The organism is Marinagarivorans sp., assembly GCF_982758155.1.
On the sequence record NZ_CEXWTU010000007.1, the window covers coordinates 13013 to 56481 of the forward strand.

Annotated in this window: 38 protein-coding genes; 11 read left to right on the top strand and 27 right to left on the bottom strand. The window is 44.2% G+C overall.

Annotated features, from left to right (window positions below):
- From AC3A8L_RS01765 to AC3A8L_RS01780, 4 genes are all read left to right on the top strand, one after another.
- Positions 1-240 (top strand): hypothetical protein (locus tag AC3A8L_RS01765; protein ID WP_487960498.1); only part of this gene is annotated, 240 nt, incomplete at its 5' end.
- Positions 240-743: a Na+/H+ antiporter subunit E gene (locus AC3A8L_RS01770; RefSeq protein ID WP_487960499.1), complete on the top strand. Its 504-nt coding sequence runs from the start codon at positions 240-242 to the stop codon at positions 741-743. The genes AC3A8L_RS01765 and AC3A8L_RS01770, both read left to right, overlap by 1 nt.
- Positions 737-1006, top strand: a complete 270-nt coding sequence (locus tag AC3A8L_RS01775) for a K+/H+ antiporter subunit F (protein WP_487960500.1) — start codon at positions 737-739, stop codon at positions 1004-1006. The genes AC3A8L_RS01770 and AC3A8L_RS01775 overlap by 7 nt, the downstream gene beginning before the upstream one ends.
- Positions 1007-1050: 44 nt before the next feature.
- On the top strand, positions 1051-1407 hold the full coding sequence (locus AC3A8L_RS01780; protein WP_487960501.1) for a Na+/H+ antiporter subunit G: 357 nt from the start codon (positions 1051-1053) through the stop codon (positions 1405-1407).
- Between the two features lie 219 nt (positions 1408-1626).
- Here the strand turns inward: AC3A8L_RS01780 and AC3A8L_RS01785 are convergent, their stop codons facing one another.
- The gene (locus AC3A8L_RS01785) at positions 1627-2571 is read right to left on the bottom strand and encodes an endonuclease/exonuclease/phosphatase family protein (RefSeq protein WP_487960502.1); all 945 of its coding nucleotides are present in this window, start codon (positions 2569-2571) and stop codon (positions 1627-1629) included.
- 159 nt (positions 2572-2730) lie between these two features.
- On the opposite strand from AC3A8L_RS01785, the gene AC3A8L_RS01790 reads away from it, so the two are divergent.
- Positions 2731-3039, top strand: a complete 309-nt coding sequence (locus tag AC3A8L_RS01790; RefSeq protein WP_487960503.1) for a hypothetical protein — start codon at positions 2731-2733, stop codon at positions 3037-3039.
- Positions 3040-3068: 29 nt separating this feature from the next.
- On the opposite strand, the gene AC3A8L_RS01795 is transcribed toward AC3A8L_RS01790, so the two are convergent.
- Positions 3069-5411 carry a trypsin-like peptidase domain-containing protein gene (locus AC3A8L_RS01795; RefSeq protein ID WP_487960504.1) on the bottom strand — a complete coding sequence of 781 codons (2343 nt, stop codon included), beginning with the start codon at positions 5409-5411 and terminating at the stop codon, positions 3069-3071.
- Between the two features lie 479 nt (positions 5412-5890).
- On the bottom strand, positions 5891-6118 hold the full coding sequence (locus AC3A8L_RS01800) for a hypothetical protein (protein ID WP_487960505.1): 228 nt from the start codon (positions 6116-6118) through the stop codon (positions 5891-5893).
- A gap of 470 nt (positions 6119-6588) precedes the next feature.
- Here AC3A8L_RS01800 and AC3A8L_RS01805 point away from each other — a divergent pair, with 470 nt between their 5' ends.
- Positions 6589-6807: a hypothetical protein gene (locus AC3A8L_RS01805; RefSeq protein ID WP_487960506.1), complete on the top strand. Its 219-nt coding sequence runs from the start codon at positions 6589-6591 to the stop codon at positions 6805-6807.
- Between the two features lie 86 nt (positions 6808-6893).
- Here AC3A8L_RS01805 and AC3A8L_RS01810 read toward each other — a convergent pair whose 3' ends face one another.
- From AC3A8L_RS01810 to hsdR, 11 genes are all read right to left on the bottom strand, one after another.
- Positions 6894-8177, bottom strand: a complete 1284-nt coding sequence (locus AC3A8L_RS01810; RefSeq protein WP_487960507.1) for a DUF1552 domain-containing protein — start codon at positions 8175-8177, stop codon at positions 6894-6896.
- Between the two features lie 48 nt (positions 8178-8225).
- Entirely contained in the window at positions 8226-10208 is a 1983-nt protein-coding gene (locus AC3A8L_RS01815; protein WP_487960508.1) for a DUF1592 domain-containing protein, read from the bottom strand.
- Between the two features lie 748 nt (positions 10209-10956).
- Complete coding sequence (locus AC3A8L_RS01820; RefSeq protein WP_487960509.1) at positions 10957-11238, bottom strand: hypothetical protein; 282 nt, start codon at positions 11236-11238, stop codon at positions 10957-10959.
- Between the two features lie 309 nt (positions 11239-11547).
- Positions 11548-13905, bottom strand: a complete 2358-nt coding sequence (locus tag AC3A8L_RS01825; protein ID WP_487960510.1) for a helicase-related protein — start codon at positions 13903-13905, stop codon at positions 11548-11550.
- 536 nt (positions 13906-14441) lie between these two features.
- Positions 14442-14711: a type I restriction-modification system subunit M N-terminal domain-containing protein gene (locus tag AC3A8L_RS01830; RefSeq protein ID WP_487960511.1), complete on the bottom strand. Its 270-nt coding sequence runs from the start codon at positions 14709-14711 to the stop codon at positions 14442-14444.
- A complete protein-coding gene (locus AC3A8L_RS01835) occupies positions 14680-15771 on the bottom strand; it encodes a Fic family protein (protein WP_487960512.1) in 1092 nt (363 codons plus the stop codon). Before AC3A8L_RS01835 ends, AC3A8L_RS01830 begins: the two co-directional genes overlap by 32 nt.
- Before the next feature lie 905 nt (positions 15772-16676).
- The gene (locus AC3A8L_RS01840) at positions 16677-17426 is read right to left on the bottom strand and encodes a hypothetical protein (protein ID WP_487960513.1); all 750 of its coding nucleotides are present in this window, start codon (positions 17424-17426) and stop codon (positions 16677-16679) included.
- A gap of 1 nt (position 17427) precedes the next feature.
- Positions 17428-18558 (bottom strand): AAA family ATPase, encoded by a 1131-nt coding sequence (locus tag AC3A8L_RS01845; RefSeq protein ID WP_487960514.1) that lies wholly within the window; start codon positions 18556-18558, stop codon positions 17428-17430.
- Positions 18555-20435, bottom strand: a complete 1881-nt coding sequence (locus tag AC3A8L_RS01850; RefSeq protein WP_487960535.1) for a restriction endonuclease subunit S — start codon at positions 20433-20435, stop codon at positions 18555-18557. Before AC3A8L_RS01850 ends, AC3A8L_RS01845 begins: the two co-directional genes overlap by 4 nt.
- Positions 20435-21922: an N-6 DNA methylase gene (locus tag AC3A8L_RS01855; RefSeq protein WP_487960515.1), complete on the bottom strand. Its 1488-nt coding sequence runs from the start codon at positions 21920-21922 to the stop codon at positions 20435-20437. The genes AC3A8L_RS01850 and AC3A8L_RS01855 overlap by 1 nt, the downstream gene beginning before the upstream one ends.
- 91 nt (positions 21923-22013) lie before the next feature.
- The gene (gene hsdR / locus AC3A8L_RS01860) at positions 22014-24494 is read right to left on the bottom strand and encodes an EcoAI/FtnUII family type I restriction enzme subunit R (RefSeq protein WP_487960516.1); all 2481 of its coding nucleotides are present in this window, start codon (positions 24492-24494) and stop codon (positions 22014-22016) included.
- A 1396-nt stretch (positions 24495-25890) separates the two neighbouring features.
- On the opposite strand from hsdR, the gene AC3A8L_RS01865 reads away from it, so the two are divergent.
- Positions 25891-27108, top strand: a complete 1218-nt coding sequence (locus tag AC3A8L_RS01865) for a tyrosine-type recombinase/integrase (protein ID WP_487960517.1) — start codon at positions 25891-25893, stop codon at positions 27106-27108.
- 5 nt (positions 27109-27113) lie between these two features.
- Here AC3A8L_RS01865 and AC3A8L_RS01870 read toward each other — a convergent pair whose 3' ends face one another.
- From AC3A8L_RS01870 to AC3A8L_RS01900, 7 genes are all read right to left on the bottom strand, one after another.
- Complete coding sequence (locus AC3A8L_RS01870) at positions 27114-27938, bottom strand: hypothetical protein (RefSeq protein WP_487960518.1); 825 nt, start codon at positions 27936-27938, stop codon at positions 27114-27116.
- Positions 27939-28045: 107 nt separating this feature from the next.
- On the bottom strand, positions 28046-28579 hold the full coding sequence (locus AC3A8L_RS01875; RefSeq protein WP_487960519.1) for a hypothetical protein: 534 nt from the start codon (positions 28577-28579) through the stop codon (positions 28046-28048).
- A gap of 4 nt (positions 28580-28583) precedes the next feature.
- Positions 28584-30836, bottom strand: coding sequence for an anti-phage 6A-MBL system cap2_3 protein (gene cap2-3, locus AC3A8L_RS01880; RefSeq protein WP_487960520.1), 2253 nt, complete (start codon positions 30834-30836; stop codon positions 28584-28586).
- A 2-nt stretch (positions 30837-30838) separates the two neighbouring features.
- Positions 30839-31975, bottom strand: coding sequence for an anti-phage 6A-MBL system MBL-fold protein (gene mblB, locus AC3A8L_RS01885; RefSeq protein WP_487960521.1), 1137 nt, complete (start codon positions 31973-31975; stop codon positions 30839-30841).
- Positions 31976-32113: 138 nt separating this feature from the next.
- Entirely contained in the window at positions 32114-32314 is a 201-nt protein-coding gene (locus AC3A8L_RS01890; RefSeq protein WP_487960522.1) for a hypothetical protein, read from the bottom strand.
- A complete protein-coding gene (locus AC3A8L_RS01895; protein WP_487960523.1) occupies positions 32307-32807 on the bottom strand; it encodes a hypothetical protein in 501 nt (166 codons plus the stop codon). The genes AC3A8L_RS01890 and AC3A8L_RS01895 overlap by 8 nt, the downstream gene beginning before the upstream one ends.
- Positions 32808-32821: 14 nt before the next feature.
- Positions 32822-34261, bottom strand: coding sequence for a MobA/MobL family protein (locus tag AC3A8L_RS01900; protein WP_487960524.1), 1440 nt, complete (start codon positions 34259-34261; stop codon positions 32822-32824).
- Positions 34262-34557: 296 nt separating this feature from the next.
- On the opposite strand from AC3A8L_RS01900, the gene AC3A8L_RS01905 reads away from it, so the two are divergent.
- Entirely contained in the window at positions 34558-34911 is a 354-nt protein-coding gene (locus AC3A8L_RS01905; RefSeq protein ID WP_487960525.1) for a hypothetical protein, read from the top strand.
- Positions 34865-37180 (top strand): DotA/TraY family protein, encoded by a 2316-nt coding sequence (locus AC3A8L_RS01910; protein ID WP_487960526.1) that lies wholly within the window; start codon positions 34865-34867, stop codon positions 37178-37180. The genes AC3A8L_RS01905 and AC3A8L_RS01910 overlap by 47 nt, the downstream gene beginning before the upstream one ends.
- Here AC3A8L_RS01910 and AC3A8L_RS01915 read toward each other — a convergent pair whose 3' ends face one another.
- The 6 genes from AC3A8L_RS01915 to AC3A8L_RS01940 form a co-directional block, all read right to left on the bottom strand.
- Positions 37181-37570, bottom strand: coding sequence for a hypothetical protein (locus AC3A8L_RS01915; protein ID WP_487960527.1), 390 nt, complete (start codon positions 37568-37570; stop codon positions 37181-37183).
- Complete coding sequence (locus AC3A8L_RS01920) at positions 37567-37800, bottom strand: hypothetical protein (RefSeq protein WP_487960528.1); 234 nt, start codon at positions 37798-37800, stop codon at positions 37567-37569. Before AC3A8L_RS01920 ends, AC3A8L_RS01915 begins: the two co-directional genes overlap by 4 nt.
- A 19-nt stretch (positions 37801-37819) precedes the next feature.
- Positions 37820-37999 (bottom strand): DUF7706 family protein, encoded by a 180-nt coding sequence (locus AC3A8L_RS01925; RefSeq protein WP_487960529.1) that lies wholly within the window; start codon positions 37997-37999, stop codon positions 37820-37822.
- Between the two features lie 57 nt (positions 38000-38056).
- Positions 38057-38404 (bottom strand): helix-turn-helix domain-containing protein, encoded by a 348-nt coding sequence (locus AC3A8L_RS01930; protein ID WP_487960530.1) that lies wholly within the window; start codon positions 38402-38404, stop codon positions 38057-38059.
- A 276-nt stretch (positions 38405-38680) separates the two neighbouring features.
- Positions 38681-39556: a replication protein RepA gene (locus AC3A8L_RS01935; RefSeq protein ID WP_487960531.1), complete on the bottom strand. Its 876-nt coding sequence runs from the start codon at positions 39554-39556 to the stop codon at positions 38681-38683.
- A gap of 11 nt (positions 39557-39567) precedes the next feature.
- Positions 39568-39783 (bottom strand): helix-turn-helix domain-containing protein, encoded by a 216-nt coding sequence (locus AC3A8L_RS01940; RefSeq protein ID WP_487960532.1) that lies wholly within the window; start codon positions 39781-39783, stop codon positions 39568-39570.
- A 162-nt stretch (positions 39784-39945) separates the two neighbouring features.
- Here AC3A8L_RS01940 and AC3A8L_RS01945 point away from each other — a divergent pair, with 162 nt between their 5' ends.
- Together AC3A8L_RS01945 and AC3A8L_RS01950 are read left to right on the top strand one after the other, a co-directional pair.
- Positions 39946-40905: a hypothetical protein gene (locus AC3A8L_RS01945; protein ID WP_487960533.1), complete on the top strand. Its 960-nt coding sequence runs from the start codon at positions 39946-39948 to the stop codon at positions 40903-40905.
- A gap of 10 nt (positions 40906-40915) precedes the next feature.
- Positions 40916-43324 carry an N-6 DNA methylase gene (locus AC3A8L_RS01950; RefSeq protein ID WP_487960534.1) on the top strand — a complete coding sequence of 803 codons (2409 nt, stop codon included), beginning with the start codon at positions 40916-40918 and terminating at the stop codon, positions 43322-43324.
- The last annotated feature ends 145 nt before the right edge of the window (positions 43325-43469 follow it).

Sequence of the window (43469 nt, forward strand, 5' to 3'; positions counted from 1 at the left end):
ACCACTATATTCTGGCGTTCAACCGGTGATAATCACAGCAATGAAGCCACCTCGCCACTCAAGTTTATTGCCGTAGCCTGGCTACTTTTAGCCTCGCCCTTATTGGTGGTATTTGGCGGGCCCATAACGGAATATACCCGCCTTACCGCAACCCAGCTGCACGAGAGTACTCCATCAATTAATGCTATGCCGACTAGTGTTACGACAACAAATATTACGCCACCAGGAGGAGAGCAGTAATGAGCATCAAACCGCGTTTTCGCTTATTCCCCATGCCAGTACATTCCCTTCTGTTGTTTGTCGTTTGGCTATTGCTTAACAATACCTTAGCCCCAGGGCATTTAGTTTTGGCAACGTTTTTCGCCATTGCCATTCCACTGCTAACCTCCGGCATGCAAGACCCACAACCCCGATTTCACAAACCCTGGGTTACCCTTCGCTATGTTTTAATGGTACTAGGTGACATCATTGTGGCAAACTTTGAAGTCGCTATATTAGTAGTGGGGCCGGCTAAAAAATTGAACCCGGGCTTTATCGCCATCCCCCTTAGCATCGAGCATGAATTGCCGATTACCCTACTCTCCAGTACCGTTTCTTTAACTCCAGGCACGGTCAGTGCCGAAGTGTCTGAAGACAAAAAGTGGCTCTATGTACACGTGTTAAATCTAACGGATAAAGAGGCACTGATCGCATTGATCAAGCAACGTTATGAGTGCCCTCTTATGGAGATATTCGAATGTTAAATATCGCAATTACAATTGCCTCAACATTAGTTTGTTTATCGTTGCTGCTCAATTTATGGCGGCTATTTATAGGGCCAAGCAGACCAGACAGAATTCTAGCGCTGGATACCATGTACATTAATAGCATTGCGCTCATTATTTTATTTGGTATCTCTTCACGCACAACGCTTTATTTTGAAGCCGCATTGTTAATTGCTATGCTCGGTTTTGTCAGCACTGCAGCTATGTGTAAATACATTTTACGTGGCGACTTAATCGAGTAGTCAGAAAACAATAATTTACATCAAAATATATTAGGGTATAGAGAATGGAATTTTGGATTGAATTAGTCGCATCAGTCTTTTTAGTCGCAGGTGCAATTTTTGTTTTTATTGGCTCTCTTGGCCTCGCAAAATTACCCGACTTTTATACTCGGCTTCACGGCCCCACTAAAGCGACAACACTGGGCATGGGCTGCATGCTAATCGCCTCTGTAATACTCGTCACCTACCAACAAGGGTATTTAAGCCTGCACGAACTGCTTATCACACTGTTTTTGCTTATTACAGCTCCCGTTACTGCACATATACTCGCTAAAACAGCCATGCACCATAAATTAGAAATGCTCGAAAAAACCACTGATAAGGCATTATCACTACGGGCTCGCGAACGAATGAATCCATAGTTTATTGCACGTAGTTTATAAGCTGCGCTTTTACCTTAAACAACTCCAAGTCTTCAGGGCTGAATAATCAAAGGTATAATGGCGTTTAAAAATGGTCATTTCATCCTCGCTCTCACCATGCGAGAAAATCAAAAACCATCAAAATAGATACTCAATAAAGACCCGCGAAGTGATAATCGAAGCCCTCGATCGCCTAACTGCGCAATCTATGTATGTTCGCTATGAGCCACGACGAAGCCGCAAGCTAACACTTATAGGTAGGTGATCTGAACCTGTATTTCGACCTACCTTAAAACTCTGCGTCGCAAAGTGCTCTGAAACCATTATATGGTCAATAGGTATACCAAACCATAATGCCATTGAAGGCCAAGTTGAGCCAACACCATATCCATCCCGAGCATTTCGTAAACCACCCTCATCACATAACACCTTGTAGTGACTTGACCACATGGTGGCATTCAGATCACCCGCAATGATTAATGGATTCTTAGAGATGCGAGCTTCTTGAGCCAATGCCAGCAATTGCTCGTTACGAGAGTGAAAGTATTGTTTATTAATAGGAGGGAGTGGATGGGTGGCAATAAAGGTGAAGTTTCCCATATCGGATTTTAATTCAACCAAAACACTCGGAACTGAGGCCCCGCCAAAATACCGAATAGTTTTATTCTCAATAGGCAGCTTGCTGTAAAGTGCTATTCCAAAGTTATCCTCACGAGCTTCAATGACTGAGTATTTATACTCTTTGTTAATTGCAGTCAATTGCCCTACCCAACGACCATTGGTTTCTAGCAGTAATATTATATCTGGATTGTCATCCCTGATCAGGCCCATCAAAAGCTCGGCCGACGAATTACTGGTCAGAACATTATTCATAAATATCTTTATATCGCCACGATCTGGACCTGGACCCTCAAGATCATCAATATACCAAGGAAGTATATACATTGAGTTAAAGACTAAAATGGTTAACGAAATCCCAGCATTGACATGCGCTTTAGACACCACAAGCACGATTAAACAAAAAAAACCAGAAATGGCGTAATGAAACCTAAAATTTGAAGCCAGATCAAAAAACAAATTCAGCTCACTAAATAGACCTAAAACACTTAAAGCACAGGTGATATAAAGAACAAGCAGAACATAACCACGGAATATCATTTTCATATAGGGTACTTTTTCTTCACATTACGTTACGAGACTGCAGAAAAGAGCCCTTCAAATCTATTAAGTTCACCGACCCCGTCAAAACAACATTTATTGCATTACTCAGGCGAGTGAATAGCGAATAATCCTTGCGCCGAGTCACTTATATTTAGCAAGACATTGCGACTATTCGAAATAATACCCAGTAAAAAAACCGATCTAACCAACTACCGAGTGGTTAATCTTGGTGGCATTGCTGCTATAGAGCAAGAAGAAGTGACTAGTAGTAGTAATATTAAAGCGAGTGACGAAAGTCGAAGTGGCAGCTCTTTCCCATTATGGTTATTGAGCCTATGCAGCGCGTTTATTCTAGGGCGCATACTGTGGCAATCATTCATTGAAAAGCCCCTTAGGGCTTTCACTCAAAGAATAGCGGTAAACTACAAAGCAAGAAAACCACAAACTCACATTATTATTACATCGGCTTAAATAGAGGTAATAATAATTGCGAATGGCTTTTAGTTCATAGCATTAAAATCGCATAAGGAATTACCAACTGTAATATAGCGTTGATCTATATTGGTTTCACAGTACCAGCGATTAATACCCCCGCTACCCAGTACTTCAGGCCAAACCCGTAAACTACGATCGACGCCAAAAAAATCATTCAACGCTACAATGATTGAACCATCGTCCTCTAACTCATAATCATCAATATACTTATAAGTACGCAGCTTTAGGCTATCTAAAGCTGCTGCATTCTCATCGACATTGAAGTTTCCTGTGTTCATATAATGCTCCGTAATCGCCATCTTTGCTGGAGCCAGAGTAGTCACCAAATAGACCAACTCAGATTGGACCTTATAAATTTTTGCCAACGCAATGGGCTCTTCTGGTCGCACGACCTCGGGCTCAACAATAACGGGCACTTTCTTTATAGACTTATTCTTTTTCACCGTATGCCGAGGTTCCATCAGCACGCTATCAGCAGCAATTCGTTTACGCTCAACCACCAACGCCGCATTGTGTATTTTTTTATTCTCTTGAATTTTTACCAGCATTGGCGCCACTTGCGCTTCTGCCTTGTGCTTTTGTTCACGACTTAACAATTTGACCAATGTAAAACGGGCCTTGCCCGGATTAGTGGGTTCCCAACTTTTAACATCATCTTTAGGGTCTTTCTCGGCAACTAGAGTCCACATATAAGCCGTTGTATAGTCTTTTTTAACTTCGGTGCCGTTGTAGTAATGCAGAAATAACTGGCTGTGCGCATAGTTAATGCCCTGCATAGCCGCTTGAGTATATAACTCGTGAGCTTTCTTTACATCCTTAGCAATGCCTTTGCCCGTTGATAGCATGTAAGCCTTACTATACAAAGACATACCGCTGCCATACTTTGCTCCCAAATCAAATTGCTCAGCAGCATTATCATGCTGGTGTGCGTTGTAATACAGAAGACCTACAGCATTACAAGCATCGCCAACACCTTCTTCACAGGCTTCTTGATACAACGCCATGACCTTAGAGCTATGATTGGCATCATGAAATCGTCCATCCTCAATTAATAATGCCATCCAATATGTCGCCTCAGCAAACCCGGCCTCATGGGAACGCTTAAATAAATTGACGGCTTCTTTTCGCGTTCGCCGGTCACTGTCATTAATCAGCATGCGCGCGAGTAAATAAGCAGCAACAGGGTGCTGCATATCGGCGGCAAGCTGGCACTCCTCAATAGCAACGCCCCACTCTTCGGCTCCGAACTCTTCAATACACTGATTAACAGAATCAAGCATAACGGTACGGTCTGCAGCTAACTGCTCATCACTGGGTAGCCCATAAGATTTTGGCTCCCAATGGATCCACTCAACACTTAATAAATACTTTTCTATAGCCGGGGAAAGCGCCTGAAAGTCCTCCAATAAAGTCTGAGTCGGTAGTGAAAAACCGATGCCTTCTGTACGACTCAAAATCATCGTATTCACACCGAGTAGCCGCCCGTCAGGATCGATTAGTGGTCCACCACTATTGCCCGGATTAATCGCAGCGTCAGTTTGAATAAATGAAATGCCATCATGGTCGGCATACCCCGAAACAATTCCCGAGGTAGCGGTGTATTTCATACCCGCAGGGTTACCAATCGTAAATACCTTATAGCCCAAAGGCTGATCCAGCGTACTATCCTGCTCAAGAAAGGGGCAACCGACTTCTTTAATTTTTAAATAAGCTAAGTCATAGTCAGTACTTCTGGCGATCAACTTGGCCTGTACTTCCCGCCCATTGACAAAAGACACTCGAATTTCACTGGCATCACCATTCGTATCGTACGAATCTGCAGCCTTGTTAATTGCCGTCAATTGCTTCTGAAGCTCGTCTCGCTCTTTGCGGCCTGGCGAACCATGCTTAAAATAAGCCTTAAGCTGGCTTTGATCTGTCTTCAATTCTTTGATGGCATCAAAGTCCAAATGGACGACATGTGCGTTAGTCACAATAGTACAGCTGTCATCGAGAAAAAATCCCGATCCAGTACCAAAACCCGAATCAATAAAGACAGTAGCATTGCGAGCACGCTCAATCGCGTTTCGCGGTGCGTGATCGACCAACAACTCGGCCGCCAACCCCGTCACTGTAGGTTGCGAAAAAGAGGAGGAATGCGTAGCCGATGCTTTAGTAACTACTGTAACTGGGGCGATAGCCGGTGGCGGCATAGCTGGGGCGTTAGTATCGGAAGTGCAAGCGCAAAGTAAAAAAGTAATCAAGCAAAAGCAAACTAAGCTGGGGCGTTCCATGTCTAAAATATTCCAAATATCGAAAGTGGCCTGCGATAATGCCAAAGCACCCGAGGCTAAGCAAGTAAAAGCCATTGGACACTAATGAGGGCTCCTTCACAGCACAAAACATCTAGGCTATCAAAACACGGGCTATCTTACAAAATAACCAAACTACAACTGCTCACTGTAGTTATCTGGCTGAAATTTTAAGTACTCGCCTAACCGAGGGTCACATAACGGGGCGAGGCTAGAATCCCGCTATGTGAGCCTTGAACACCTTTGCGAATTCAGCGTAGTGATCTCCATTACCAAGAGCAAACTAGCCGCATCAAAAGCCCTTTCACCTCTTAATCAATAATTTCGCAGCAACGGCTCAATGCCATCGTCACGAACAATACAGTGATGAAAAGCTTTTCAATATGCAAAATATCATCACGATACACCTCTGCATTTTTGGTTCTTCGTAATTTAGAGCACTCAAGGCTTTGCAGTGGAAATATTTGAGCAATAGCGCTTTTCAGCCAATACTGAAAAATGCATTGCCAATTGCCTCAAAAATTTCGATCAATGCGTCAATCACAGCATGCAATAGAGCCTCTACGCCCCCCCAAAAAAAACTCTACCGCACCTTCACTAGCTACAACGATAGGGCCGCCAATACAGTATGCAGCGACCGCTACGCCAGCAACCGTTGCGATACTAAGCCCCCAGAAATACAAATATATCGACGAGATAACTAGTGCCACGGACAATATCGCATTGATTATTCGGAGCAACAGCTTCCTTTCTTTTCTCTTCATAACTCCCCCTGGTACTTGCAGTTACAATAATTTCCATTTAAAGCGGTAATCCTAGAAACTTAATTGACATAAAAGTCTCCTCAAAATAAGAATATAAAGCTCCCCGCACCCGGCTCCTAAATCTCTGTGCCCTGTGCAGGTTAGGCTAGGACATGGCGTTGATTTTGGGGCCAAAAATCAGTGATTTTTAGAGGGACGGTCCCTGCTGGTAGTGATTATAAAAATATCAGGATAATAACTAGAGCTGCTTAAAACGAGTGCCTATCCCAGCAACTTCATAGGCGTGGTTATGGCACAAATAGAGCCAGTGCCGGCAACGCTGCATATCAGCAGTTAAACGATGGAGAGTGGTTTAATTTCATCGAGAATGGCGATAATAATGTAGCATAAAAGGCTACTGCCCCCCGGCCGGTGATGAAGCTTATACCGTAGGATTAACACCGGAACATTCGTGCGTACAGGTTTCAATAATGAACGGCGGCCCTAATGATGCCGATGAAGAAACCAACTACCGAGTGGTTAATCTTGGTGGCATTGCTGCTATAGAGCAAGAAGAAGTGACTAGTAGTAGCAACATTAAAGCGAGTGACGAAAGTAGAGGTGGCGGCTCTTTCCCCATTATGGTTATTGAGCCTATGCAGCGCGTTTATTCTAGGGCGCATGCTGCGCAAGGTTTAAACAATTATTAATGTACCTGCTTTTGAAGGGCTGCTATGGGCGAAACCCGGGTAGCCCCTTCAACCCTAAGACAACACCATAAAAAAGGATGAAACCCTTAAAGCCCAGGCAGCCCCCCGGTAACATTGCGCGAGCCAAACGTATTGGTATTCACATCCATGGCTTGTGCCATACTAACCAGCAAGCGGGAATGGTCCTGGTTGTTAAAGGCTAATGCACGGCCCGTCGTTATGGCGCCCCCGGCATTACCCGCTAAAATAAACGGCGCATTACTGTGCTGGTGATTATAAGACTGCCCAAGTTCAGAAAAGAATAATGCCATGCTATTGCCCAGTGCGGTACGCTCACCTTCATCAATCGCGTTAAGCTTGTTAATTAAACGCTTAAAGCCGTTAGTATAAAGCTGGCGATTTTTAATAAACCAAGGCAGGTGTGTACTGCGTTTTTCTGTTGCACCAAAGTGTGATGACGCATGCTGCACCATGTCAGCATCTTTAAATTTAATCTGACCAAAATACTGCGACACCTGCAACGAGAATACGCGAGCAATATCGCACTCCAACAACTTAACCAACAAATCAATCTGTAAGTTAAGTTGTATTTCAAAAGGACTATTACCGCTACCCAGGTCAGTACTTAAACCGGCATCAATTGGTGCATTTAAATTCGCCTCAAAATCACTGTAATTACAGCTTAGCTCCTCTCCGTTTAAGCGCTTTTCTAGGTCATACAAGCCATCCATATGAACATCAAGCTTATCTTGCTCTAAGCTGCCTAAATCTTTTTTAAGTTGATTCATTTCGGCTAAAACATTATCGACAACTAGCTGATTACGCTGTTTTCCCTGATTAGGTAAGAGCGAACCGATATAATTAGCAAAGCCGGTATTGGCATCTTTAGCCCCCAGCACTTGCGAGCCCTGTAAAAAAAAAGGCGAACGTTGAGTCGCCATGACATTTAAATGCACATTCCTAAAGGGCGTATCAGCGCCGATTTGCTGACCCAAATAAAAGTCTAGCGATGTCGCATTAGTGGCTTTAAACGTGGCGGCACTGTCTGAATCATTCGCGGTGATTGCTTTCTGTAAACCTCCTGGGTGTACGCCCGCCCCCCCCATCATGTCTACACCGGATAAAAACACACAATGTTGTTTAACATCATTTAATGGTTGCGTCATTCCAGGTAAATTAAAGTTAGTTCCAGTGCCGGTAGCGTGCCAGTCCGGCGGATTAATACCATCGGGCATATAAAAAAAGATGGCACGCTTAGGCGCATTGGTGGCAGCCTGAACTGGATTGAATATACGGGTAGCCAGAGGACTCAATACCCCAGCGACTAACGCACCTTTTAAAAAACGACGTCTATGATTAAGCTTTTTCATGGTAAACCTCTAAACTAAGCAGCCTTCATAACAGGCCTGTCGCTTTTATTACTGGCGAATTAAAAACTGGGGAAGCTGAGTAACATCAAACATCATCTTTATCATGCTGCCATCATGTAGCTCAAGCTTTGAGGTTAAGGCATCTGTGGTGCAATCATCAACTTCACCCACCCCTTGCGCGTAGCGATAAAATTGCTTGGCAAAGCAAGCTTTAGCGCTAGAAGATTGCGCTAAATGCTGCGCTAAATCTTTGGGGCTATTGATAATTTCATCTATACCGCTACCAATACCCTGCGCATCGTTAACCCATAAATTGGTAACATCAATTAACTGATTGGTTTCATTCTGCCTAAAAACACCCGCACCATTAAATTGTTCTAGGGCAAAACCTAAATCATCTATCACATAATGGCAAGTTGCGCACTCACCAGCACTTGAATGCTCGGCAAAACTTTCGCGGGCCAACTTACCTGTATCCCGCTCGGGCACAATAATATCGATATTGCGCGGTACAGGCGGTAAATCGTGGCATAGCATTTCGGTTCGCACAAAAATGCCGCGCTCAATAGGGTTGGTATCTGTTGCGTTAGCATGCGCAGCCATAGAGCCGCCCATGGTTAACCAGCCATGACGGTTAGGCGTATTGGTTTTTTGAAAACCTTCATTATTGGCATCGGGCAACGTTAAATTGTAAAAGTCAGCCAATGTCTTATTCGCTATAGTGTAATCGGCATTATATAACTCACTAAATTGCCCTTCACCCTCAAACACGACTGCCTGAAAAAATCGGTCGGCCTCTGTCACCATGCTAATGCCAACTGCGGCGCTGTAACCACTAAAAACCTGCGTATCTTTTTCGCCGATATCCGCTAAGGAATCCACCTGCAGCCACATTTTGCCAAAACGCCCTACTGTTGGTTTTATACGAAAGTTACCTAAAAAACCTTGGATGCGATTAAGCGCTTTTTCAGCGGAATCAAAATCTCCATTGGTGGCGGAAGTGAAAATAGCTTGATCGGGCGCGCGACCCAAAAAAGTAAATGACAGCCAACTTGCAGTTTCGTAGGGTGTTAACTTATACGTACCATCGGCTTGTTGATTACCCAGTTCGGTGCGGTATAAAAAATGCGGTGAATTAAAAGCGGCTACTACTAAGGATTTTGCACCCTCGATTAAACCTTGAGCACTAGTGTCAGTAATAAATGCACGATAGCGGCTAAATTCTTCACCGGTTATGGGGCGCCTAAAGGCTAAAGGCAAAAATTGATTCACAAGAGTATTGGCACACTCATCACCTTGCAAACAATCGCCGTAGGACTGCATAAATTTACTGAATTTTCCGGCATCGTCAAAGCGCGTACTTAAACTTTGTGCAATATCTAAATAGCCATCGACAAATGTACTACTAATTAAAGTCTCGTCTGCATTATTATCAAACCCATGCAGGCGGTTTTCGGTAGGCAGGCGGACCCATTCCGGGGCATTTAGCTTTAACAGCATATCGGTAGTAAGCTTGTACTCCCAATGGGTTAAGCGGCGTAAACGGCGACTTAAATACTCTGGCTGCGCACACGCTGCAGGCTCAAGTTGGCCAAAACGCTCGCCCATATAAGTATCAACAATATATTCGCTTACTTTTATGGAGCACTCGCTACCACAATCGTCAATATTGCCCTTAGGCATATAGGCCGTGTTATAACTCACAAGTGCGGCCATATCCGGGTATTTAACCCCAGAAAGCTCGGTTAGATCTTGGCCAAAGCCTTTTCCGTCTTCATTATGGCAACCTTGGCAATGCTCTTCGTAATAATACTTGCCGGTCAATACAGTCGGTTGTGATGAATCACTACTAGATGACACACCAGCACTACTCGCCTGCAATGAACTCATCGTACTGGATACGCTACTGCTGGCTGGGTTTGAACTACTGCTGCTAAGCGAGAGACTAGAAAGCGACTCCGATTCTGGCGTAGCCACACAACCGCTAAGCAAAGGGAAAAAGGTTAAGCACAGCAGTGGCGCAATAGACACTACACAATGTTTAGCTGTTTTTATTATGTACATTTTTGTTAACAAAGGGCCACCACGCATACTGTTACCGCCAGCTATTTAGCCTTAAGTAATAAGAAGTCAAATAGGTATTCAATCAATAATTATTATAACCGACTGACTGGGTTCGCATTTATGCCTAGCATAGAAAAACATTGATCCTTGAAGATGGATCACGCTCTAAGTGAGACATTATTGGCAGAAATAACAGAAATGGTGAACACCAGGGCTCGCTTGGTTAGGCCTCACCACAGCGGAAACATCGACAACATCAACACAACCGCACCAAAAAACTGTTATACAGGAAGGTATACTATTTAACGGCGCCGCAGAATCTAGAACCATACGCGCAATGACACTAGCCGCATTAAAGAAAGCCGCCCCGCCTACAACTGCCCACTTTAGTTATCTGGCTGAAATTTTAAGTATTCGCCTAACCGAGGGTCACATAAAGGGGCGGGGCTAGAATCCCGCTACGTGACCCTTGAAGATCTTTGCGAATTCAGCGTAGCGCTCTCCATTGCCAAGAGCAAACTAGCCGCCTCAAAGCCCTTTCACCTCTCAATCAAGACTTTCGCAGCAACGACTCAACGCCATCGCCACGACCAATACAGCGATGAAAAGCTTTTAAATACGCAGAATATCATCACGATACACCTCTACATTTTAGGCTCTTCGTAATTTAGAGCACTCAAGGCTTTGCAATGGGAATCTTGAGCAATAGCGTTTTTCAGCCAATACTGGAAAAAGCATTGCCAATTGCCTCAAAAATTCCGATCAATGCGTCAATCACAGCATGAAATAGAACCTCTACGAGCCCCATAAAAACCTCTACCGCACCTTCGCCAGCTACAACGATAGGGCCGCCAATACAGCATGCAGCGACCACTACACCAGAAACCGCTGCAATACTAAGCCCCCAGAAATACAAATGTATCGACGAGATAACTAGCGCCACGGACGATATCGCATTGATGATTCGGAGCAACAGCTTCCTTTCTTTTCTCTTCATAACTTCCTCCTGCTACTTGCAGTTAAAATAATTACTATTTAAAGCGGTAATGCTAGAAACTTAATTGACATAAAGCCTCCACAAATAAGAATATAAAGCCCCCCCGCATCCGGCTCCTCAGCCTCCTCACAAATCTCTGAGCTCTGAGCTCTGAGCAGGTAAGGCTAGGACATGGCGCTGATTTTGGGGCCAACAATCAGTTATTTTTAGAGTGACGGTCCCTACTGGTGGTAATTATAAAAATATCAGGCGAATAACTAAAACTGCTTAAAACGAGTGTCTGTCCCAGCAGCTTTTTAACGACGTAACTCAGCGCACATCCACCACTCTGCTGGCCACTTTGTAGCGAATTTTTAAACCTTGCCACTTGGGTAGCTCCCAACGCTGGGGGTCGGTTTTGCGTATGCCTGTCACTCGCTCAATAACCACCGTATTTTTATCCAACTGGTAGTCCACTTTTAATTGCAAGTTTGCCAGCGCGAGCTGTTTAGGGTAAAGGTTATCAATGTCCTCTCGCTGCCAATCGGGCACGCCATCAAACGCTAAATCATCGGCATCAATTAGAGGAATATCATCAACGGTTTCTAGCCCTAAGCTCACCAGTTTCTCGGCAAGGTAGGCGCCTGGCTCGGGTACCGCGTCTGCGCGTTTTTCTAAACTTAAATAGATTTTCCACGCATGTAAGTCTGCGTGCAGTTGCTCGGCTACTTTAGGGAATATTTTATTGCGTAAAATTAATTCACTTAACGCTAAAGGCAGTAGTGCTTGATTGGGGGGGCTTTGCTTTTTTTCTATTTCTCGGCCGGCAAACGTACGATGGGTTTCGACGAGGATTTTCTTTTTTTCAATAAAGGTTCTACCCAACGTTACATCGCCTAATTGCCACTGGCACATTTGCTTAAGTGTAATAGGCGACATGCATGTCGCCAGTGCAAGGTTTTGCTTTGTACCCTTAGCGGGAATAATATGCTGGTCTAATACTATCGCCGCTTCGGCCTCTTCGGCAAAGCGACTATCGCGGCCCACTGTTACCTCGCTATAGCCGTTGCCTAATGCTTGGCGGCGCTTTTGCCTGCGCACAAAAACCAGCTCGGGCAACGCGACAGCAATCGCCTCTTGCAATGCCTTTAGGGTGTATTCGGCGGAATCCTTAATAGCTGGCAGCGCTAAAGAATATCGAATCTTATTGGCCATTACCTTGGCTTCCGCTTGTGAACGGCTATCGACCTGTAATTCAACGGGAATACTTTGGCTGCGAATAAGACTGATCAGCGTGCTTATATCGCACGCGTGGGCCTGCCACTGTTTAAGGGCTTTATGCCCCTCCTCCGTATTAGGTAGCTGAATAAGGCGCTGCGATTGACTAAGGGCACACGCCACATCCACCATGGCACAGCGTAATGCCGTCGTTGGCATAGCGGTAATTAGGTGCGCAAAAAGTGTATCGATGGGTAATGGGTAGAGTACCTTGCCATGCTCGGTGATGACTCCTGAAGTATTAATCGCCTGCATGTTAATCAGCTTATCGCTGGCACGCTTTAACGCCGCATCAGGGAGTGAACTAGGTAATAATAATTGACCGAGACGCTCGCCACAGCTAGCGGCCGCCAGCATTGGCTCAACTAACTCTTCACGTAACAACTCTGGTGGAGTTGTCGCCACCAACGGCGCAAACTCGCCGTAAAGGCGTAAACATAAGCCGGCTTGGGTTCGGCCAGCTCGCCCCTTACGCTGCTCGGCACTGGCTTGTGATATCGCCTGCAAGCTAAGCACGGTGCGCCCGCCGCGCTGATGAGTACGCCGCTCTAGGCCTGAATCAATCACCGTGGTTACCCCCGGAATCGTCAGCGATGTCTCGGCAATATTGGTGGCCAATACCACCTTTCTTTTTTGATGGGCGCTGGCGTTAAGCGCTTGCTGCTGGCATTGCTTGGATTCAGCGGCATGCAGCGGAATAATATTTAACGCGGGGTATTCGCGCAACAATGATTGTAAAGCACTCTGGCAAGCGGCTATTTCACGGCGGCCGGGCAAAAACACTAATACATCACCGGGTTGCCGCACTAATGCTTGTTCAACCGCACTGCGTACTCTTTTTTCCAAATCATTTTGCTCAGGCATTGCCTGCTTATTATGGCTTAAGTGCTCCACCATCACCGGGTAGCTTCGACCTTCGGATATCAGCCTTTTGCCCCCTAAATAATCACTCAGCTGCTGGCTGTTAAAGGTTGCCGAAGTCAACACAATGCGGTGACCATCCTTTTTTTTGAGCAAAGCCAATAAGACGTCGGTATCCCAACGGCGCTCGTGAAACTCATCAATAATAACAGTCTTAAAATCGCGTAGCCCATTATCACTTAACCAACGCAACGCAATGCCCGGGGTTACAAAAATCACTTGGCTAGATGGCTGATACTGCGAATCAAAACGAATAGCATAACCGACCCCCTCACCCAACGGTGTGTTATCCAGCTGGGCCACATATTCGGCCAAAGCGGTACACGCCACCCGCCTAGGCTCCACCACCAACACTTTACCCTCAGCTTTTGCCCATAATGGCAAGCGCGTAGACTTACCCGAGCCAGTTTCGGCCTGCACCACTAAGTGCTGCGTTTTTATTGCTTGGGTAAAGTCCGATCGGATTTTATCTATAGGGAGTACGTTCATGGTTTTTTGGGGCCGGCAATAATGTTTAGGGAGAGATGAAATAGTGTATTCATATATGGGTTTTCTGCGTCAAACTATTATTGCATGCTCCTAGGTGCTTTTATTCTTGCTTGTCGTTTTTGCTTTTTTCACTGGCTTTAACTTTTCACGCTCTTCTTTAATTCGCTGTAACAATCAACAGCGATTAAAAAACCGTCGGAAATGCAGCTGGCCTTGTATTACTTCGCCCGCCTGTGGGTTTATGCAGCGCACCATGGCGTTAATGAGTGCACGCAGGGTGAAGCACTGCCCTGCCCTCCGTTTTTTTCGTTGGCGTTTTTTCTAACAGGCCTTCGTATAAATCGCCCAAGCCGTCTTTGGCGGCGCTGAACCGGTCGATTTGGTCCAGCTATTTTATCAGTTGTTCTAAAAGCGTGGCTCACGCATACAGCTTTGTGCATCTTGGTAGACTGCGGCAATGAGTTTATCTTGGTGTATGACATTGCCCTCACCGTCTTTGCCGGTAGAAAGACCCAGCAGTATGCGTCTGTAGTCGCCTAATAGATTGATACCGCTTTTTTATTTAAATCCGCCCAGCGGCAGCCTTCGGGCAGAATGTGTTTTTGCCGTAATGCAGCCTCGGTATTTTCGTACACCATTTTCATAAACAGTAACAGCACGAGTTCGGTGACGTAGTCGGAATAGTTAATGCCGTCGTCGCGCAGCACGTCGCAGAGGTTCCAGAGCTTTTGTACGATATCGTTGTGGGCATGTTTACGTCTTTTAGTTAGGGCGTTAACGACTTGCTTGATAGGGGTTATCGGCAAGTAGTGCAAATAAGGGTTGATTGATATAAAAGTTACTGCGACCAATTTTCTCTTTGCCTAGCAATTGGGCATCTACCAACATTTCGAGGTATTTGGTGGCGGTAATACGGGTGACGCCGAGGTCTTCTACCAAAAATTCAATTTTGGTGTAGGGGTGGCTAAATAAGTTGTTGAGTAATTCGTGGCTGTAAATTTTGGGTAGGTGGTCGCGAATGTGGTTTTTATACCGCTGCATAAGCGCTTGAATATTTTCGATAAGCACGATGGTTTTTTTAGCAGTTTGCAATACACCGTCTAGCATAAACAGCAGCCAAGGCTCCCAATTGCCGGTATCGCGCACGGCTTGCAGTAGCGTGTAGTAGTCGCTTTTGTTGCGAATAATAAAACGGCTAAGATACAGCACGGGCAGTTCGAGCAAATTTTGCGACACTAAGTAGAGGATATTCAGTATGCGCCCGGTACGGCCATTGCCATCGTAAAATGGGTGAATACTTTCAAACTGGTGATGGATAATCGCCATTTTTACCAATGGGTCGGCATCGCTTAAGGTATCGTCATTCATGAAGGTGATAAGGTCGGCCATTAGGTCTTCTATTTCGGCAGGGTCTTGCGGTGGTGTGTACACCACCTCGCCTGTTGTCAGGTTCTTAAGGCCGGTACCGGGCAACTTTCGCAAGCCCGCGCGGTTTTTCTCTAGGTGTTCTTGCGCCTGCAATATGTCGCCTAGGCGAATCATTTTAGTACTCCGTACTGACAAAAAACTTTGCTTTAGGGCGACGGCGTAATCTTGTACTTCTTTGGTGGCTGAACTTACGGCGCTTTCAGCGACTAAGTGGGCCTTGTAGAGGTCGTCTTGCGAGGTAATGATGTTCTCTACCTCGGAGCTGTCTTTGGCCTCTTGCAGGGTAAGAGTATTGATTAAGATGGCTTCGTTGGGAATGGTGCGCGCAACACCTTTTAGCTCTGCCAAGTAGCGGTGCGCTAATGCGGCTTTTTTAAGCACCGCTTTGGTTTCCCAGTGTTCAATAAGTGCGATAGGAATAGGGGGAATGCTTGACACGGTTTTCCTTTCAAATGGATTTTATAGTCAATGGTTGCAGTAAACGGCTTTTGTTGCCTTTAGCCACTATGAGCTGCTTACTGCATAAGAATACCAATTATGTATAGAAATGTTGATTTTGCATACACATACCGAGCATTGCAGTCATTAAAAGCCATAATTTATATCTATAAAAATCGTTATTTTATACATTTCAAGGATAAACATATAAAAAAAACCATTTTTTATATGTTTGCATTTTACATTGGTCCTTTCTGTTCTAGTTAAATTAAGTAATCTCTAGCGCTCTATTCACTATCGCTGCACAATCGGTGCGCCTTTGAAAAAAGCTCCAGCGGGTAAGTACCACGTCAGTATTCCATAACGTCGCTTCTGTGAGGTTGAGCTTGATGACGAGGCGTAGGCGATTGTGCATTACCGAATAGGCGCGAATATCGAGCTTATTGGGCGAATTCGTTGCTCAATCAACGTATAGGGATGTATTAATACTGGGAGCGCAGGAGCAAGCGAACAGTGCAGTGCAGTCGCGCCGGTGCTCATAGTTTTTACCGCCAACCTTGTCAAAACCACACAAATAACTCCGCCAAACACAGCGGCTTGTAATGTTGTAGAAAGGAGTATCGTCTATAGATACCAATTGGCTACGCGGCTGAGTCATGGTTGTTTATCCAGTGCTTTGTGGTTTAACACTAGATAATATTGGCTGAGTAGTCAAATAGCAGATTGCTTTAGGTTTGGAGTTATTTATGCCCTACATAGCAATTTGACGAGTGTATGTCCTCGCTTATTTTTTATAGGTCATAGGGTAACGCATGGCGCAGTTACCGAGGCATGTAACGCCTTGAGTAACGAAGGTGAGGAAGTTGAGAGCAAGTATTAGTGGATAATGTATTATTTCCTTATCCCTAAGGCTTTGCCCCTCTTGTGTTTGCAGCTGTAACGGCGCTTTTTAAATCCTCTTTAAAAGCCTCAAAGGACGGCATATTAATTTTACTAGCATCTATTTGGCGGTCTAGGATAAGCTGATTTAACTCATCAATACTTGAAGATCCTCCCAAAGAATCAGCCAACTGAGCCTTTAATGGGTTCTGTGATTTATCATTCCCCGATTCTTGCTCTAACGACTCACAATGCTGATAAGAATTGTCTTTTGTTGCGCACAACAACCAAGCTTCTGACTTTGGTTTAGGCATCATGGCTACGCCCAACTCATACCCCTCCTCCTTAAAGCCTTTAATCATGGAATTACGCTTATCCCTCCAATCACCACGACCGGCCGAAGCTGTTCCATCAGAGTCACGAAAAAGTACGGCTACAACACTATCGCCCAACTCTTCACTCTTTGCTTTAGCCGTTGAGGCGAGAGCTCGAGAATTTTCATAGTAATACTGCACTTCCGGAGACTTCCTTTTCCCACGTAAGTGCATTGCCCTCCTTTTAGCCGGTAATTTATTCTCAGCCAAATAGGCTTCAGAAACAAAACCGACACATTTTGCATCTAAGTGAGACAGCTCATAACCCTGAAAAAACTCCACTAACTGATCAACCATAATGGCCATGGGGCCTTCCTTGAAGCCTTCCCGGTCACAGCTGCTAACAGACAGTTCGCAAGCACCAATATCACCAGAACCTTCGCCGCTTAACAATAGATACATGCTAAAACTCCTGCGGCTGCAGATCAGAAATCTCTTGACCCAGCTTAGTTAAATCCGTATCAATAAATACTTCACCAGGCCCCATAAATTCCAGTTTTTTGGCCATGGAAGGGATATCAAAAAGGCGTATGGCTCTCGTATACCCTTCTGTCGTTTTATAAAGATAATTCACACCTTCTTTCGCGGTAAGATCTTCCATAAAATTCAGAATCATGGGGCTATGTGTTGTCACCATGATTTGATCATCAGATTTAACGAGATAATCAACTAGATACTCAATTAATTCTGGGTTGATGCCGTTCTCTATTTCATCAAAAAGTAAAAATGCGTTACCAACCTCTAATTGAAGAAGCACTGCCATCAGGCGTAACATGCCATCGTTGACATGACGTGCCCTCGAGGTCAGCTTCTTATCCTTAAAGTGCTCCACGATTTCCAACTGTTTCCAACCGGAGCGAAGCGATTTTGTAGAGATTGAATCGAGCTGAGGGTAAACATGCTTTAATGTCCGAACCAACTTTTCTTGAGTGTCGGAACCAGACTCATGAATAAGGGCAGACAGATTTTCTCCGCCTAAACCAAGCTTGCCATCTGCTGATTTTTTCTTTCTCCTCAATAATTCTGGGCTAATCAAATCAAGCGAGCGAACCTTTAAAATAGTTTCTTTAACAACCTTTAAAATCTCCCATTGATCATTCTCCTTTAACCTCGACAAAATTGACCCTTCATACTCAAATACAATTTCATGATGCTTTGATCGAAATGTATACCCTCCATCCTCAACCGTTAATATTTTAACTCCATCCTCTTCAATCACCTCCTTAGTACAACTCAACAAAGTTCGGTTGAAACTCCCTCTCCAAATCACTTGTTTCCCTGAAACATCAAATTCCACTCTGAAATCGATATTACTCTTTTTAGTTAACTTAGAATTGAGCTCTGAACTATCCCAATTACGCTCTTTTAACCATCCATCGATATCACCAATCATCAATTGAGAAACAAAATCTAATGATTGAATCAATGTAGACTTCCCAGAACCATTCAGCCCTACAATACAATTGAATTTGGCCAGTTTGATTTCAAAATCAACTAAGGATTTAAAATTATCAACCCAAAAGGACTTAATCATAGTTTTTCCTCCAGTGCTTTTTCGGTAATGGCATCGGTAAGATTAAATTGAGTGGTTTGGGCGGCTTTGATGCGTTCTAGCATGTTGTCGCATAGGGACTGAATACTCTCAAGCTTCGAGACTATTTTATTTTTCTCTTGGGCTGGTGGCACTGCAATCAAACACCCTCTGAGCTGTGTTTTATTAATGGATGCCAGATTTGTTGTTTGCTTGCTAGATCCGGCAAAATAATCACGTGAAAAAGGAGAGTTTAAGTATTTCTCCAGCCAAATCTCACTCTGATCCAAAAGAAATACTCTAGCTTTGAACACATGGTTTTGGTGTGCTACGTATGGTAATTCACCCCGCCAAATCGCTGTTCTACCAACTTTATCCCAATCTCCGCCTTCAGTTATCAATAAATCCCCGTCTAAAACCTCGTATCTTTCTCTTTCTTCGACAGGTATTTCAACTTCCTTAACATTATCTAAATTGAGGTATGATCGCTGTACGTTGGCCACGCTTAAATATGGAATACACACTGTTTCACGACCACTCAATTTTCGACCTTTAGTAATTCCACCTTGAATATCAACAACATCTTCCAATCGACACCACTCCCACCCCACCGGCAGCCCAAACGATTTCTCATCCTCCCCAATCTCCGGCAACGCCTTTTGCTTCTTAATCTTCTTCTCTTCCACCAATCGCGCTTTCTCAGCCGCGATTTTTTCTAGCAGTACACTCGCCGGTTCATCATTCGAATCTTGCGGAACAAGCTTACCCATGACGGCGAGTTGGAGGATGGTTTGTTTGAGTTGTTGGATGCTGTGTTCGGTGGTGAACAGGGTGTCGAAGTTATCGGCAATGCGTTGCCAGGCTTGCGTTGCGCCGAAAATTGCTCCTGCATTTTCTGCATTCCCACCATCCATGGCGGTCAACGGACTACCACTTTGTGCGTTAACCAGTGTGCCTAGCAGGGTTTCTACCAAGGTTTGGTGGGCGGTGATGCTGGTTTCTTGTTGTTGCTCAAGCTGGTCACATAGGGTCATTAGTTCGTTGACTTTGGTTACTATGCGGTGTTGTTCGGCTAACGGAGGCATCGGAAAAGGGAATTTACTTATCTCCGATAAATAGAGACATGGCTGTGCACCACCTCTCTTGTTACTATGTATTGAATCCTGAAGTAATGGTGCATCTGCAGAATACTTCAGATAATTTGAATTAAATAATATTGGTTTTATGAGTGCCACGCTTCGAACAAGAGAAAAATCGGAATCCTTAGGAACTAGCGAACTTCGCCCTATTGTTCCCCCAACAGAAACCATTAACAAATCGCCCTGCTCAGGATGACACCTTTCTCTAGACTTAACATAATCATCCTCAGAGATGAAATCACAGTTTTCGTATTCAACAAAGCCATCTCGAACATTTTTTGCAGAAAGCATTCGCTTACCCACTGCAATTCTTGTAGGAGTTTTATGATCCCCGTCCGTAATTTTTGAGGTTATAGATTGCAGCCTTACCCACTCCCACCCAACAGGCAACTCAAACGGCTTTTCATCCTCACCAATCTCCGGCAAGGGCTTTTGCTTCTTAATCTTCTTCTCTTCCACCAACCGCGCTTTTTCCGCCGCTATTTTTTCTAACAACACACTCGCAGGTTCATCACTCGGAGCTTGCGGCACTAACAAACCCCGCACCGCCAATTCCAATATCAATTCACGCAGTTTTTTTATACCGTGCAAGTTAAGCTTTTTACTACTGCCCCGCCCTGCGGTGGAGCGTGTTTTTATTGCCGAAGACCAAACATCAATATGGTCGATAATTGCTCCTGCATTATCGACATTTCCACCATCCTTGGTGGTCGTCGTCTTAATAAGTTGTTCAACCGCCATCACGCACCCGCCTTATCGGCCAAAGCTTCGGACAATATGCCTTTAAGCTGGTCACGTAGTGTTTGAATGTCGCTTTGTTGCTGGTCGTAGTCGGCGAGTAGCTCTTCGGGGTCGTGGCTTATAACTTCAGCCACGTGCGGGTTTTTAATATCCAGGTTGTAGTTGCGCTCTACTATATCTTCTAGGCTAACCTTCCACGCTTGTTCGTTCTCTTGGCGGTTTTTGCGTTTGCTTTTGGCTTTTATGGTTTTACCTTCGCCCCACCATTCGGTACACGCGGCAAAGTCTTCTAGCTTCATGGGTTTGGTTTTGTTAAAGGCTTTTATGCCTTCGGGCAGGGGTACTTCGTAATACCACACTTCTTTGGTGGGTTTGCCTTTCTCAAAAAATAAAATATTGGTTTTAATACTGGTATATGGCGCAAATACGGAATTGGGTAAACGTACAACGGTATGTAAGTTACATTCGTCTAGCAGGTGTTTTTTGATTTTGGTTTTTACGCCTTCACCAAAGAGTGTGCCGTCCGGTAATACCACCGCTGCTCGTCCCTTCTTCTTTAACACTTCGATAATCAGCTGCAAAAACAAATCGGCGGTTTCGCGGGTTTGCATTTCGCTGGGGAAGTTTTTCTCGATGCCGTCTTCTTCGGTGCCGCCAAACGGTGGGTTGGTGATGATGATGTCTTTTTCTTCGTCTTCATCCCAACTGGAAAGCGGTTTGTTTAGCGTGTTGGCGTGCCGAACTTGCACAGGCACTTCTATGCCGTGTAACAGCATGTTAGTGGTACAGAGTAAGTGCGGGAGCTGTTTTTTCTCGACGCCGTGTATTTGGCCTTGCAGGGCTTCGTGGTCGTCGGTGGTTTTCACTTGGCTTTGCAAGTGGTCGACCGAACAGGCCAAAAAGCCACCCGTACCGCAAGCCGGGTCGAAGATAGACTCGCCAATTTTGGGGTCGATCATTTGCACGATAAAACGGGTAACGGCACGCGGGGTATAAAACTCACCGGCGTTACCGGCGCTTTGTAAGTCTTTTAAGATTTGCTCGTAAATATCCCCAAACAGGTGGCGCTCTTCGGAGTTACCAAAGTCTATTTCGTTTAGCTTGTTGATAACTTGCCGTAACAAGGTGCCGTTTTTCATGTAGTTAAAGGCATCGCTAAAGGCGGCTTTGGCCACGTAACCACGTGGGTTACTGCTAATGGGCGCTGGCATGTTTTTGAGCTTTGGGAATAATTCTTCGTTTACAAAGCTTAATAGATCGTCGCCGGTTATACCTTCGGCATCTTCTGCCCAGTTACGCCAAAAATATTTTTGGGGGATGGGGGCCTTGTAGTTATCTTGTTCGTCTTCTAGCTCTTCTTCTTGGGCGTCGAATATCTTTAGAAAGAGTAGCCAAGACATTTGGCCTAAACGTTGAGCATCGCCGTCGACACCGGCGTCTTTACGCATGATGTCTTGTATGGATTTTATTACGGTACTTATGGACATTACTTTCTCAGTTTTAGTAGGTCGGCTATTGCTTAATAGGTCAATAGGCTGGCGTTTTAGTTATTTGGTGCAGTACCCGATAAAATCGACACTATGCCAACTCTTGTTTATCGCTATCACCATCGTTTTGAGCACTCTCGTATAAAGCATGCTCTAATTCACTGATGGCTTTCTCATATTCGGCTGTACCGCCAAAGACTTTTTTCTTAATTTCTAAGGGTCGGCCCATATCGTTAAACGGCGTGACTTTTAACACGTCTTTCGATTCGATTTCGCCCACGCCACTATCGGCATATTTTTCGAGTAAGGCGTTTAATACTTTTTGCGCCGCTTCGCTGTAATCACCAAAGTAATTGCGCTTTTTAACGTTGTTCGCACGCTCTTGGCGTGTAAGCGGTGGCTGGTCGAAGGCGACGTGGCAAATTTTATCGAAGGCATCTAAGTCTTTATCGACTTCACCATCAAAGGCTTCCCATATAACCCCTTCGTTCTGTAACTCATCAATAATCGCTTGCTTGCGCTCGCTGCTTTGCCATTTTTTGATAAAGTCGTCTAAGGTGGCAAACTGCTTTTTAACGGTTTTTCGGGTGTAGTCTTTAAAGGTTTCGGTAACTAATTTTCCATCGGAATCGTAATATTGCACGCGCTCGGCGATTTTTTTAACAGCCACACCGGATACATGGAATTTGATATAGCGGTCGTCTTCTTCGTCCCATGCGCCATCCGTACCGGCACCCCCATCGCCTATGCCATAGCTGCCTTGCTCACCTTCCCCTACACCTCTTTCCGGCGGCGCTTCGCCTTCACCGTAGTTAACGGCATCGTCTAACGGCTCTTCGCTTTTTAGTAGTTCTTCATCAAAGCTGGTGTCTTCGGTGTCAATAATTTTTTCCGGCGAGGTGCTCATCACTTTTTCGGGTATACCGTCAAAGCGTTCGTCGGCAAACAGCTCGGTGGCTTTTTTAAAGTCGAGAATGGTAAACCAAAGTTTGTTGTATCTATCGTCTATACGTGTGCCACGACCAATGATTTGCTTGAACTTGGTCATGGACTGGATGTTTTGGTCGAGTACAACGAGCTTACAGGTTTTGGCATCTACGCCGGTTGTCATGAGCTCGGAGGTGGTGACTATAACGGGATAGTCTTTTTTGGGGTTAATAAAGTTATCGAGCTGCGCTTTGCCCAGCTCATCATCGCCCGTAATTTTCATTACGTATTTTTCGTTCTTTTTGATTTGCTCAGGGTTTAGATTCACTAAGGCCCACCGCATGCGATCGGCGTGATCAATGTCGTTACAAAATACAATGGTCTTTGCCATTGGGTCTGTACGCTGTAAATAGCCGGTAATCGTTTCGGCCACTAGCTGGGTGCGCTCATCTATGACTAAGGTACGATCGAAGTCTTTTTGGTTGTAGACGCGGTCTTTAACAATTTCGCCGTTTTTATCGACCATACCCTTGGTGGGTCGCCAGCCTTGTAGGTCCACATCCAAATCGACCCGCACAACCTTATAGGGGGCTAAAAAACCGTCTTCTATACCCTCTTTGAGTGAGTAGGTATACACCGGGTCGCCAAAGTAGTCCGTGCTCGATACGGTGTCCGTTTCTTTGGGCGTGGCGGTTAAACCAATTTGTGCGGCGGATTTAAAATGGTTAAGGATTTCTCGCCAAGCGCTATCATCGGCGGCACTACCACGATGGCACTCGTCAATCACGATTAGGTCGAAGAAGTCTTCGGATACTTGTTTGAAGGCTTTCTGGTGCTCTTCTGGGCCAGTTAGGGCTTGATACAAAGCCAAGTGAATCTCAAACGCGGGGTCAACCTCGCGCCCAGAAATTTTGGTCATCGCTTGACCAAAAGGCTGAAAGTCATTAATGCGAGTTTGATCGACCAAGATATTTCGATCAGCCAAGAATAATATGCGCTTTTTTTGCTTAGCCTTCCATAAACGCCAGATAATTTGAAACGCGGTATAAGTTTTACCCGTACCTGTCGCCATGACCAAGAGGATACGGTCTTGCCCGCCCGAGATGGCTTCGATGGTTTTGTTGATGGCTTGGAGCTGATAATAACGGGGGCTTTTGTCGGTGCCATCGTCGTAGTAGTCTTGTGTGATAACGGGTAGTTGTTCTTTGGTATAGCCTTTGTACGCGATGAACTTCTGCCAAAGCGTTTCCGGTGAGGGGAAATCCTCTAAGGCTATTTCTGTTTCGATATTGCCGCTAGTATCTGTTTTATCGTGAAACAGATATCTATCACCATTCGATGCAAAAGCAAAAGGTACGTCCAACAACCGAGCATAATCTAATGCCTGCTGCATACCCTTACCGACTCCATGCTTATTAGCTTTGGCTTCAACAACTGCAAGCGGCATATTGGGCTTGTGGTACAGCACGATATCGGCAGACTTTACGGTTTTTCGTACGCCTAACTGGCCGCGAACGATTACCTTCCCGTCACGCAGTTTCACCTCTTGGCGAATTTGCAGCATGGAATCCCAGCCAGCACTTTCCACACTGGGTAAGATGTATTTGCTGATGATGTCGGATTCGCTAAGTTTTTTCTTATCCAAAACCTTAAGCCTTTTTAATGTTTGAACCTTGTGCGCGGTTAGGTGTGAAGCAGAGGCATAAAGATATCATGATTAAAGCCCTATAAAAATTGCTCTTATGGGTTTAAATGGGCTGTTTTGGGCTTGTTGAAGTAAGTGGTTAAATTGCAGGCTAAAGTTAACCGACTTCACAACTTCAGGAGTTATTTTTAAAATATCGTGTTAATTTTGCGGCAGCAAACTGCTAATTACAGAGGTGATTTAAACACTAAGATCCCCCCCCTTGCAGGGACAGTCACTCTAAAACAGCCTACTTTATGCCTAAGCGCATTTCACTCACCAACCCTGCCACCTAACACCTTGCAAAAAACAGCGACACACTTAAGCATTATCGCATATTGCCTCAAAGAGAGCATGCGAATGCAAACTGATAGCAGAGTTTTACCCCGACACTTAACCACACCTAAACGGCTATGGGCCGGGCCCGACTTGGCAGCATTCCACTATTGAAAGGGCAAACACTCAATATTAATCCGCCGGAAACTGCAAAAAAAACAACCCTACCAGCCCGAAGAGGTTTTACGCGTAGTTTAAGGGGTCATATAATCACTTAACCCATCACTTATGCCCCCTTAAACTACCCCTATAAAAAACTTAATCGTTCAAGCTTTTCTCGATAAGCAATGGCGAGATGCCGCCGAGGTCCGCTTTTTAGCAGCGTAATTGCGGGGGGTGGATACAGGCAGCTGTCTCAAAGACACCCACGTATACTTAAATTTATATGACCTATGACGCTCACTAGCCGCCACTGCTCATGCAAATCGTTCTTGCGGGGACAGTTCTGGTAAATAGATTACGCCTCACCTGCGCGACCTTTACTCGACCCTAAGAAAAATTGTAACTGTTCAGGTGGGTTAGAAATAATGCCCACCTAAAAGGCGAATTGATTGTTTTCTGGGCATTCAAGCGTCGGGAACGCTTGCATAGCGCCCATGGATGGCATGAGCGGCCCAGAAAATGGTCAATTTGCCGGCCTATTTGAGCATGGCTGAATAGTTACGAAAAATTTAACACTTTAGATATTTTTTAATCAACAATGGTGTAATGCGCAGAAATTAGCTTTTTAAAGCATGGGCCCGACAGCCATGCTCCGCCAGATTGGCTTTTCAAACCCCAGAAATAAAAAAACCCCGCTCTTTCGAGCGAGGTTTTTTTATTTGGTGGAGCCTAGCGGGATCGAACCGCTGACCTCAACACTGCCAGTGTTTGGAAAGTAGTATTGCGATACATTGCATTACGTTGCAATACGTCCCTACCTCATTGTTTTTATTGACTATTACACCTATATTCTGCATCGTTACATTGCAACGCATTGCGTTGTAAATCGTGAATTGCTAACCCAGAAGCTAACCCCGACATGATGCAGACTCATAAATTTTCCAAAGACTGGTTACTGAAAACTGCAGAATCGAAGCCAGAAAAACGCGTTGAGTTTAAAGACTCTGAGAATCGTTTCTTGAGGCTTGTGGTTCACCCCTCGGGCAAATCCACCCTGTGCGTCTACAAATGCCCTCGAGGCTGTCGAAGTGCCGTGCGGGTAGCGTTGCCTTTCAGCGTCAACCAGGCAATGCCCAACATGCAGCGCATCCGCTCCGAAGCGAGCCAAGTGATTGCCAAGCTTGATCAAGGCATCAACCCAAACGACCAGAAAAAGTCTTTCGACCGGACTTTGACGCTTCAGCAAGGCTTAGAGCACTACCTTAAGGGCTCAACCAACAAGCCAAAAGTCATCGAGAATTGGCGGTATGCAATAGAACATCATTTAGCCAGCTGGCTAAATAAACCGTTTGGAGACTTCTGTACGCCTCATAAAATTTACTCAATGCATCGAGCTTTGATTGAACGGATCGGAGACGAAAACGAAGCTAGAGGTAAACCCAGGGGAACAGGAGTCGGGGCAAATGAGGTAATGAAGAAGCTCCGGCGCATCCTGAACTTCAGCAGAGCGCTAACAGGCGGTTCTGAACTGCCTCGCTGGCCGGCTGAAGAGCTTGGGCCAAACGGCCTTAAGATGTGGATCGAACAGAAGCCTAGAAACAGAAGAGTTCATCGAGAACAGCTCCAAACGTTCTGGGAAGCTTTGCACAATCTAGAATGCCCACTTCAGCGTGACGTATTTAAATTTATCCTGCTTACAGGTTGCAGATCGTCAGAAGCTCGTTGCCTCAAGGTTGAGCATATTGACCACCTAAGGCAGGCATTTACATTCAAAGATACCAAGAACGGGCACGACCTCACGCTACCTCAAACAAGCATGTTGTCTAGGATAATCAACGACAGGGTTACAGCTTCAGTAGATGGCCGCCTTTTCCCTTTAGCGTCCCCAAAGGCGATAACAAAACACATTGAAAGGTCGTGTGGACTACACGTCTCTCCCCATGATCTTCGTAGGACTTTCGCGAGCCTAGCCGAAGCTGCAGGCATTGGCTCAACAACTAAAAAAGACCTCCTGAATCATATTTCCGGAAGGGATGTGACAGACGATTATACTGGGAGCACTGACTTGGAGGGATTAAGGCATGCACTTCAGAAAATCGAGAACAAACTTATAGCCTACGTAAACCCTCAACGTTAGAAGCGCTAATTCGGAGCCACCTTATTCTCGGTACTATCTCTCTTGTACGCTCTTTTCAACCTGAATACGTCATCGGATCTTTTTTCAACTATATGAACACTAGTGGGAGGCGTTGCTACATCCGCATCTAACGAATTTGAAGGGGCTTCGTTCCTACTCATATAAATAAGGTGAGATTCACTATTCGTAATTACGAAATAATCCTCCCCGTCAATTCCGGAAATCTCGAAGCAGCCAACATTACTGTTATTGAACCCATCCTTGCATTCATGATCATTGATATAGCTATCCACCTGATTTTTGGCCAGTTTTCCTCCTTCTTTATCTGCCCAAAGAAATAAAAGCGTAACAGCCATTAATGCCACAAACCCACTTACCCAAAAGATAAAAGGGATTGCAAACGACTTTGCAATAGATTCCCCCAGATTTGAAAAGGCTGCCTTTAAGCGAACCCAAAATGTAATTCTTACAGAAATCTCTTCAGGTTCGCCATTGACACTACCAACATCGTTTGCGATAACATCGCGTTCAAAGTTAGGCTCCTCATAATTAAATGAAACAAGAATAAGAAAACAAACAACCATCAGCCCTGTCCAAACAAAAAACATAGGGTACATAGCTGTCACAAATAGCCATACACTGATAAAACCACTAGAGAACAACGGACGGCTAAATATTTCAGGACTTATACCAAAATAGCCGAAATATGATGTTTCAAAGACCCAATATAACGCTTTACACAAGGGGATAATCGCGCTAACTGATACAATTGAGAATACAGTTTTTACTGTTATATACTTTTTTACTTCAGATAATATGTTTTTATTCATCTTTTTGGCTTTCTGTCAGGACTCTCAGAAAAATATAAACTTTCCGCCACTATAGTCTTAGGCCTAAAAAACCTTCACTTAATAAATGATCTATATGGCAAAGCCCACTATTTGTCTTTAGCATCATCCGCCTCTTCTTCTGCATCACTTTTCAGCAGGTTTGAATTGTCAACCCTGGCTTTAACATATGCAGTTTGCTTCTTGTAAGAAAACAAAAACAATAGTGAAAGAGACACGATAATGATGAGAGTATGATGATCTTTATAGAACCCCAAACCCTCTACACCCCAAAAATGAATCTTGAGAAAAAGAAGGGCTACCATTGCAGACAAAAGAGACCGAAACATATTGTTTTTCTCTGAAAGAACATCAATTTTCGGATCAGCTTTCGAAGCTGCCAAAAAGTCATTATAAGAAGAAAATTTTACGAAGCCGACGAGTTTCAATAGCGGCTCGATTAAAGAGGAACCAATTCGACTTAATATGACGCCCACAAAAAAGTAGAAAAATGCACCTGTCAGTAAGTCTTTCTGAACTAAATTTATTGGGTAAAGACTTGTCGCTATCACACAAAAAACAACCCCTGGTAGTAGATTGTTAAATATATCGTAAGAGCTTAATTTATCGATCAATTTTGACATATTCCTAAGCCTCCTCATGCATAAGCATTATATTCAATGAGTTTTCACCAACTATTAATGAAATAACTGGCAAACCATCGGATTTCATTCTTTTAGATAACTCTGCAATTTGTATTAGATCCTGGCCACTTGGTTTTGCTTCAACGTTTCTTGGATGGCTATGCCATTCCCCTAAGTACTCAACAACACCTGAAGTCCTCTCATTTATTGCTGAAACCAAATCTGTTAGCCCATGAGTTCCACGCTGAAAATGGGATACGGATTTCTCGCTATCAATCGGAGCTGGCACCGCATCGACCACATAAATAGACTTAATATTGAAATCAACAAAACCCAACAGAATGCCTCCAGTTTCATTAGGAAGATCTGTTTCTCGCATCTCTCTCAGCTTATGTACGAGACCTGAGTCGACGAAAACAGAAAACTCACCTGCATCGGATTCAATTGCAGTGAATAGTTCGACATCAAAACGATGCCGTTCACCACTATCATTGCTTTCTACAAACACCGTTAGGCTGGCATCAGACCGGTTCGTCGCTCCTCTTACGACATCGGACACAATGGAGGCATGGGACCAAATCTTTGACGGTGATAAAGAATAAGATATATCACGACAGGAGTTCCCGCTTATGTAAGAACTTCCCTCATGGCCAAACACTTTCCCCCAATCGCAATTTATAATTGCTCTATATAACTGCGCCTCAATCAAATTGATTGGGATTTTTCGCTCGGCATCCTCACAAAGAATTACACTGGCGCCGCCGTCACGCGTTAGAAATGTCGAAATTATCCTAGGGCATTCTCGAACGCCGGATGCCAATCTCGGAAACTCTAGGGTAGTAGACACATCGATAATAAAATCATTATTCCCAAACACATCTTCAAAATCTTCAAGCATTAGTTTGCAAGCATCCTCAGCCCGACCACCTGAAAAGACCTCCTCACCAAACGAATGACAGTACAATCTATTCAAAGCATGCGTTTTATAGTCGCCGATATTGAATGCATGAGTAGTATGGCGCACTAAATTGTGAGGTTTTATATGATCATTATCTACAAGAAACCAACGCCCCCAGCCTGACCTAACCCAAAGGTCTAACATCGCGCTTCCAAACGCCCCCACACCGACCAAAACTGCTTTGGGGTTTTGATCGTCATTCACCAAAGCTCCTGCTTGAATAGACCTCTTCTTTCGGGAGGGTTTGTACAACACGCTAACCGGTGTAATTTCTACTTCTTGTTCTCTAGGCGGTTGTTTTTCATTTGTAACAGTCTCAAACCTTTGGATTTGTCCATCTAAATCATGTAAAAAATCATAGTGAAGCCCAAGCTGCTGGTAAGACAGGTCACAGATATACGCTGTATTCTGAACGCTTTCTATTTCGCCACCTTCCTCTCGGCAGACCGGTATTCTGAGAAGGATTAGGGTTGGCCGTTCAGTCTTTAGTTTTGGCTCGCCTGCCTCCGATATTTTGGAGAAAACTTTTTCTTTGATAGCCCGAGCCAAATCAAAGCCTTTTGATGAAAGAAGATCTTCTAGGCCCGATAGGGTAGACGGTGGCAATTCAATTTTGCCATGAACTACGGCTGTTACGATGAGGGTAATTACCGAGACTTTAACTTTAGTATTGTCTTTTTTTATCCTATTAGCCCACTCTAATATGATGGTGCTCTCATTGTTTTGTCTTTTAATTAACTCGACACAGGAAACGTCATCTTGAACCGAATTATTTTGCTCAAAACCTTGAGGCAAAACCACCTCCCACGGAGACCTAAAGAAAACCTGCTCTACTGGCTGGTCAGCTGCGTGAAGAAGTTCACTCGCCGACATTTCAAGCCACCAAGAAATTCTTTTTAGATGTTTTTCTGCCGTCCAGGTTCTCAAGACTGAATTCGGGTCATCAAAATATAAACATAGATTTCGAGGAGAATCTGGTGCTGTTGCGTTTTGGTGAAGCAAGAGCGGAAAGCCCTTTCTAAGCGCCAATACTTCTGGCGGAACGGAGCTCCCGTCTCTCACTACGATCGCTACTCTTTCCCTATATCGAATCCCAGCCCTATTGTTTGAAGGGACTCCGTCGCAAGCAACTTCGGCAACAACCGTTTCCTGTAGATGCTCTGATTCGTAATTAGAAAAAGCACAAATGAGCTGCCAGTCGGCAGAATTCGAAATCGCATGAGCTATCTGTTGCGCCCGTTCAAGAGTTAATAATTCACTGCTCTTTAACTGAGTACCACAAGGCGTGAAGAAATCCATACTCAACCTGCCCGTGCAGGTTTGGTGCTAGTTATTATGGTCGCGGCAGATAGTACAGGTTTATTCCAACTTATCCCGAGAGCGCCGATTGTGAATTCGAGCGGCTTTGGCGAATCAGAACTAGGCTCTTCCATTGTGACAAGAAACTTTCGACCTCCAACCTCATCAAGGTATCTCTCGTAGCATTTTCGAGCCTGAATATGTGGTGGTTGCACCGATTCATATGCTTCGCTATTAGATGGTATTTCCTTACTTGAGCTCACAATATAAGAGTCTTTTTTGCCCGCCAACAGTAGATCTTTAACACCATCTGTAGGCACCGTTTCGGTCTCACCTTTTTCATCGGATAAGGCTTTATAACTACAGTGATGTGTGGCTTTTAATATATTCCAACCCAATCGATCTTTATTGTCATGATTTGTCGAAATTGAAACGATATCTTCCAGAACTTCGTACTCAGAGTCGCCAATCGCCATAAAATCATATTGCCCCCCTGAGGAGGAAAAGCGAACATTGAAGATCAACGCAGCTTTATTCCTTACTTCTTTACCTCCATCCTCAAGATGCTTGATGAATGGGGAGTGACAAAAAAATTCTACTTGGTCTTCGGTCAGATTGAATGTATCAACAAGTGTTCCTGCATCCACAAAAATGTGATCATAGTCACTTGGGTTGAGATCCATTTTTTCCATAAGCTCAATCATTTCTTGAGGCTTTGAGAAAATCTTGATTCCTTCACCCTTTTTAAGTCTGTGCCGCGCTTCTTGCCTCAGAATAACAAATTCTTCACTTTGCTCATCATTGCTCGCACTCTCCAAAACCATTGCCGCCGGGACCCAAAGCTCGTTGACTTTTACTCTTTGATCCCCCTGGTATTTACTTGCATGATCTAGATGAAAGAATTCAGTACTTCCTTCAATATGATCCTTATCTGCATGTGTGAATGCCACCACGTCAAAGTAGTCCCTACCTGCCGCATCTAAATCAGATTTCAACTGTTTCGCCAAATCAATGGTTTTAGCATCTGAGTCTTCGGAATTGGGGTACTGCCTATAATCCAAAAGAATTCGACGTTTGTTTTCGAGTACGATCTGGCAGCTATCGCCATTATTTACCGGGTAAAAAAACAATTTATGCACAAGCTTCCCCATTCTGCCCTTAAGTTAATCACAACATGTTGTATGCCTCTCTCTACGCACATACAACATTTGGGTTGGTCGGGTAAATTTCAACCTCAAATGTAGGATTTGTGTTCATTTTGGCGCAAATATCAACACCTAATTGCGTTTTTCGACATCAAACAAAGACTCAAGATCATCCTTTGCGCCGTTTTTAGAGCGGCTTGCGACACCAATGCGGTTTTCGACACTATCCATATCTGTCGGCGTGCGTTTTTCGGCACTTTCTAGATCAGCCTTCCATTCCTTAACCCGTTTCGCATCCATATCCTTTAAGCGATCTCTTAGTGATTTAGTCATTGGTGAGCTCCTCGTCATCAAGGTAGTGTTTGTATATCAGTAGGTACTGCTCGTCGGTAATAATCCCTTGGCTTCGTGCTCCATCGACAAAGGCTTGAAGCTTGTCCAGGGATAGCGTACGAGATGTGGCGGAAGCCAATGCAGCGGTGGCTAACACTTGTTCTGGTACAAAGCTGCTCTCTGGCTCTTTCCCAACGTCTAGGCTTTCAAGGATGTTCAGAGCATAGGGGATTTCGCCAACACCATCTGCCACTACGTGTACACCATAGTTTTCAGTTCCATCGGCCGTTTTGAATCGAACCTCAGATAGCCTTAGTGAGTCTACAATTTGTGTGAATAAGGGCTCCGAATGCAGATGCTCTCGGTATAGCGTTACCTTTAATTCACACCCAAGACGGTTTTGAAGGGCCTGTACCTTTTGCATCACCTCTTCACGCCGTTCCTCTGACGTGATTTTGGTTAGGTCGACTGCGCCAAATGATTTACTGATCATAGACTTATCCTCCACTAAATTTTGGGGCCGCTAGCGGGCCTATTGTCTTGCCCTGAAGGAGCAGATTTTGATTTTTCGAAATTATTACCGCTCTCAAATTTTGCTTTGTCTTCTTGTTTGAAGGTTTCATTATTTTCTTCCAAAGCTTTTGCTGTTTGTTGATCTGTCGCCAAGCCCGCTTTAGGTAGCTGGTCTGCCAGTTTTTTGAGGTCATCCTCTGTGGGTTTATAGCCTTTTACTTCAATCCCCATCATCTGCCCTTGGGTCCAAATTCGACGACGGTACTTATCATCTCCAAATGCACGAATTTCTTTCCATTCACCAGAGGCTACTTTGGCTTGAGCTAGTTCAAGCTCAGCGGCCAAAGCCCATTCACTCATCGTTTTAGAATATATCGCGCAGCCTTTGTCTCTGAATGCTTCCTCGCCTTTTTTATGCCCAGCGCCCCAACGATAAACGCCTTCAATATCAGGTTTGAACATATCAATCACACGACCTTTGTTGGGGTCGATTTTTACCGGTTTCCAATAATCATCTAGCTCTAGTTGAACCGGCTTTTTAGCCAACGCCTGTTTGGCTTTTTCTACATCTTCTTGAGAGCTAGCTAGGCCGCAATGTTTGCTTATAGTTCGCTGCTTATCATTTGATTTTTTAGCTTGATTTTGCATTTTCAGTCTCCTGACTTCGTCGTGGTTTTCACCTAAATCAATTACATTGTTTAGGCGTTTTATAGATTCATTTATTGCCCATCGATCAGCTTTCTCTAAGTACCCCATTCGAGCTAACTGTGTATCGGTTGGCCCTACATGTATTTGGGGAATTCTGTCGGTAATGCCTTGTTCCTTTAAAGAGAGATGACTTATTCGTTCGCTCGATCCGCAATTCTCCAATTCTGTGTTAACAATATCGGCCCATTTTTTACGTACCATTTCAATTTGCTGTTTGCCAGTAGGTAGTCCGTTTTCTCTAAGCCTTTTATCGCTCCAATTCATCTGTATTTTCTCTTTACTCAAGCAACAATTCGCTTCCATTGCGCGAGTGGTCATCAGTAGATGCGCATGTATGTTTCTGTGATCCCCGCTTCTGCCTGGAGCGTGAACACAAACGTCAATTGCGGAGCTATACTTATTCACTAAAAATTCAGAAAAATCATTGATAATTTTTCTGTGAGAATCTCTGCCAACTTCATGAGGAAGGGCGAGCTGCCACTCTCTTGCTACGCGTGCATTTTTTGCAGGCTCCGAAATTTCAGCTAGGTTCCATAACTCGGATCTTGATAAGCCTGAATGATTAAACATAAAGCTATCTAGTACGCCTTTTTTCCTTTCAAAGTCATGCACAGCGCCAGTTCGTTCATCAATTATTTTTTCGGCAGCGCGATACGCAGAAGCGGCAGTTGCGCTTCGGCCTTTTGACCTTGAAATGTTTATATTTTGGCAATAAAAAATCGCCATTATTAGCGCCTTCGTTTTTAGTTTTTTGCGAAGCAAAAACGCATTGACTTGGAACGAGTCGTATATGCGCTCTTCAGGCCAGAGAGGCCACCCCTCACTTCGAATCTAATGTCTAATATAAAAATCCTAACGTGCTGCTTAAAAGCACATTAAAAGATAGATGAGCCCTTTATATAAAAAATAACTTTTGTAAATACTTATTGCCACGAAAAACTGCACTTTTCGAAAGTTTTATATATTTAGTGGTTGCGATGTATGTGAAGCTTGTGGTGGTAATTTATTAAGTGGAGAAAAATATGGCCAGACTTAAACCTTCGGAAGAAAAGAGATTACGCGAAATGGCGGAGAACGATCCGCGCATAGCAGGTGAACTTAAAAAACATGATCAGGCGTATGCTGCGTTAAGTGATCTTTTGACTCAACAAAAGGCACAAACAAGAAAGCAAAGAAATCGAGAAATCATGCTGATTGGTGCTTCGATACTATCCGAGTGCGAAAACAATCCCGAGGTTAGAAAAGCGATAACGAAACTGATCAACAAACACCTGACGCGGAGCACTGACAGGAATTTTATTTATTCTCGTGGATGGGAGGTTACAGAAAATGAAACTAAAGCCAATTTTAGTACTACTTCTACTGCTGATCAGTAGTAGCGTTTTTGCGCAAACCACCTCCATTACTGATGTTAATGCCTCAGATAAAAGTGTTGAGTATCTGAGATATATATTCGGGGATACCACTGGAATAATTGTTGGAGAAACAGGCCCCGCCGCACCAGACTCAATACTAGGCGCAATGTCTATTATTTTAAATGTCGGAATGTTGGTTTTTACCGGACTAATGTTCGGCTATATTTTTTTGACGGCCTTACTTAATTCTGCTCATGAAGGTACGCCTCTTGGGCGTATGTATAGCTCAATGTGGGTGCCCATTCGCGCGGTATTGGCGTTGTCTTTTGTTATGCCATTTGCAGGCGGATATTCTGTTATGCAAATTGGCATTTTGTGGTTGGCTGGTCACGGTATTGGACTTGCTAACCATACGTGGGATGCGGCACTAAATCATATGAGTGGTACTGGTACGTTATACCCCGCGCAAATATCTACAGACTATGAACGCACAGCGTTGCAAGTGCTTAATTCTCGCGTGTGTATGCACGGCATTAATACGGCAGATAGACATATCAATATTGAGGAAAACCCAGTTGAAATTGTTGAGGGGCAATCAGTTACCGATTTACGTGCATCTGGGCAAACTATATCGGCGGAGATACCTGTTCAGCATATCGTAATGCAGCGTTACGACAGTCGATATAATTTGGTTCAAGCTGGAATAGCTCATGGAAGTGCTTGGCTGTCGGGTTTTCCAAATGGCATACCTAGAAATTATGGCGCGAATCCATGTGGTTCTATCAAGCTAGAATTTGCAGAAATAGACGAAGGCACAGCAATTGATTCTGCTGTACGAACGTTTCAATCTACCATTATCGCGATACATGCAGACTTAGATGAAGACCTTGATCCTCTCGCTCGTGAAATAGTATGGAGTGCAGTTGATGACACAGCTCCTGCGCCTGATCCACTCGCATATAACCAAGCCGTTCAAACATTCAAAACTGAATACGAAAAAGCCGTTAATCAAGCGATGTCTGATATAGCAACTTTACGTATCAACAAATGGGCAGGTGGAAACCCAGACGTTGCAGGAAGTACCATTGGCGCACGTGATGCTGGTTGGATCTCTGTTGGTGCATGGTACTGGGACTTACAAAGAATCAACGCAGAGACACAAAAGATGGTGTCTATAAATGCTGAGATGAGCGGCCCGACGGACAGCGCTATCGAGAACGATGATTACGCAATGTTTGTTGATGCGCTAGCGGCATATCAACAAAATATGAGCGTCACGAATAGCAATGGGACAATTGTGAATTCAATGGAGCGGTCTTCGTATGCCGAAGACAACCATAGCCTCAATTTTGTAATGAACCGTGTTGAGAGTGTTTTAAATTATGCGCTGTCTGAACCAGACCCAATCACAGGAATGGCGAATGTAGGGCACATGATTATAGGGAGCTTTGAGCTGGCTTTAGTTGGAGCGTTCTTAAGTGATTTAGCGGCCTGTGTTGCCGATGATACATCCGAAGCGGTTGGGGGACTTATCGGTGGCGCTGCACGGCCGGTCACAAGTACAGTGTGCCGGTTGACGAGCAAAACACTTTGGACGCTCGTTGGCGCGGGCATGCTCTTACTGCCAATCGCTATGATGCTAGCTTTCTACATACCATCGATGCCCATGATTTTATGGATAATGGGCGTAGCCGGTTGGTTTGTTCTGCTAATAGAGGCGGTTATTGCCGCCCCAATATGGGCGGCTAGTCATATATTCCCAGAAGGGAATGGCTTTGTTGGTGAAAGAGCTAAGGCGGGCTACATGGTTGCGTTGAGCTTGTTCTTGCGACCAACGTTAGCGATATTTGGCTTTATTGCCGGAATGTTGCTAGTCATCGTGATGGCTAAGGTTTTGATGCTTATTTTCTTACCGGCTATGAGTGGAATGCTAGGAGATTCATTAAGTGGTGTGGTTACGCTTTTCGCAATGCTAGCAATATTCACATCTGTCCTTGTTCAAATTGCACACCGTAGCTTTGGGTTGATACACGAGATACCCGATAAAGTGCTTCGCTATATTGGTGGCGGTCAGGAAAATTTAGGCGAAGCCTCGCAAGAACAACAAGGCCGATCTGTTTTTGTTGGCGGTGTGGCAAAAGTTGCCAGTGGCGGAGAGCGCGCTTCGAGAGGCAGAACATCGGAAGGATCTTCAAGCCTTGCTAGCGCTGCAGGTGGAGGAATAAAAAGCGCCGCCGGTGCAGCTAAAACGGGCATGTCTAAATTGAGCAAAATGTTAAGCACAAAATAACTAAGCCCACGTTAGCCAGCCAATCACAGTGAAATAATTGAGAAATTCAGCTAAGGGCTCCAGCAAGGATGCTGGAACCGCTTGGTTTACCCAATAAGCGAGTACTCCACTAGAAAAAATTGCGGGGTGCCCTAGAATTCCCGCAAAACCTTGCAGAATAAAAACTCCTACTGCAGCATTCCAGGGTAAGTAAATATTTGTCCAAGCATGTACTCGACGACGAAATGGCGGAACAAAACATGCTGCTAATATGATTAAACTAAACACCCAAAGCAGGCCACAACCAACACTGAGGGCGAGCGACTCCCACACTTGTTGCCCCCACGGGTAGCTAGACAAGCGTTCAGCCCACTTAAGGGCTTCCCGCTGGGTTATGGTGAGGTTGCTCATAACTCGCCCCCATTAACTACTCTTGCCGCCTTATTGGCGAGAGAGTCATCCCCACGCAACACTCTGACAGTGACCCATGCCACAGCCCCAAAATAAATAATCGCTGAAGCAATAATAACTTCCTTATTGATTGACTGCAGAAACTGATTGGTGACGAACAATAAAAGACCCATAGCAAATGTGATACCTGTTAAGTGGATTAATATTGCGACTAATTTACCTTTTGTCATCTTAACTTCCTCAAATGTATTAGCGTGGCGAGTAGCCGGAATGGGCAAGTGAATCCTGGACCTTCGAGGCTGCGTCTCTAATCTGGTAAGCCTCGTTTTCACTAATGGCATTGTTTTGATAATCCGAAAAACACAGGCGCTTGACGAACTGCGCTAGAGCCATTGCTTCTGTATTAGTTAATTCAATTTTTATGATCATCGTTTATTCCTGTTTTTTTGATTAACAAGTTCCAACGTACTTACTAATTTGGGGTCGTCAAATTTGGTGGAAATCGATATTTATTTGTTCTTCCTCGTCAAGTTCAGTTGATATTTGAGACTCAACTGACGCCAATATTCGATCACGATTTAATGCACCCCAATCTGCTATTCGATAATACCCATAACGTCGACCATCAACCCTCTCAATTGCCACCCAATATTCACGGCTAAGCCGTGCAAGCAGTGCGTGTATTGAGCGCTCGGGAATACCTGTGCGGTCAATCAGCGATTGAAGGCTTGGTTTTTCAATTCTTTCAATTGCGATTAACAGGTGCTGCGCTCGCTTAAAGCTTCGAGCGGGTACCGTGTCCGTAGTTGTAGAGCTATGATTGCTAGTAGCCATATGCACCTCCTAATTAGGTGTTGTGGTTAGCTGACGTTAGGCATGGCTGGCCTAACGTCAGCGAATAGATATTCACAATTCTTTGTTGATAAATACTGGATGCTTGTAATAAATACAGGTGAGATACAGGTATATATAAAGAAGAACCAAGACCGTTTATTCGCTAGAGCAAGACTGTTTATTCGTAGGTAACTCTTTGCTCCGGCCAAACTCATTGAATTAGTGGCGTACAGTGCAAGACAGTTTATTCGTGGATAACTTTGCTTAAACACAGGCTTACCCCCTGAAATCTCTTAGGTCATATAGTTTCGGGATGCTTGTTTGGCTTCTGCGAAGCAGCAAATATTCTCCTCTGTCATCGGCCTTAGCTGCGGGGTACACCAGCTGTACCTTATTTAGAGCTCTGAGAAATGCTCGCTTAAAATCACGAGTTCCCTGTGGGCTGTTGCTGTAGGCAGCACCCATTTGAAGTTGTAGAAGTTGCCAAGGGATCTTTGATTCATGCTTAAGGTAACCAAGCCGATGTGTAAGCCAGCAGTAGATATCTATCGCTAAAGGCGATCTGCGCAGGGCGTTAACCGCCCTCAAATCTATTGGTACTGGATTTTCCGTTACTTCTCTAAAAAAGCTGTGTGACAGCGTGACTGAGCTTTTCCATAGAGATGATTGAGATGGTGATTTGGGGTTCCACCACAGCTCGGCGGCATCGATGATTGAAGCATTTTGAATACTGGTATGCTCACCGACATAAGCGCATGTGATAAAGCTACTAAACAATCTGGTCATTTGATCTTTAAGCTTTGTAATCGGGCCATTTTTACCACCGGCAGATATCATTCCTAAATCGTCCATAAATCCACTCAATGTTTTACCCAATATAATTTCAGGTGATTTCGTTTTGATTGCTTCGGTGCTTAACCAAATCAGTAGCAATCGTGGAATCGTTCCGTACGGCAATCCAATCTCCTTCGGCGCAAGCATGGAAAGCCTGTAGTTGCCATTGATCCTTTTAAATTCATTACCACTTGTTTTTGAGTGCGGCAATGTCGCCTGTACCAATGCTCTACCCATGAAGCCCAACGCGCCTGCAGCTTTTGCATCTTCTTCCTCAATCGCTAGCGCTTCATCAATGAGCTTGGAGATATCAGGCACGGTTTAGCTCTCTACTGGCACAGAGGCGTCTTATCAGCAAATCCAGGTTCTTGATGCTCTCGCATCCACTCGTAAAACTTGCTCTCCGGGAAAAGGCGTCTGCGCCCGATTTTCACAGAAGGAGGCATACCCTCCCGCCGACTGAATCGACTTCGAAGACCTGAGATCGAAATATTTAGAAGGTCTGCGACTTCCGCATAGGTGAGATATCTCTCTTTTGGGGACATTGTTGAGCCTTGTTGTATGCGTTTGAATATGTCGCAATATTGAGGCTTGCAATGAGGGTGATGGTGAACCTAAAATGCACTATCAATAATATGAAAAGGCACTTTATGAGATCTCAGGTTAAAAGCGTCGACGGATTTGCGGCGAACCGGATAAGAGCTCGATTGATGGTCTCAGAGCTAGAGCGTCTGGTGCTCGCGGAATCTCCAGCAACAGGTAGGTTTGAGCGCTATGAGCATTTGAGTAGATATATTGCCGCTAGCAAGAACAACAGCGACTTCGTTCTACCTCGAAGATCTTTCTTTAAGTGGAAAAAGGGTGAAGCGCTTCCAAATAGTTCTACCAGGTTGAGCTTGGATGCACTATTTCCAAAAGAGCGAGTGGGGTCATCATATGGAGATCGGCACAATAACAACGTGGAACAAACATTACTTTGCGCTCTAGACCTGATATCCGAACACGCGATTCTTGAAAAAACTGCGCACCTCGAGGTCCAAGAAATTTTTTGTTCAATTCAAAGCAGTTGGAAATCTAAGATCAAGTCGACAATACGCCTAGAACAGCCGCATCTAACGAATTACGCACAGCTCAACATTCATTTTTCTCAGGCTTCACTTCCATCTCAAGAGCGCTTACACAAGATAAGCAATACCCCAGTTGCTCATCAAGAGATTACAGCTCAATTTGACCCATATGATACTGCTAGACATTTCGACGGGCTGCTTATGTATTTAATTAAACCTCGGAATGCAGTGGACCTTGACGATAAACTAATTTATTTACTAGTTGTTGATTTGATTAGCTCAGCAATTGCAAGTTTTATATTGATGCTATTTCTAAACCCAGTCGAGCTTAAAAACGGCGGTAAAATGGTTGAACGATATAGGCTTATTTACAGTACTTTGTTTTGCCCGAAAGCAAAAAAGCAATCGGACTTTTATCTTAACAACTATCTTCCCACCCTTTATGCATCTGAAGCTGAAAGGTTGAGCGAGGTGTTAAAGAAAAGTTTTGACAAATTTTTAAAGAAAACAAATCTAACTATCGAAAACTTTAACCGAATTATCGCCCCACTCAACCCAAATAACGCAGAAGCGGTATTCCGTTGGGCAAATCGAGATTGAGAGAAAAATCATGAAAGGAACCGAACTAAGTCAATTTTTAATCGATAGCGTTAGATGGTTGAGCGGAAACGATAGAGCTGGCCCTTATAGAGATTGCGTTGTAGCAATATTATTACTGAAGCATATTATCGATCGCCATGAGTCTGAGTGTGACATGCTAGTATCAAGCTATGTCTCAGAAGGCCATGAAGAAGACGAAGCAATAAGGTTGGCGGCAGTTAACTGCGATCATGTTATAAAACCACACCTCCCCAAAGAAATTACTTGGAAATTCGTTACTGGCTTCAAAGAAGGTTTGTTTCACAGATTAAACTCCTATGCTCATCAAATCGAAGAGCTAAACCCCACTTATAAAGGAACGATCAGCTACGTTGACTTTTCCATTATTAAGGAGGATCAGCTGGATGATCTTGTTCATAGATTTTCATGCTTTAATTTAGGTTTAAGAGATTTTGGTGATGGAGAAACGCTTGACTCTTGTTATTTGAGATTGCTAGCTCATTTCCCAAATGAGGTAAGTGGTGGAAATTATTACTACGCTCCCCAATCTATATGTCTCTTACTGCCAAAATTGCTGAAACTTAAGAATGGGTCAACAATATATGACCCCACTGCCGGGGCAGGAAACTTATTAATATCTTCACTCGAATCATTAAAAAACAGATCCGAAACGCTCAAGATATTCGGCCAGGAAGCCAACAACCAAGTTTGGATAGCCTGCAAAACTCGCATGATTTTTAGTGGAGTTGAAGATGACCATATAGAAAACTCCGACTCCCTTAGGCAACCAATAATTGCTAACAATGGTGATCTCCGAACTTTTGATTTTGCCATATCAAACCCTCCGTTTTCATTAAATAACTGGGGAGCTAGAGAAGTGGAGTATGAATGCCTGAATAGGTTTCCTTTTGGTATTCCAACGGAGCAGTGTGGGGACTACGCTTATATACAGCATGTTATCGCCAGCTTGAATAGCTCAGGACGAGCAGCAATTCTCCTTCCTTACAGTACGCTGGTTAAAAACACCAAGGATAAATATATTAGACAGGGACTCGTAGAAGAAGATCTAATAGAAGCAGTAATTGGCTTACCCAGTGGAATTTTTTACAACACGAGTCTGCACAGCTGCATTATGCTGTTAAATAAGGACAAGCCGGAAGCTCATTGTAATAAAATTGCATTTATTGATGCTATAGATGATTACACTATTGACGATCGAATTAGAATAATAAAAGAAGCAGTCATTAATAGAATTGAATCAGCCTTTAATAAATTTGAAGACGAAGGAGCGTTTTGCAAGATTGCCGATAAGGAGAGCATCCAAGCCAACTCCTACTCTCTCAATGTGCGGCTTTACGCAAACAACTCGATAACTGCTCGTAAAATTTCGAATTTAATAACCGAAGATCGACAGGGCATGGCGGCCAAGTTGAGTTCAGTGACGCGGAGTATTTATAAGCCACCAAAAGGCAAAAGGCATAAACCTTCTACCAATGCGATTTATATCCCCGCCTCTCCGTCTAGTGAAATCACTGCAGATATTAATGGTATCGGCACCCACAACAATTATTTTCAGGTGATTCTTGATGATCTAAAGCTTGACTCAAGATACGCATGCTTGTTCTTTTCCTCCGAGTTAGGAAAATTACTTTTAAAGGAAAAAACAGAACTTTCTGTTATTCAAAAACTTAAAGAATCGGATGTTCGGGACCTAAACATCCTTTTGCCGAATATCGACACTCAAACAAGCATTGTTCGCACCTCTGATAAGCTCAGAGAGTTAAACCAGTTTATAACTACCAATCAGGCAGAGATTTCAACCAATTTTCACAACCATACCAATATCGAAATAGGGGCAGATCGTCTTCTAGATAGTCTTGCTGACCTGAGTGAGGAAGAATCGACTAGAAGGATGATAGGCAAAGGGGAATCTGTGAATTTGGAGTTTAAACAGACTCTCTCTCTTGACCTTGAGATTTTCCACAGGAAAGGAAAGCTAGAGGCTCGCAAGAGCAAGAAAGAGAAGGCGGAAATCGCAGTGCTTAAGACTATTGTTGCTTTTCTGAACACAAAGGGAGGTAGCCTTCTGATCGGGGTCAATGACAAAGGAAAAGTCGTAGGTATAAACGATGAGCTGTCTGTTTTTGATAATGACAGCGAAGACAAGTTTAACCTTCGGCTTGAGAATCTCCTGGATAACAATATAGGAAAGGAGTGTATCCCCTACAGGTCAGTATCTTCAATCACAATCGATGAAAAGACGGTCATAAAAGTTGATGTTGATGCCTCGAATCAGCCGTTCTTCCGCGGCGACTCAGCCTTCTATGTCCGAAACCTAGCCTCTTCAGTAGAGCTGAAGGGACGCGAGCTTGTCAGGTACCTTGATAGTCATTTTGGGATTCGGCAGCAAAAAAGCTAGGTAATTGCTAACCCATAGCTAACCCCAGAAACTAAAAAGGCTACTCAATATGAGTAGCCTTTTTAAGAATGTTCTTGTATATCAAGAACTTAATTGGTGGAGCCTAGCGGGATCGAACCGCTGACCTCAACACTGCCAGTGTTGC

Coding starts and splice junctions, on each gene's coding strand:
- AC3A8L_RS01770 (WP_487960499.1), top strand. CDS start 240: ATGAGCATCAAACCGCGTTTTCGCTTATTCCCCATGCCAGTACATTCC.
- AC3A8L_RS01775 (WP_487960500.1), top strand. CDS start 737: ATGTTAAATATCGCAATTACAATTGCCTCAACATTAGTTTGTTTATCG.
- AC3A8L_RS01780 (WP_487960501.1), top strand. CDS start 1,051: ATGGAATTTTGGATTGAATTAGTCGCATCAGTCTTTTTAGTCGCAGGT.
- AC3A8L_RS01785 (WP_487960502.1), bottom strand. CDS start 2,571: ATGAAAATGATATTCCGTGGTTATGTTCTGCTTGTTCTTTATATCACC.
- AC3A8L_RS01795 (WP_487960504.1), bottom strand. CDS start 5,411: ATGGCTTTTACTTGCTTAGCCTCGGGTGCTTTGGCATTATCGCAGGCC.
- AC3A8L_RS01800 (WP_487960505.1), bottom strand. CDS start 6,118: ATGAAGAGAAAAGAAAGGAAGCTGTTGCTCCGAATAATCAATGCGATA.
- AC3A8L_RS01805 (WP_487960506.1), top strand. CDS start 6,589: ATGAACGGCGGCCCTAATGATGCCGATGAAGAAACCAACTACCGAGTG.
- AC3A8L_RS01810 (WP_487960507.1), bottom strand. CDS start 8,177: ATGAAAAAGCTTAATCATAGACGTCGTTTTTTAAAAGGTGCGTTAGTC.
- AC3A8L_RS01820 (WP_487960509.1), bottom strand. CDS start 11,238: ATGAAGAGAAAAGAAAGGAAGCTGTTGCTCCGAATCATCAATGCGATA.
- AC3A8L_RS01825 (WP_487960510.1), bottom strand. CDS start 13,905: ATGAACGTACTCCCTATAGATAAAATCCGATCGGACTTTACCCAAGCA.
- AC3A8L_RS01840 (WP_487960513.1), bottom strand. CDS start 17,426: ATGTATCTATTGTTAAGCGGCGAAGGTTCTGGTGATATTGGTGCTTGC.
- AC3A8L_RS01845 (WP_487960514.1), bottom strand. CDS start 18,558: ATGATTAAGTCCTTTTGGGTTGATAATTTTAAATCCTTAGTTGATTTT.
- AC3A8L_RS01850 (WP_487960535.1), bottom strand. CDS start 20,435: ATGGCGGTTGAACAACTTATTAAGACGACGACCACCAAGGATGGTGGA.
- AC3A8L_RS01855 (WP_487960515.1), bottom strand. CDS start 21,922: ATGTCCATAAGTACCGTAATAAAATCCATACAAGACATCATGCGTAAA.
- AC3A8L_RS01865 (WP_487960517.1), top strand. CDS start 25,891: ATGATGCAGACTCATAAATTTTCCAAAGACTGGTTACTGAAAACTGCA.
- AC3A8L_RS01870 (WP_487960518.1), bottom strand. CDS start 27,938: ATGAATAAAAACATATTATCTGAAGTAAAAAAGTATATAACAGTAAAA.
- AC3A8L_RS01875 (WP_487960519.1), bottom strand. CDS start 28,579: ATGTCAAAATTGATCGATAAATTAAGCTCTTACGATATATTTAACAAT.
- cap2-3 (WP_487960520.1), bottom strand. CDS start 30,836: ATGGATTTCTTCACGCCTTGTGGTACTCAGTTAAAGAGCAGTGAATTA.
- AC3A8L_RS01890 (WP_487960522.1), bottom strand. CDS start 32,314: ATGACTAAATCACTAAGAGATCGCTTAAAGGATATGGATGCGAAACGG.
- AC3A8L_RS01895 (WP_487960523.1), bottom strand. CDS start 32,807: ATGATCAGTAAATCATTTGGCGCAGTCGACCTAACCAAAATCACGTCA.
- AC3A8L_RS01900 (WP_487960524.1), bottom strand. CDS start 34,261: ATGGCGATTTTTTATTGCCAAAATATAAACATTTCAAGGTCAAAAGGC.
- AC3A8L_RS01905 (WP_487960525.1), top strand. CDS start 34,558: ATGGCCAGACTTAAACCTTCGGAAGAAAAGAGATTACGCGAAATGGCG.
- AC3A8L_RS01910 (WP_487960526.1), top strand. CDS start 34,865: ATGAAACTAAAGCCAATTTTAGTACTACTTCTACTGCTGATCAGTAGT.
- AC3A8L_RS01915 (WP_487960527.1), bottom strand. CDS start 37,570: ATGAGCAACCTCACCATAACCCAGCGGGAAGCCCTTAAGTGGGCTGAA.
- AC3A8L_RS01920 (WP_487960528.1), bottom strand. CDS start 37,800: ATGACAAAAGGTAAATTAGTCGCAATATTAATCCACTTAACAGGTATC.
- AC3A8L_RS01925 (WP_487960529.1), bottom strand. CDS start 37,999: ATGATCATAAAAATTGAATTAACTAATACAGAAGCAATGGCTCTAGCG.
- AC3A8L_RS01930 (WP_487960530.1), bottom strand. CDS start 38,404: ATGGCTACTAGCAATCATAGCTCTACAACTACGGACACGGTACCCGCT.
- AC3A8L_RS01940 (WP_487960532.1), bottom strand. CDS start 39,783: ATGTCCCCAAAAGAGAGATATCTCACCTATGCGGAAGTCGCAGACCTT.
- AC3A8L_RS01950 (WP_487960534.1), top strand. CDS start 40,916: ATGAAAGGAACCGAACTAAGTCAATTTTTAATCGATAGCGTTAGATGG.